Genomic DNA, 57,671 nt, shown 5'->3' on the forward strand with positions numbered 1-57,671 from the left:
CAGAAGTGAAACGCCGTAGCGCCGATGGTAGTGTGGGGTCTCCCCATGCGAGAGTAGGGAACTGCCAGGCATCAAATTGCAGTAAACCGGGATGAATAATCCGGGTAGTGACAAAGAAATTCGGTGGAGCGGTAGTTCAGTTGGTTAGAATACCTGCCTGTCACGCAGGGGGTCGCGGGTTCGAGTCCCGTCCGTTCCGCCACTTATTAAGAGCCCTGAGCTGACGCTCAGGGCTTTTTCTTTTTCAGCGATTTAATTATTGCTGAATCCGCAAAAATCCTCTGCATTTTTCACTCTTTTTCGGCAAAGAACTGATGGTCATAATCCTCTCAGTTAACGAACATAGTGATTAAAAAGAGGAATTCTATGACTATCCCTGCATTCGGTTTAGGTACGTTTCGCCTGAAAGACGACGTGGTTATCGCTTCTGTCAAAACGGCGCTTGAGCTGGGCTACCGTGCTGTCGACACTGCGCAAATCTATGAAAATGAAGCGGCTGTTGGTCAGGCGATTGCCGAAAGTGGCGTACCGCGTAACGAGTTGTACATCACCACCAAGATCTGGATTGAAAATCTCAGCAAAGACAAACTGATCCCAAGTCTGAAAGAAAGTCTGAAGAAACTGCGTACGGATTATGTTGATTTGACGCTGATCCACTGGCCATCTCCGGGCGATGCGGTATCCGTTGAAGAGTTTATGCAGGCGCTGCTTGAAGCGAAAGAGCAGGGGCTGACTCGCGAAATTGGTGTCTCAAATTTCACTATTCCGCTGATGGAAAAAGCCATTGCTACAGTAGGTGCAGACAATATCGCGACCAACCAGATTGAGCTGTCTCCGTATCTGCAGAGTCGTAAGGTGGTTGACTGGGCTAAAGCGCACGGTATCCACATCACCTCTTACATGACGCTGGCTTACGGTAAGGCGCTAAAAGATCAAGTGATTGCACGCATTGCCGCTAAACATAACGCGACCCCGGCGCAGGTTATTCTGGCATGGGCAATGGATGAAGGTTACTCCGTGATCCCTTCATCTACCAAGCGTGAAAACCTGGCAAGCAACCTGCTGGCGCTGGACCTGCATCTGGATACTGAAGATAAAAAAGCGATCGCGGCACTGGACTGCAACGATCGTCTGGTCAGCCCGGAAGGCCTGGCCCCTGATTGGGATTAATTGCCCGACCCTCTGTACCTTTAACCCTCTTTCACAGCTCCTTCGGGAGCTGTTCTTATATACTCACTTAAAAAGTCTATAAATGCCCGAATGCGTGTACTGACCGCACGATCGCTGTAGTAAACGGCGCTGAAAGGCATTTCTACCGGCAGACGTTTATCGGCCAGCAGCTCCACCAGTTCTCCCCGCGCGATCTCTTTATCAATCATATAATCTGAAAGACATGCGATGCCGTTGCCGCTCAGGCAAAGCTGCTTTAACGTTTCCCCGCTGTTGGAAGAAATCCCACATTCGACTTCATGGAGCTGTCCGTCGCTACGGGCAATCGGCCAGGTATTGAGTGAAACGGGTTCGGAAAACCCCAGACACAGATGCTGCTTTAACTGTTCGACGGTCTCGGGCTTGCCAAAACGGGCAATATAGTCCGGTGAGGCAATAATCTTACGATAGCTGGTAAACAACGGACGCGCACGCAGGCTCGAGTCAGTCAGCGTACCTGCTCGTATCGCGACATCCACTTTTCGTTCAATAAGATTGATGAACGTTTCTGAGGAGACAAGAGACAACGTCATCTCAGGATATCTCTCACGGAACGGTCTGATTAGCGGCATCAGGAAATGCAGCATCACCGGCGTTGCCGCGTCGATACGCAGCAGGCCGCGCGGGGTATTGCGCGACTCCATGATTTCCGTTTCTGCTGCTGCCATCTCTTGCAGTATCTGCTGCACACGCCTGAAGTAGCGTTCTCCTTCTTCAGTCAGGCTTAGCTGTCGGGTAGTTCGATTAAGCAGACTCACACCCAATTTCATCTCCAGCTTTTTTACTGCCCGACTGACTGCGGAATTAGCCTGACCGAGTTGTTCTGCCGCCCGGCTGAAGCTGCCGCTTTCCACAACGGCCACAAAAATCGCAAGTTCTTCAGAGGTTGCTTTCATTTTTGCACCTGACGCAAAATTATATTGAGATTTTGGATATTTTTGTTATTAAAGCATCCCGGCATACTGCGTGTCATCTGATTACTGATGTTACGGAGTTATTTATGCCTCTCGCTTTATTTGCACTAACAATAAGTGCCTTCGCTATTGGCACGACTGAGTTTGTGATTGTTGGCCTGGTGCCGACCATCGCTCAACAACTGGCGATCTCGTTACCTTCTGCCGGGATGCTGGTTTCAATCTATGCGCTGGGTGTGGCGATTGGCGCACCAGTGCTGACCGCTCTGACCGGAAGCCTGCCACGTAAACAGCTGCTTGTCGCGCTGATGGTCCTGTTTACGGCGGGGAATTTACTGGCATGGCAGGCACCCGGGTATATGACACTTATTGTCGCCCGTCTGCTGACAGGGCTGGCTCACGGCGTATTCTTCTCGATTGGTTCCACTATCGCGACAAGTCTGGTGCCAAAAGAAAAAGCGGCTTCCGCTATCGCTATTATGTTCGGTGGCTTAACGGTGGCGCTGGTCACGGGCGTGCCGCTGGGTACGTTTATCGGCCAGCACTTTGGCTGGCGTGAGACTTTCCTGGCAGTATCAATGTTAGGCGTGATTGCGCTGATTAGTAGTCAACTGCTGATCCCGGCTAACATTCCTGGTCGAGCGGCCGCCAGCATTCGCGACCAGGTGAAAGTGCTGACTCATCCTCGTCTGTTGCTGATTTACGCCGTTACGGCATTGGGCTACGGTGGTGTGTTCACGGCTTTCACCTTCCTGGCACCGATGATGCAGGATCTGGCGGGCTTCTCCCCGGCAGCGGTGAGCTGGATCTTACTGGGTTACGGCGTATCAGTCGCTATCGGCAATATCTGGGGCGGTAAGCTGGCGGATAAGCATGGTGCGGTTCCTGCGTTGAAATTCATTTTCGCCGCGCTGTTTGTTTTACTGATGGTCTTCCAACTGACGGCTTCCACGCAGTACGCCGCGCTGGCTACCATTTTGGTGATGGGGATCTTTGCCTTCGGTAACGTACCAGGGTTGCAGGTCTACGTGGTACAGAAAGCGGAACAATTTACGCCCAATGCTGTTGATGTGGCGTCAGGGCTGAACATTGCAGCGTTTAACATTGGTATTGCACTGGGTTCCGTGATTGGCGGACAAACGGTCGAGCATTATGGGTTGGCGCAGACACCATGGATTGGCGCACTTATTGTTCTGGTGGCTTTCCTGCTGATGGGGCTGAGCGGCCGTCTTGATAAGCCCACGCACGTTGCTCTGGGGTAAATCATTGATGTAAGCGCCCACTTACAAAACAAACTGCAATTGTTCGTTGAAAGTGAGTGCTAAAATCCCTATAACAGAAGAACCAGTCCGGCTGCGGACTGGTTGACGTTACAGAGGTTTGAAAGTCTAAAGTGCGAAAAAACACCTATGCCATGCGTTATGTTGCCGGACAACCCGCCGAGCGGATTTTACCGCCGGGCTCGTTTGCGCATATTGGCCAGGCATTACCCGCAGGCGTACCGTTGAGCAGTGAAGATCGCATTCGCGTGCTGGTATGGAATATTTTTAAACAGCAGCGAGCAGAATGGCAGTCGGTGCTGAAGAATTTTGGCAAAGACGCGCATCTGGTGTTATTGCAGGAAGCGCAAACCACACCAGAACTGGTGCAGTTTGCGACCACTAACTATCTCGCTGCCGACCAGGTTCCCGCCTTTGTGCTGCCTCAGCACCCCTCTGGCGTTATGACACTCTCCTCCGCCCATCCAGTTTACTGCTGCCCATTACGCGAGCGTGAGCCTATTTTACGGCTGGCGAAATCGGCGTTGGTGACGGTGTACCCGTTGCCTGACACTCGGTTGTTAATGGTGGTGAATATCCACGCGGTTAACTTTAGCCTTGGCGTTGATGTCTATAGTAAGCAGTTACTTCCCATTGGCGATCAGATTGCTCATCACAGCGGTCCGGTGATTATGGCCGGCGATTTTAATGCCTGGAGCCGTCGACGGATGAATGCGCTGTACCGCTTTGCGCGTGAAATGTCGCTGCGCCAGGTGCGCTTTACCGACGATCAGCGCCGCCGCGCGTTTGGTCGTCCTCTCGATTTTGTGTTCTATCGCGGTCTGAACGTGAGTGAGGCCTCTGTGCTGGTCACCCGCGCCTCCGACCACAACCCGCTACTCGTTGAATTCAGTCCCGGCAAACCTGAACAATAACGGTGTGTCAGGTCTGCCGTAGGGCAGGCCTGTGATGGTTGCCCTTCATATTTCACAACAACCGAAGGACAACACAATGACAACACGCTCTCATCATGACAACGTCGAAAAACAGTTTGGCTCTCAGGCTAATGCCTACTTAACCAGTGCGGTGCACGCCTCTGGTCGTGACTTGCAACGTCTGGGGGAAAGGTTGCTGGCATTTCCGCAGGCCCGTGTGTTGGATATGGGATGCGGAGCGGGGCACGCCAGCTTTGTGGCCGCGCAATACGTAAAGCAGGTAGTGGCATATGATTTATCGTCGCAGATGCTTGACGTGGTCACTGAAGCGGCAAAGGACAGAGGTCTGGAGAATATCGCCACACGGCAGGGTTATGCTGAAAGCCTGCCGTTTGAAGATAACGTATTTGACGTGGTGATTAGCCGCTATTCCGCGCATCACTGGCATGATGTCGGGCGTGCGTTGCGAGAAGTGAACCGCGTTCTGAAGCCCGGCGGCGTGCTGATTGTGATGGATGTGATGTCGCCAGGCCATCCTGTACGTGACATCTGGTTGCAAACTGTGGAGGCGTTACGCGATACCTCGCACGTACGCAACTATTCCAGCGGAGAATGGCTGTCGTTAATCAATGACGCCAATCTGATTGCCGATACCTTGTTAACCGATCGTCTGCCGCTGGAGTTCAGTTCGTGGGTGGCGCGGATGCGTACGCCTGCAGCGTTGAGCGACGCGATCCGTGTATACCAACAAAGTGCTTCTGCGGAAGTGAAAGCCTATTTTGCGTTACAGGAAGATGGCTCGTTTACCAGCGACACGATAATGGTTGAAGCACATAAAGCGGGATAAATAAAAAAGGCACTGGGGGGAAACCAGTGCCTTCATTTCTACAATGCTATCAGGAGTCCGGCATACCGTTGTTTTTCACAAACAACGTTAGCTGATCGCCTGGCTGCAGATTGTTCGTATCGCTGTTCCAGCGCATCACATCCTTGATGTTAACCCCGTGGCGTTTGGCAATGCTCGAGAGCGAGTCGCCTTTACGCACACGATAGGTGATGCTATCGCTGTTGTTCGCCAGTCGCTGTGCGCTGGTACCAGCGCCCACCGTCAGATTTTGGCCTACTTTCAGCGATGACCCGCGCAGATTATTCCACTGCTTAAGGTCATTGGTGCTCACGCCAAGACGTGAAGCGACGCCAGAAAGCGTATCGCCAGAGCGAACTTTGTAGCTGCGGCTGTTCAGCGGCGTGTTATCCGCAACCAACGTTGACTGCACGGCTGCAATTTCGCCTGAGGCCAGAGACTCACGCAGCTTCTCTGCATGCTTCTTTGGCACCATCACATATTGCGGACCGCTGGCACCCAACGTGGAGCCTTTCACGCCTGCATTGAAGGTTTTCAGCTTGCTGACGGAAATACCTGCCATATCGGCAACCTGAGCCATTTCAACCGGGCTACTCAGGCGAACACGTGCCAACGCGCGGCTTTCGTCTGTTGTTGGCAGACGCACGCCATAGCGTTTGCTGTTTTTGAGTATATCGCTCAATGCCAGCATTTTTGGCACATATAGCTTCGTTTCCTGAGGCAATGGCAACGACCAGAAGTCAGTGGGTTTACCACGGGCTTTGTTCGTTTTAATTGCCTTCATGACACGACCTTCACCGCTATTATAAGCAGCAACGGTCAGCAGCCAGTCGCCATCAAACATTTTGTTCAGACGCTGCATCATGTCCAGTGCGGCGGTGGTGGAAGCCACAACGTCGCGACGTGCATCATAATTGCGGGTCTGTTTTAAACCATAATTGCGCCCCGTGCTCGGAATGATCTGCCAAATACCTGCGGCATTGGCGCCAGACGTTGCGTGAGGATCAAAAGCGCTCTCCACTATGGGTAGTAGTACCAGTTCCATTGGCATGTTACGTTTCTTAACCTGCCCGGCTATCCAGTACATATACGGCTCTGCCCGTAAAGTTACATCGTGGAGATAGCTCTTATTGCGTAAATACTTCTGTTTCTGTTCGCGAATCCGGTTGTTTTCCGGAATTCCCATCTTTAGCTCGTCACCAATGAAAGCCCACAAATCTTGATCAGCAGCGATAGATGTTCCGTCGTCCATCCATCGCGCCTGACTTGTAAACTTTCCTGCTTCCCCTTGACCAGCTGCAGAAAGGCTCTGTGCGTGTTGTTGGACGTTACCAGTATTCTGGCACCCAACAAGCAGGACAGAGGCGAGTAATATCGCTTTTGCCTTCATGTGTGTGTCAATAGTTGCTTAAAAGACGACCGATCATAACGGCGAAGTTTTCAAAAGGCAACCCGCAATTGTCAGAACGTATCTTTCTTTGACCTTAACCAGGCAAAACGCTCTTCAGGTTGTTGCAATATTGTTTTTTTATTTATTTCATTAATTAAATCAATATCTTCTGTTCTTAAAAAAAGATTATTTCGTCGCTCATTTTTCAGAATTACGGGCAGTGTCATTTGTTTTTTTACGCGTAACTCATTAACTTTACGATAATATTCATTTATGAACGGATCGTGCGGAAGAATGCTTAAGGCAAACTTCATGTTTGCTAATGTGTACTCATGTGCGCAACAAATCAATGTATCGTCAGGAAGTGCGTTTAGTTTTTTAAGTGATTGATACATTTGAGATGCTGTGCCTTCAAAAAGCCGACCGCAGCCACCGGAGAAGAGCGTGTCGCCGCAAAACAGGTAAGGGTGGCTAAAGTAACAGATATGTCCTAAAGTGTGACCCGGCGTAGCAATTACCGTAAATTCATGCCCCAAAACGAGTGCAATATCGCCATCTTCGACTATGTGCGTCGTTCCCTTATCTTGCGTTTCAGCCGGTCCGTATACCGCGATTTGTGGGAAATGTTGCAGAAGTTCTTTCACGCCGCCCACGTGATCCTGATGATGATGTGTCAGCAGAATGGCCTCGGGAACCCAGTTATGTTCTGCAATAGCTTTCAGAACAGGTGCTGCTTCACCCGGGTCCACAATCAGACAATGTTTGTCATTATTCGACAGGACCCAGATGTAATTGTCCTGAAATGCAGGAATACTGTTAAGATTCATAGATTACCTCTCAATGCGTAACGGAAGGTCGTGATGAAACCGGCAAGGATCCCTCAAACTGTCATAGCGCCCGTTAGTTGGGATGATTTGCCCTGGGGCGAACACTATCGTCAGGCGCTGGAGCATCAGCTTAACCCGTGGTTCGCAAAAATGTACGGATTTCATCTGCTTAAGATTGGTAATTTAAGCGCAGAAATCAATTCTGAAGCGTGCGCGGTTTCTCATCAGGTAAATGTTTCTTTGCATGGCGCTCCCATGCAGGTGACTGCCGATCTTTTACATCTGCCCTTTGCCGATAAGTCCGTGGATGTTTGTTTGTTGGCTCATACGCTGCCGTGGTGTTCCGATCCACATCGCTTACTGCATGAAGCCGATCGCGTGCTTATTGATGACGGTTGGTTGATTCTGAGCGGCTTTAACCCGGTAAGTCTGATGGGATTGCGTAAACTGGTGCCCGTATTGCGTAAAACATCGCCCTACAACAGCCGGATGTTTACCCTCATGCGGCAGTTGGACTGGCTCTCATTGCTGAATTTTGAAGTACTGCACTACAGCCGTTTTCATGTCCTGCCCTGGAACAAGAAGGGCGGGAAAATGTTAAGCGCCCATATCCCTGCGCTGGGCTGTTTGCAACTGGTGGTTGCGCGTAAGCGAACCATTCCGCTTACGCTCAACCCGATGAAACAAAATAAAAGCAAAACGCCTATCCGCCAGGCCGTTGGCGCAACCCGGCAATACCGTAAACCAGACGTTTAAGCCTCAGCCTGATACCCAATATCATCCTGAGTGGGACGCATTGCAGCAGCGCGCGCAAGCTCATCACAGCGTTCGTTTTCCGGATGGCCCGCATGGCCTTTAACCCATTCCCATTTGATTTGATGTGGCCCCAGCGCGGTATCCAGACGTTTCCACAGATCGACGTTCTTCACTGGTTTTTTATCTGCTGTTTTCCAGCCGCGCTTCTTCCAGTTGTGGATCCACTGCGTAATGCCCTGGCGCACATACTGGCTGTCCGTGCTGAGTATCACTTCACACTGTTCTTTCAGGGCTTCCAGCGCAACGATTGCCGCCATCAGCTCCATGCGATTATTGGTGGTGAGGTTGTAGCCTTCGCTAAAGGTTTTTTCGCGCCCGCGATAGCGTAAAATCGCCCCATAACCACCTGGCCCTGGATTTCCCAGGCAAGAACCATCGGTGAAAATCTCTACCTGTTTAAGCATCTCTGGTAGACTTCCTGTTTTAGCAAATCGAAATCAAACGATAAGTCTGACATAAATGACCGTTATGAGCACTGGAATTACACGACAGATCGTCCTCGATACCGAAACCACCGGTATGAACCAGATTGGCGCCCACTACGAAGGCCACAAGATCATTGAGATCGGTGCGGTTGAAGTGGTGAACCGCCGCCTGACCGGGAATAACTTCCACGTTTACCTGAAACCGGATCGGCTGGTGGACCCGGAAGCGTTTGGTGTACACGGAATCGCAGACGAATTCCTGCTTGATAAACCTACGTTTGCCGATGTGGCCGATGAGTTTCTCGACTACATCCGCGGTGCGGAGCTGGTCATCCATAACGCATCGTTTGATATCGGCTTTATGGATTACGAATTCGCTAAGCTCAGGCGGGATATTCCGAAGACAAACGAATTCTGCAAAATTACCGATAGCCTGGCGCTGGCGAGGAAAATGTTTCCTGGCAAGCGCAACAGCCTTGATGCGTTATGCTCACGCTATGAAATAGACAACAGTAAGCGAACCCTGCACGGCGCATTGCTCGATGCCCAGATTCTGGCCGACGTTTATCTGATGATGACCGGTGGGCAGACCACGATGGCGTTCTCGATGGAAGGTGACAGCCAGCAGCAGAATGATACGGGGATCCAGCGTATTGTGCGACAGTCCAGCAAACTACGCGTTGTTTTCGCCACTGATGAAGAGTTAGCGGCCCATGAGTCGCGCCTTGACCTGGTGCAGAAGAAAGGCGGAAGTTGCCTCTGGCGGGCATAGTTTGTACGTTTTCCGTATGGAAATGACCATTCGGGTGATTTTTGCAGCAAACGATTAAAAAACGTGAGAAAAAGCGTTGACGAGGCGTGAGGCAATCCGTAATATTCGCTTCGTTCCCAAGCGGAACACAACGCGGAGTGGTAGTTCAGTTGGTTAGAATACCTGCCTGTCACGCAGGGGGTCGCGGGTTCGAGTCCCGTCCATTCCGCCACTATTCAGAAAGCCTGAATCAGAAATGATTCAGGCTTTCGTCGTTTTAGCCCGCCAACAATAATAATCTCATCATCACACTTTATCGACCACGTCCGTGCTATCGGGCAGGCAACACATCAGGTCATCCTTAACCCGACGCATATCCAGGGGCAGATCAACCTGCGAAGTGATTCATCACGCAGGCGAAGCGGGGGGAAAAGTTATCGCCGATAAGCACCGTTTCTTCATTCAAGTGCTTTAGCATATACAGCTTGTCGGCACGTTCGTAAGCGTCGAAGAAGAGATAATCGACAGCATCCGTTGCTTCATCATCGGGGGATTTTTCACGTCCGTTGGGAGTGAGCATGAAAACACCGGCGGTATGGCCGAGTGGTCGGGCATAGCGAAAGAACAGTTTTCGGTTCACAGCAAACTCGCCATCATCACTTTTGAGTTTCCCTTGTACTGACAATGAAAGGTGTCCGGAGTTGTAGCTGGTAATCAGCATTATTCCATGGAGTACCTTTTTTGTATCCTGGATGTCGAGTATCGACGTGAATTCCGAGGAGCAGGAAAAACTGATTTCTTGTTTTTTCGCATTCCCGGCGATAATAAAAAAAGCGATAGCCGCCAGCCCAAAAATGGCAATCACGACTGACCATAGTAAAGGAGAGTGATCGCTTTCTTGCTTCATATCATTCCTCATGATGGCGATACTGGCTGATGCAATGGTAATAGCCGAGGTTCAGCCCGCATTCAGCGGCAAACGACCACTCAACCAGATTATGGTTGCTCGCCCAGGTATTGAGATACAGATCTTTTGGGTACGAACAGTCGGGGTTAATGCCCACGGACTTGAAAATATCCAGCGCTTTCTTTTCGGTTATGGTATCGGTGAGGGCGTTTCCTAATATATGTACACGGCATTGTTCATAGTCGATAGTCCGCAGGATAGTCGCGTCCGTCATGGCGATTTCATTGGGTATCCATGTTAACCACGCTGTCGCCAGCACGGCGATTCCGGTAATTAACGCGGTTATCGCCACAGGCCAACGGCTTTGTTTCTTTTTGTTGAGCGTCGATGCAACATTGGCAATTCTGGCGGGAGCTTGCGCTTCTTCCAGTTGCTGAATATTGATATTAACGTCGCCCATCCGAAATCCCATCCGCGGAATTGTGACGATGAGTTCTGCAGGATGACCCGTAGACGTTATTGCTTTGCGCAGAAATGAAATGTGCTGATTGAGATTCGCATCCGTCGCTCTGGCGCCATTATGCTGAAAAACATTCAGCAGAATTTCATCACGCGAGGATATCTCTTTACCATTTTGCAACAAATAGAGCAGTAATTGTGTTGCCACATTATTCAATGTGGCCATTTCACCAGATGCCAGGTCTTTTAGGGTATTTTTATGTGGTCTGAAAACTAAGCCATCACCAATAATTACGGATTTAATTTTGTTTATTGGTATATGAGAAATCACTGATGTCTCCTTTAAAGCAGGATATCTCGCATTCGAGTGGGTGAAGCAATAGCATAACATAATTCATTTATAAAAAATGGTTGTACCATAGATCGCTTTATTAATATTTATATAACAATATTTTAATATCTCTTATAGAATCCTCTTTTCTCCTTCCTCTCTTTCACTATCTTATTGTCATTACTCGATTTTGATATCCAATTTCATTTTTACAAAAATTTCATAAATACATTTTGCCTGTTGTTCTGGCTAAATAAAAAAATAGTTGATAGATAAAAACTCTATAAAAATGCTGAATGATAGATATTAACACTGGCTATATCGTGATTTCTGGCGGTTTTTTAGGTAAACGATCGCTCTGCAGACAGTGTGACAACATGATTCCCTGAGTTTGATTAATACCGGATTTTTGCATTGTGTCATTTTCCCGTCGACTTAATATAAGCCCCGAAACAGCGTAAACAACTGTGGACGGTATTTCGGATGGAATACCAATGAAGTTCAAAATACGGGGCGGCTTGAGATGGATTGTTTGCAAGGATATGCGCTACCGCCACCTGCAGATCAGGATTCCCGGACATAAATTATCTGCGGAAATAGATCTTCGGAATAACTAAAAAACAGATATAAGGTTAAGTAGTAATATGAAAATGAAAAACGTGGCTGTGGCCTGTGCGCTGATGGCGGGAATGACTTTTACTGCCTCTTCTGCTTTTGCTGCAAAAAATGTCGAACCGACTAACGGTAAAATTCACTTCACCGGTTCTCTGGTTAATTCCGCATGTGGTCTGGCACCAGAATCCAGCCCGGTACAGGTTAATTTTGGTGAGATCCCAACTTCTCAGTTAAAAGACAACCAACGTGCTGGCGTTAAGCATGCCAAAATCGTTCTGCAGGGCTGTGATACGACCGTCGCGAAAACGGCCACTGTGACCTATACCCCGGCAACGATTGATACAGACAACAACGCGCTGGCTGCATTCACGTCTGGTACTGCAAAGGGCGCGGGCATCGGTATGATTGACAGTGGCAACCAGGACGTGGAATGGGGTCAAGCCGCCTCTCAGGTCAACATTACCGATGGTGAAACCGACATTGATTTCGTCGCTTACCTGCAGGCAAACAACGCATCTGCCGCGGTAACTCCAGGTGATTTCGAATCTACCGTTAATTTCCAGATCGACTACCAGTAACGATCTGCAGCAGGCGCATTAACGCGCCTGCTTAACCCTTCCTGCGAATAACTGAAAGGAAATGCGGTGATGCCTGGATGGCGAATTTTACTGCTTTTTATCTTCATATCGCCTGCATGGGTTTTGGCTGACACCAATCGTCTTGTCAGTACCCCCGGCAAAATGCGCATGCGCGGAAATATTATTGAGGCTGCCTGTTATGTCGATCCACGCGACCGGTCGCTACTGGTTGAATTTGATGATCTCTCAGCCAGAGATATTTCCGGAAAACCAGAGAAAGTATCAGCGCATGATTTCAGCATTCATTTGTTGGGATGTTCATTAGGGGATTCTCAACATCCCGGGAATCTGTTTCAACGCGCCAATATTACCTTTTCTGGCGCACCGGATAGTGACAATCCTGATTATCTAAGCGTGCAATCGGAAACTGAAAATTTAGCGATAGAAATATATGACAGCAACGGACAGCAAATTCATCTGGGTGAGCCATCACCGGACTATGTGCTTAATCCAGGGAAAAACACGCTCAATTTTACGGCTTATTTGATCTCCCGCGACGGAAGAATGACATCTGGCGAATTTACTGCGGTCACGCATTTTGTTGTGAATTATCTCTGAGCTGCACTGCAATTCGGGTATCTGAAGGTTTGCGAACGAAAATGATCACGCTGAAAACAGATAAAAAACGTCTGGCGCTTTTTATTGCTCTGGTCTGTGCCTCTTCATGGGCTGAAGCGGATGAGGCCATTGAATTTAATACCGACGTACTGGATGCCAGCGACAGGCACAATGTCGATTTGCAGCGTTTTTCCGAAGGCAACTTTGTGACTCCCGGAGAATATCTGCTGGATGTTCGTATTAACAGCCAGGAGATTCCACAGCAGTCGATCCGTTATATCGTCGATCCTGCCAACCCGCATAAATCCATGGCATGTCTGACCCCGCAACAACTCGAATTACTGGCGCTCAAAGAAGAGGCGCTGGCCTATATTCATCCGATTAGCGCGACCTGCTATGACATTTCCCGCCTGCCGGGTGTGGCGTTGAATAATAGCGCAGGCGTACTGGACATTATCGTGCCTCAGGCGTGGATGAAATATACCGATCCAGACTGGACGCCACCGGAGCGCTGGGATAACGGCGTCGCGGGGCTGATTTTTGACTACAGCGTCTCGGGCCAGGCCACACATTATGAACAGGGCGGCGATCGTTATCGCTCTCTGTCTGGCTATGGGCAGACAGGTTTTAACCTCGGCGCGTGGCGATTTCGTGGCCAGTATCAGGCCAATTACGCTTCGGATGATAATCGCGGCCGTATCGACTGGGATCAGATCTATGCCTATCGACCGTTGCCGATGCAGGCTGCAAAACTGACGGTCGGCGAAATCTACCTGAATTCCCAGGTTTTTGATTCGGTGCGTTTCACCGGGGCTAACCTCGCCAGCGACGAGCGTATGTTGCCACCAAATTTGCAGGGCTACGCACCTGAAGTGCACGGCATCGCCCGCAGCAATGCGAAGGTTACCGTCAGTCAGCAGGGCCGTGTTATCTATCAAACCACCGTTCCTGCAGGGCCATTTAATATTCAGGATCTGCACGGTTCGGTACGCGGCACGCTGGATGTTCGCGTCGAGGAGCAGGATGGCAGCGTACACACTTTTCAGGTCAATACAGCCGATATTCCTTACCTGACGCGCCCAGGCTATGTGCGCTACAACGCCGCGGTCGGGAAGCCATCGCGTTATAACCACGACGTTCAGGGGCCTGCGTTTTATAGCGGTGATTTTTCATGGGGGGTCAGCAATGCATGGTCGCTGTACGGCGGCGCGCTGCTGACTGGCGATCGCTATAACGCCTGGTCGATGGGGATTGGGCGGGACTTGAGCTGGCTGGGGGCGCTGTCGGCTGATGCGACGCAATCCGTGAGTCGGGTAAAGCATCAGGCTGAACAAAAAGGCATGTCTTTTAAGCTCAGCTACGCCAAAACTTTTGATGAGTACAACAGCGCCATCACCTTTGCCGGTTACCGTTTCTCACAGCGCAACTTCCGCACTTTCTCGCAGTTTCTCGACGAGCAGTATGAAAATAACAACAGTGCCGGCAACGAAAAAGAGATGTACACCATCACCGGCAACAAAACCTTCTTTGCTGACGATCCACTATTAGCGACCACGCTGTACCTGACCTATACCCACCAGAACTATTGGGATCGCGGTTCCCAGGATCGTTACGGATTATCGATGGGGCACAGCTTTTCATTTGCTGGCATCCAGGGGATCAGCGCCAACGTTGCGGCTTACCGCTCTGAGTATCAGGGCAAACGAGACGACAGTCTTTCGATTTCAATCTCGGTGCCATGGAGCGATGGCCGCTCAATGGATTACGAATTGCAGAACAGCGGCAACCAGACCAGCCAGATGGTTTCGTATTCCGATAACCGCGACCGTAACAATCCGTGGCGTTTGCGCACAGGGGTTTCCGGTGAAGGGCGTACGGCGTTTGATGGCTATTACAAGCACCGCAGCATGATGGCGGAACTGGAATCTAACGTCAGCTGGCAGCAATCACGTTATTTCTCCGTGGGTGGCACGATGCGCGGCGGCTTTACCGCGACGCGTCACGGTGCGGCGCTGCACAACAGCCAGGCGTCGATGAATACCGCCAGAGTGATGGTTGATACCGACGGGGTGGCGAACGTGCCGCTGAACGGCGAACAGGCGCACTCAAACCGCTTCGGTATTGCCGTCGTACCGGACGTCGTTAGCTATCACAGCTTTGATACCCGTATCGATGTGGACGCAATGGACGAGGACATTTCCGCGACTAAAGCCATCGTGACCAACACCCTGACGGAAGGTGCGATTGGCTACCAGCATTTTGCCGTGGCGCAGGGGCAAAAAATGATGGCGCTGCTGCGCCTGAAGGATGGTTCGGTACCGCCGTTTGGCGCCGAAGTGTTTAACGCTAACGGCGTTAGCGTCGCCATGGTAATGGAAAACGGTATGGCCTGGATTGCGGGTGTGAATCCGGCTGAGCGTCTTTCCGTTGCCTGGGCTGGCCGTGCGCAGTGCCACTTACAGGTGCCACAACAAATCAACCCGGAAGGTAACGTGCTGTTGCCTTGTGAATAATTTCAATAACCTGAATGAATTTTGTCATGAATAATCAAGCTTTTTACTCCGTGCAGCGTTGGCTTAAACCCGTGGCCTGTGGCCTGCTTTTGATTGCAGAGATCAACACCTCATGGGCGGGTATTGCGCTCGACCGTACCCGCATGATCATCACGGGTGATGCGCGCTCAGTCAGTGCGAACTTAACCAATACCAGCCCGAGCATTCCGTTTCTGGCTCAGTCGTGGGTGGAAGATGCTAACGGAACAAAAATTACCTCGCCGCTGATGGTCTTACCGCCGCTGCAACGAATTAACGGCGGGCAAAAGGGAATTGCCCGCGTGACGAAAACCAGCGGGATCAACGCCCTGCCGCAGGATCGCGAGAGCTTGTTCTACCTGAACGTACGTGAAATTCCGCCTAAACCGGATAAGCCGAACGTGCTGCAACTGGCGATGCAGTCGCGCATCAAATTGTTCTACCGTCCGGCCGCCATTGTGCCGGAAACGCCGGGTGCCGTGTGGCAAAACCAACTGGTCTTTCACAAGCAGGGCCAGCGCTGGAGTGTGGATAACCCAACGCCTTACTTCGTCACCTTAATCGGCTTAAGCCGCAAGCCAGAAGCGCAGGGAGGCGGCAGATTGACCGACTTCCCCGGCGTTATGGTCTCACCAAAATCCTCTCTCGATTTCAGCGTCACGGACGGCAGCGTCAGCCAGTTCAGCATGATGTACGTGAACGATTTTGGCGGTCATCCCGAACTGAAATTCAGCTGCACAGGCAATGTATGTAAAGCATTGCCGATGGAGCAACAGCCCCGGTAACAGGAATCGTAAATGAAAAAGATGCTTTGCGCCCTGCTGATGGCGGGCATGGCCTGGCAGGTTCAGGCCACCAGCGGCCGCCAGGATATGAGCAACGTGTCCGGTGAGTATGGCAACGTCCGCTTTCACGGCCGGGTCTACGTGTCGCCGTGCGTGCTGGATATGGCCTCACGCGATCAGACCATCAATCTTGGTGATATTTCCGCCAGTCGGTTTCGCCAGGGCGGCGATCGCAGCGAACCGGTATTGGTCACGCTGTACCTGAACGGCTGCTTAAAGGGCTCTGGTCATACCCTGAGGGATTTCCCCGGGCAGACCAGCGAAATGCCTGAGCTGGCGCACAGCACGGTGGAACGTGGCGTTTCGATGACGCTGATGGCCGAAGGCGCGCCGGAAAACAGTGACCTGGGGCGTATTCGTGGTGATGTGCGCGGCGCGGGCATTCGGCTACTGACCGAGCGTAATCAGCTGATCCATCTGAACCAACCGCAACGGATGTGGATCCTCAAACCAGGCGATAACGCCATTCACTTTCTGGCCACGCTGGAATCTTTTGGGCCAGAGGTGACTGCCGGAGAATTTAACGGCCTGGTGAGACTTAAGCTGGAGTATCTATGAGCGTATTACGCAAAGCGCTGTTGTGGGTTGCCCTGGCTGGCTGTCCACTGGCCGGGCAGGCATTTACACAGGGGGAAGGTGAGCCGGAGGGCGGGTCGCCGCATCAGTACGATATCGAACTGAGTTCGCTGGATGTCAGTAAAAACCACGTGGGTGGCAGAACGGATCCGTTTACCTGGAATCTGGGCAGTTGGTATGTGGTGAATTTCTATTGCGAGCAGGCTGACATCTCCCGGTCGCCGATTTACTACACCACCACGACTACGATGCCGCCTTCAAATCAGGGGGCGAACCGTTTTCGGCTAAATGAGTATCTGGATGTGGAAGTGCAGGTGTGGGTTGCCGGGGGCTATAAACAGTATGTTCAGGCGCCTTTTACCAACGTTTCAAACCGCAACAGCAATAACACTTGCAAAAAGCGCAAGGGCTACACGCGCGCCACTAACGTTGAAAGTGGTTCAAAAGGGAAAGTGACGTTTATTGTCACTAAACCCATTATCAACGGCATCAATATCACTTCCCAATCGCTGGTGGAGGTAGCCGGGCGCATGGGGAGCGCGGGACCTACGCCCACTACGGCGATTTCCCGTGTGGTGATTAAATCCGGGCTGATTACCGTACCGGACAAATGCACCTTCAACCGGGGAGACAAAATCAGTATTGAGTTTGGCGATCTGCCAGGATCCGCTGCCCGGCTCAATGGCACTAACTACAGCAAGTCGATCCCCATTCATGTTGTTTGTGAAGGCGGCAGCTTCGATCAGGGCGCGCTGAACATTAATCTTGGCGTGCAAACTACCACGGCGTCAGGCTCGGCGGGGTTCAACGATCATCTCCTCGGCACGCTGAGCGGCGGACAAAAGCGCGACGATCTCGGCATTATGCTTAAAGACGAGAGCGGTGGCACCGTCGTGCCCAATCAATTCTATAACGTGAAAGGTTTTTACCAGAATCAGGGCGACTGGAATCTCACCGCTGCACCGGTGGCAAAGCCGGGCGTGGGAAGCGTTAAGGAAGGTGAGTTTGAAGCCTCTGCCACCGTTGTTGCGCAGTTTCAGTAGGGGGATGCCATGAGATGTTCGGCGTTATTCGCGATCGGCGTGTTACTGCTTGGCGGCATGGTGCAGGCCGACACCAAACTGGTCGGCGGTGATATGTATTTTCACGGCACTATCAGAGCGCTGGCCTGCAGCCTGGCACCAGGAGGCGACAAAATCGAGGTCGATTTCGGGCAAATCGCGACGCAGGATCTCTATCTTTCGGGGCGCAGTAAGCCGGAAAAATTCAGCATTCAGCTACGCGACTGCAACCCCGAGGTTTTTCGCGGGATCTCGGTCACTTTCAGTGGTAGTGAGGATGCTGAACTGGACGATCATCTGGCGCTGGATAGCAGTGAACAGGGCGGCGCGACAGGGATCGGTATTGGGATGAGCGAAGAGGACGGCACGGCAATTCGCCTTGATGAGAGCATGTCAGTCAAAGAGATAACTGCAGGCTCGATGACGCTAAATTTTTGGGCGTGGGTCGCAGCAGAGCCGTCGGCGATAAAAAATCAGTCTCTCGAATACGGTCCGTTCAGCGCCAGCGGAACCTGGACACTGAACTACCAGTAGCATGATGAACGCACTGAATCGTATTGCCCCGCTGCCTGCGCAGAAATTATTGCTCGTTATTAGTCTGTTTTTCTGGTGTGGGGGAATGCATCTCTACTGGCTGAATAACGGCGGCAGCGGTCTGTCGTTGCCGCTTAATATTACGAGCTGGATTTATGCCGTTGTGCTGGCTGCAAGCGCATCAGTGCTGGTGCCTCGACAATGCTGGCGCATCACTGTCCCCGCCACGGTTTTTTCGATGGGGGCGCTCATCCTGACGCTGCTTTGTCTGCTGACGCCTGGCGTCTGGCAGTTCGAGGCGCAGCTGGTCGCAGGGGCGTTGCTGGGAGGCGTGCTCGTCTATCTGGTGACATTGCAGATTCCGCTTGCGGCAAACACCCTGACGGTACTGCTGACTCTGCTATGGGGGGCGTGCGTCATCGAATGTCTGGCGTTTTTGTATCAGTACTGGCATTTGCCGGGTGTTGATTACTGGGAGTTTGCCTGGCGACGCGGTACGCGGCCCTACGGTATTTTTCAGCAGGTCAATCTGATGGCCAGCTTCACTGCATCTGGTGTGCTGCTGTCAGCTCCGATCTTTTTACGGCTACGCGACAGATATCGAATTGTCATCGGGATTGCTCTGGTGATGATGGGCTTTGTGCTGCATGAATCCCAGTCGCAAACCGGCTATGTGTCTGTGGTGGTAGGTGAAGTCTTGCTGCTGGTGGTTTTCCCGGCGCAACGCCGTATGTTGTTGCTACTTCTGCTGCCGCTGGCGTTAGGCATGGTGGCGGGCACGCTCGCTCGCCATTTTTTGTCCGTTGCTACAGTCGATCACCTGACCACTTCCCAGGTGCGCTGGACGGTGCTTAAAACGTCACTGGCATTATTTGCCGAACGCCCGTGGACGGGGTGGGGCGTGGGCAGTTTTGCCGCCGTGTTTCTCGAACGTGCGGGGCCGTTGGGGCTGAGCAGCATCTCGCATCCGCACAATGAGCTGGTGCTGTGGCTGGTGGAGGGCGGCCTGGTTGGGCTGGCGGGGACGCTGTGCTTTATTACGGGAGGCTTCTGGCTGTGGATGCACGGAAATCGCTGGCGTCGCGCTTGTCTGGTGGCGGCGCTGCCGGTGGTTATTCATATGTTGACGGAATACCCCGTCAGGCAGTCAACACCACACTGGTTACTGCTGATCCTGCTGCTTCGTTGTGCAGATAGCCCGCTAAAAGTGGCTCGCCTGACGCTTACGTCGACGTCGCTGATTCGTGCGCTGGCATTGATCTCGTTTTTAACCTTCACGCCATTGTTGCTTCTCTCACTGCACACGCAACAGCAGTTGACGCTGGCGGAGCGACAATCAGCGCAGTGGCGTCTGGCCGAGTCGCTCCCGGTAGGAGGCTGGCTCCTTGCCCCTCGCTACCGGTTTGATGTTCAGATGGGGTATCTGCAACGGTATCAGCGTACCCGGGACGCTCGCTGGCTGGAAGCGGTTCGCCGCTGGGCGCCTGACTATGTGCGTGTTCACCCAGACCCGAATGTCTCCTTCACGCAAATCTTGCTGGCGTTACAGCAGCGCGACCTACCTGAGGCGCATCGTCTGGCGACGCGCTTTTACCTGACATACCCGAACGATCGCCGTATCCCGTGGCTGCAGGATGCACGACGTCCTTTCAATCAAAAAATGGAATGATATGAACAGATTCAGCGAACAGACCCGCCATGTGCCAGAGCTTCCCCGCAACGCCGAGCTGCTGCGGATCACCGGGATCCGTTTGCAGCGCATCCATTTTTTTGATGATGCATCGCTGGATGTCTGTGAGGTGTTAAGTCAGGTACGCACGCCGCTACCGCTCGATCTTTTTTTCAAGCACCTTTCCATCACCGCAAAACAGCAGCTATTTCTGTGGCAAATGCGGCAGGTACTGGCACTCTCAGGAAGTTATTCGCTGAATTTATCCGTCAGGATGCTGACCTGTCTGTCGTGGATTGCGCAGCTCGCCCGGCAGGCGCATCAGGGGCGGATTGTTATCGAAATACAGGATCCTGGCACCATGATGCGACTGGAAAAGGCAGAACAGCAGGCCGTATGCATTGCCGTTAAAACCCTGGTGCGTCACGGGTTTCGCGTGTGGCTGGATGATGTTTCGCCTGAGCTATTTTTTGTCTGGCGACTGTCTGGCATCCGTTTCGATGCCATCAAAATTGAAAGCGGAATGTTTCATCAGTTCAGGACGTCGGAGTGGCAGTTGAGGGTACTGGTCAATCAATTTCGCGGGCTGGGAGAACGGGTTGTGATCGAGGGGGTGGAAACGCCGCAGGATTACGCCATTTGCCGTATGAGCGGCGCAGATGCTGTGCAGGGATTTTTGTTCGAGCAGGAAGTATTACCGAAAAGCCTGAATCATTGCTGATTCAGGCCATGGTCATTATTCGCTCAGCGTCTGTGCGATATCTTTTTGCACCTGCTGGCGCTGTTCTGGGGTCAGTACTTTGTTCAGGTCGAAATAGTATTTCACGCGGTAATAACGCGCCTGCTGTTCGATATTGCTGAACGCGGAAAGCTGTTTTTTGACGGCGGCTTCATCCCATTTCCCGGACTTGATGACGTCAATCAACGCGCCGTCTTTAACATCCTTCACCGATATCTGGCTAACGTTGGTTTCAAGCTGCTGGTGCAGTTTTTTAATCTGCGCAACCTGGTCAGTGCTCAGTTTAAGGTGCTGAACTACCGGGTCCTGAGCTGGTGCGGGTACATTGGATACGTTTGCTGCAAGCGTGCTAAAAGAAGCGCCAGCCACGGTTGCCGCCAGCAAAGTCATGCGTACGAAGTTCTTCATTTCGGGATCCTGATAAGGGAATTATTAACATTGTCTGTCACTCGCTGGTGACGAGTGATTATCCTTTGCAGAATACGATGCCCGAAGCACGTCGCCACGCGAATTTGTTTTGCGGTTGGTTACGGAGTGAAACAATCCCGCTACGGAAAACGTTGTGCAGCGGGAAGAAGGCGATATCTACAGCGTGAACGGGTCAGCGTCCTGCCAGGCGGGGAATTTCTCGCGGTACTCGCGCAGCGCCGAGAGTGACAGTTCAGCGTCAATGCGCGTAGCCTGATGCGGCTCGGCGGTGGCAATAATCTCCCCTTGCGGATTAATCACCCGGCTGTCACCGCGATAATGATGGCCGTTACCATCAGTACCTACGCGGTTACATCCTGCTACATAAGCCTGGTTCTCAATTGCCCGTGCGGTGAGCAGAACCTGCCAGTGTAGCGAACGCGGCGCCGGCCAGTTGGCGACATACAATGCCAGGTCGTAATCGTTGCGGTTGCGCGACCATACTGGAAAACGCAGGTCATAACAGACCAACGGCAGAATGCGCCAGCCGCGCCATTCAAAAATAACCCGCGCGTCACCCGCCTGATAATGTTGATGTTCATCCGCCATGCGGAACAGATGGCGCTTGTCATAGAAATGGACATTACCTTCGGGTTCGACCAGCAAAAAGCGGTTTACCGGGCCACGTTCAGACAAGAGAGCGGCGCTGCCTGCTATAAGGGCGTTCGTCTGTTGCGCCTTAGTGCGCATCCAACTGACAACCTCTTCCTGCGGCAGCGATTTGCTTGCCGCTTCCATGGCAAATCCGCTGGTAAACATTTCAGGTAACACAATGACATCACGTCCGGTGACGGTTTCCAGTTGGCGGTCGAAATGGCGCAGGTTAGCCGGACCATCCATCCAGACCAAAGATTGTTGCAAGAGAGTAATCTTCAAACCAGACACAGTACCAAACTCCTCGTTGTGGGCTTAAGTTAACTCTAACATCTTATTCGCGGAGTGTGTGGGTGGGGGACATCTTGAAAGGCCATTTTCCAGAAACCGCTGATTTGCATTTATCAGTATCTCCAACCACCATTTACAGGCAGAATAATGCGGGGATCGGCCAAGGAGGAAAAATGCTAAAGATATTAACCACTATCGCTACGATGGTCGTGGCAACAGGTGCAATGGCGCAAAGCGATATTAACCTGAGCACTCTGGCGAAAGATGATGCGACAAAAGCAGCGTACAGCCAAATGGTGGAAGGGAATAAATTGCCCGCATGGATCAATAAAGGGGGAACATCTTCCCCGACGCAGACGGTGAAGCTGGGTGGCGAATCATACCAGGTTCTGAGCGCGTGCAAACCGCATGATTGCAGTGCAGAACGTATTGCGGTGCTGTGGTCAGAAAAGTCACAGCAGATGATGGGGGTGTTCTCAACGGTTGATGAGAAAACCTCACGAGAGAAACTAACGTGGCTGAACGTGAGCGACGAGCTGTCAATCGATGGTAAAACGGTACTGTTCGCTGCGCTGAGCGGGAGCCTGCAAAATCATCCTGATGCGTTTAACTACAACTAATGTGTAAGCAAAAAAGCGGAGCTTCAGCTCCGCTTTTTATTTCGCCGATATTCAGGCCGCTTCGATTTTACGCACTTTCTCTGGCAGCTTTACCGGCTGAGTCGCCAGCGCCTCGGGTTCAAAGTCATCCACGTTGATGCTACGCAGACGGCTCGCTTCGGCTTTCACCAGAATTGCGGCTTCGTCTTTATCAATCAGCCCTTTAGCCAGCGCATTGTGCGCCAGTTCATCCAGGCGGGTAAACGGCAGGTTTTTACCCAGCTCTTTGCAGATCCGCTGGTGGATAGGGTCGGCTGCAATCACATCCAGCAAAGCCTCTTCCAGCAAACCTACCGGGTTATGCTCGCTCGGCGTCAGGTATTGACCGCGGCCAAGGCGAGAACGGGTGGCGCTCGGAACCTGCAGAATCTTCGCGACTTTATGATCCAGCTTGTCAGACGGTGCATGGTAGTGGCGACCGGTAGGGAAGATAACCACATTCAGCAAGCCCGCGACCAGTCGGTTCGGGAAGTTTTTCAGCAGGTCGTCCATCGCCTGTTCCGCTTTGTACAACGCATCCTGAACGCCCCAGTGAACCAACGGCAGGTCTGCTTCATTACGGCCTTCATCGTCATAACGCTTCAGTACCGCAGAGGCCAGATACAGCTGACTTAATACATCGCCCAGACGCGCGGAGATACGTTCACGGCGCTTCAGGCTACCGCCCAGTACGGCCATGGAAACATCTGAAAGCAGTGCCAGGTTAGCGCTCAGACGGTTCAGATGCTGGTAGTAACGTTTGGTCGCATCGCCGGTTGGCGTGCTGCTGGTTAAGCCACGCGTCAGGCCCAGCCAGAAGCTGCGCACTTTGTTACTGCCGACGTGGCCGATGTGTTTGAACAGCAGCTTGTCGAACGCATTCACATCGTTACTCTGTGCCGCAGCCATCTCTTCCAGAACGTACGGATGGCAGCGAATCGCCCCCTGACCGAAGATCATCATGCTCCGGGTCAGAATGTTGGCACCTTCAACGGTAATGGCGATAGGCGCGCCCTGATAAGCACGGGCGAGGAAGTTGCTTTCGCCAAGCATAATGCCTTTACCGCCAGTAATATCCATTGCATCGATGATTGACTGCTGTCCACGGTGGGTACAGTGATACTTCACGATGGCCGACAGCACCGCCGGTTTTTCACCCAGCATAATACCGTAGGTAATCAGCGACGCCGCTGCATCCATCACGTACGCGTTACCCGCAATACGTGCCAACGGCTCTTCAATACCTTCCATCTTACCGATAGAGATTTTGAACTGGCGACGAATGTGCGCATACGCGCCGGTTGCCATTGCGACCGATTTCACGCCGCCCGTCGAGTTAGACGGCAGGGTAATACCGCGTCCCACGGACAGACATTCCACCAGCATGCGCCAGCCCTGACCGGCCATTTTTGGGCCACCGATGATGTAATCAATCGGCACGAAGACATCTTTGCCCAGCGTCGGACCGTTCTGGAACGGCACGTTCAGCGGGAAGTGTCGACGCCCAATTTGTACGCCTGGGGTTGACGTTGGGATCAGCGCACAGGTAATGCCAAGATCTTCTTCACCACCCAGCAGTTTTTCCGGGTCGGAGAGTTTAAATGCCAGACCCAGTACGGTAGCGATAGGCGCCAGCGTGATATAACGCTTATTCCAGGTCAGGCGCATACCCAGCACCTGCTGGCCCTGCCAGTCGCCCATACAAACCACGCCGGTATCAGGGATCGCGCCTGCATCGGAACCCGCTTCCGGGCTGGTCAGAGCAAAGCAGGGGATCTCCTGACCACGTGCCAGACGCGGCAGGTAATGATTCTTCTGCTCTTCGGTGCCGTAATGCTGCAGCAGTTCGCCAGGGCCTAAGGAGTTAGGTACGCCAACGGTGATCGCCAGGATCCCGGAAACGCCGGAGAGTTTCTGCAGAACGCGAGCCTGAGCATACGCGGAGAATTCCAGCCCGCCGTACTCTTTCTTAATGATCATCGCGAAGAAGCGGTGTTCTTTCAGATACGCCCACAGTTCCGGCGGCAGATCCGCGAGTTCATGGGTGATCTGGAAGTCGTTCGCCATGCGGCAGGCTTCTTCCACCGGACCGTCAATAAACGCTTGTTCTTCAGCTGTCAGATGCGGCTGAGGATAGTTATGCAGTTTTTTCCAGTCTGGCTTGCCCTGGAACAGGTCGCCTTCCCACCAGGTTGTACCGGCATCAATCGCCTCTTTCTCAGTACGCGACATCGGCGGCATGACTTTACGGAAACCGCGGAACACTGGCGCAGAGATCATGGATTTGCGCATTGGCGTAAAGTTAAACGGTACGAGGAGAATGGCCAGAGGAACCAGCAGCCAGATTGACCACAGGCCAACCACGCCAAGCGCAGCTGTCCAGGCGAGCAAAATTAAGCTGCTGAGGAATAAGCTCACGCGGTGATAAAACAGAACGCTGAGCAGAACAACCGTAGCGATAATACTCAAAATCATCATAACGAAAAGCTCCCTTGCTTGTAGGAGGTCTGACCACTTGTGATGATATGGTTGTAGTGGATGTAAATTCTTTTAGCAATGTGTTTACAAAATAATTACAACAAAGCTCACATTGTTGCTGTTTTAACCGGCACAAAAAATCAAAAGCCGCAGCCATTCCTGTGGCTTGTACTTCTCGCTGGTAGCGCTATCCGGTACACTGCATCTTGTCATTTACATTCATGCTGAAGGATATCCTCATGTACCAGGATCTTATTCGTAACGAACTGAGCGAAGCGGCGGAAACGCTGGCTAATTTTCTTAAAGATGACGCCAATATTCACGCCATTCAGCGCGCGGCGGTCCTGTTGGCAGACAGCTTTAAAGCTGGCGGTAAGGTACTTTCTTGCGGTAACGGCGGTTCCCATTGCGACGCGATGCACTTCGCCGAAGAGCTGACCGGACGTTATCGCGAAAACCGCCCTGGCTACCCGGCGATCGCTATTTCTGATGTCAGCCATATCTCCTGCGTCAGCAACGATTTCGGTTACGATTATGTCTTCTCCCGCTACGTTGAAGCCGTGGGTCGCGAAGGCGATGTCCTGTTAGGCATCTCTACTTCGGGTAACTCCGGTAACGTGATTAAAGCGATTGCCGCAGCGCGTGAGAAAGGGATGAAAGTCATCACCCTGACCGGTAAAGATGGCGGCAAAATGGCGGGTAGTGCGGATATCGAAATTCGCGTGCCGCACTTTGGCTATGCTGACCGTATTCAGGAAATTCATATCAAAGTGATCCATATCCTGATCCAGTTGATCGAAAAAGAGATGGTGAAGTAAGAAGGCTATTTTATTTGCCATTTTGAATCCGGGCAGTGCCCGAAATCCTCACGTACTACGTGTACGCTCCGGTTTCTGCGCGCTGTCCGAATCTAAACTGGCTGCAACAATTACGCCTTCCCGCTTAAAGGCGTTTGTGGAGGTGATGTATGTGCGAACTGCTCGGGATGAGCGCCAATGTGCCAACCGATATCTGCTTTAGCTTCACCGGGCTGGTTCAGCGCGGCGGAGGTACCGGGCCGCACAAAGACGGCTGGGGTATTACGTTTTATGAAGGTAAGGGCTGCCGTACGTTTAAAGATCCGCAACCCAGCTTTAATTCGCCTATCGCCAAACTGGTACAAGACTATCCCATCAAATCCTGTTCCGTGATTGCCCATATTCGTCAGGCGAATCGTGGCGAAGTGGCATTGGAAAATACCCATCCATTTACGCGTGAACTGTGGGGACGTAACTGGACGTACGCTCATAACGGACAGCTCAGCGGCTATAAATCGCTGGAAACCGGTAATTTCCGCCCGGTTGGGGAAACCGACAGCGAAAAAGCTTTCTGCTGGCTGCTCCACAAGCTAACTGAACGGTATCCGCGTACGCCTGGCAATATGACGGCAGTGTTTAAATATATCGCGATGCTGGCAGGAGAATTGCGTGAGAAGGGCGTCTTCAACATGCTGTTGTCTGACGGGCGTTATGTGATGGCTTTCTGCTCGACCAACCTGTTTTGGATCACCCGTCGTGCGCCGTTTGGCGTGGCGACACTGCTGGATCAGGATGTGGAAATCGATTTTAGCTCAGAGACCACACCCAATGATGTGGTCACCGTGATTGCCACTCAGCCGCTAACCGGCAATGAAACCTGGCAAAAGATTATGCCAGGCGAGTGGGCGTTATTTTGTCTCGGGGAGCGTATAGTTTGATGCCAGTTGCGGCTGAACCACTTCGTGACTCAACGGCTTGCTGATAACGTAACGGCCATCGACGACGGAAACGGTCGGTGGCTTACGCGTTTGTTCAAAGTAATCGTAGCCAGGCTTTAGCTGCGCCCAGAATTCTTTGTAATACGAGAACTTATGGCGCTGCATGTTGGCATCGGTCATGCGGAATGGATAAATGCTAACCTGCACGCTGGACTGCCCAAACACCAGTGCGCCGGTGACAAACTGGAAAATCTCATCAATGCCGTTGTCGGTCATTGCGTAGCAGCCAACGGAAACGCAGGCACCGTGGATCATCAAGTATTTACCTTCATAACCGTGTGCGCGGTCGTAGGCGTTAGGGAAACCAATGTTAATCGCTTTATAAAAGCGGCTATCCGGTTTCAGCTGCCCGCGCTGTACGCTGTAAAACCCTTCCGGGCTTTTGAAATCGCCCTGACGCTGTTTCGGACCTAAGCCGCCGGAATAATTGCAGATCTTATAGCTGTCGAGCAATTGATACTGTTCGCCCATCTTGACGTACAGATCCAGCGTTCGCTCTTCTTTGAAGATCTGGATATAGACGGGGGAGCCCATTAATTGCTGCTTATATTCTTTGCTGACAGGCGTAGTCGGGCTGCTGCTGCTCAGCAAACCGGCAAATGAAACGCACGGCAATAAAAGCATCGCAAGAAAAAATGCGATTTTACGCATACTGCTTATTCCTTGATAAAACGATTACACACGCCAGGACGGCAAAAAGAGTTCCCAAATCGGATAAATCTGGATCTGGAGCGCTCACATTATCACCCAGAGAGTTTTTCGCAAGTCTCTCGTGCGGCGTTTACACTTTAGATTTTCTTTATACGGAAAATTGTGCTTAAAGGCAGTCAGACACTGACGTATTTTGCGGGTTAGCGCACGTCATTAAGTCTTCTGAGTGCAGAATTCCTAATATATTGAATTTAAAAAATTAATAATTTAATAATCGAATATTAAAATGGAATGCCCGGCAATAGCGGTAGACTGCGGCGAACGTGTTTGATTAGGTAGTGTTGTTTTCATGTCTTTTGTCTCTGCGCCCCGACGCTTTTTGCCGGGTCTGCTGTCTTTGTGTGTTGTGTTGTCCTCGCCGTCTGTCGCCAAAGTTCAGCCCCTCTTATCTGACGCCCATTTAAGCTATGCGGCGCAATTACGCATGCGTAACCGCGCCCGGCTGCTGAAGCAGTACCACGCGCAGGTAAAAAAGCAGGCAAGTTATGTGGTAGAAGGTAATGCGCAAAGTAAAAGCGCGCTGCGCCAGCAAAACAGGACGCTGATTAAACAGCACCCGGAGTGGTTCCCGGGGCCACTAAAAGCGAGCGATCAGCGCTGGCAGGAGCTGGTTGAGAATGACCATTTTCTCAGTAGCGATCATCTGCACAACATAACCGAAGTGGCAATCCACCGTCTTGAGCAGCAGTTAGGTAAACCCTATTTGTGGGGCGGGACCAGCCCGGAACAAGGCTTTGACTGTAGCGGGCTGATCTTTTATGCCTACAACAAAATTCTGGCAGCAAAATTGCCACGTACGGCGAATGAAATGTATCACTATCGGCGGGCGACCATCGTCGCTAATCGCGACCTTCGTCGTGGTGATTTATTGTTCTTTCATATTCACAGTCGGGATATTGCCGATCATATGGGCGTCTATTTGGGGCAGGGACAATTTATTGAATCGCCGCGTACGGGAGAAACGATTCGGGTGAGCAATTTATCCGATGACTTCTGGCAGGATCATTATCTCGGCGCTCGTCGTATTCTGACGGAAAATACCATTCTGTAATCAAAAAGGCGGTGCGAATGGCACCGCCTCGTCAGGGGTTAACTCAACGCCCCCATAATCTTTAATTCCAGCTCATCCGGAACTTCGTTATATGACAACACCTGTAAGCCTGGTGCAAACAGGCGCGCATAGCGCGCAAGCAGAGGACGTAGCTGCGGTGCGACCAGCAGTACCGGCTCTTTACCCGCGGCTTTCATCTGTTCTTTAATCTGCGGCATATTGGTCTGGAACTGATTCAACATATTAGGATCGACCGGTACGCTATCGAGCACCACTTTGCCGCTTTGCTGAGCCTGATTCACTACATTAGCCAGCAGATTCTCCAGCTCATTATTCAGCGTGTAGACCGCCAGCTCATCTTTGCGCACAAACGGATGGGTAATGCTGCGACGGAGCGCCAGACGCACATCTGCCGTCAACAGAATATGATCTTTAGTGACGGCGCTACTGGCGACCAGTACGGTGGCAATGGTAACGATATCGCGCAGCGGTACGCCTTCGACCAGCAGCGCCCGATAAACCTTCAAGAGCTGGCTGTAATTCAGCGCCGCGCTCAGATCTTCCGCCAGACGGGGGGCCATCGAAGAGAGGCGGTTATGCAGTTGGGTAATATCATCGTAGTTAAACAGGTCGGGAATAAAGTTGCGAATGACCTTATTCACATGCGTCGCAATGACGCTGGCACTATCAATGACCTGATACCCCATATTTAGCGCTTTGGCTTTTTGCGCCGGTACAATCCACGTCACCGGCATACCATAGGCCGGATCGTGGCCTAAAACACCATCGATCTCGCCATACGTTTCACTGGAGGGCAGCGCCATCAACTTATCTGAGGGAATATCGGCCTCATCAGCCTTGATCCCATTGATAAAAATGGCGTACTGGGTCGGTTTTAGACGGAAGTTTTCGCGGATGCGAATTTCCGGGAGCAGCACGCCGTTAGTGTCTGAGATAACCTGCCGTACACCGCGAATACGTTGAGTGAGCGGATTCCCTTTGGATTTGTCTACCAGCGATACCAGCTTGTACCCCAGGCTCAGGCTGATTGGCTCGATCAAAGGAATAGTTTCCCAACTGACCTGTTGCTCGGTGGTTTCAACGATGGTTTTGGTCAGCGTCTCAAGATTTTTCTCTTCAGTTTCAGCCACCTTCGGGCGCTTGCTCATACGCCAGGCGGTGAAACCCATCAGGGCGCTGAACACCAGGAACGGGAAGTGCGGCATTCCCGGTACCACCGCCAGTACAAACATAATGCTGGTGGCGGTATAGAGTACGGAGGGGCTGGCCAGCAACTGGCTACGCACGTCTGTGGCGATATCACCGCTGTCGCTCACGCGTGTAACGATAATCGCCGCCGCCGTCGACAGCAGCAGAGACGGGATCTGGGCGACCAGACCGTCGCCGATGGTCATCAGTACGTATTGCTGGAAGGCGGCTTCGGCGCTTAAATCGTATTTAAAAATACCGATACAGACGCCGCCTATCAGGTTGATGGCCAGGATCATCATCCCGGCGATGGCATCACCGCGCACGAACTTCGACGCACCGTCCATTGCGCCATAGAAATCCGCTTCGCCCGCCACATCTTTACGTCGCGCCTGCGCCTGGGCCTGATTAATCAGGCCTGCGTTCAGATCGGCATCGATCGCCATCTGCTTCCCGGGCATGGCGTCCAGCGTAAAGCGGGCCGAAACCTCGGAGATACGCTCGGCACCCTTGGTAACCACGATAAAGTTGATTGTGAACAGCGTCAGTAAAGCTGACCGCGAAAATATCGTGGCGGCGCTGCATGGTCAGTCAATCTTTAACGGTGGCGGTATGGCGCCGTTAAATAAGCTGGGCAAGCAGCCGATAGCGCCGGGAGCGCAGAAGAAAAACGTCACGCGCAACAAACTCGATAAAACCGTCAACCCGCAGGAGACGGCAAAAATTACGGAAGAGAACGCGAAAAAGGCGCTGGATGTGAATGAAAAAGCGGTGCTGCTGAAACAAAAATCAGCCCGCGAATTGGGCGAACTGGCGACCGACATTAACGTTATCGCCCGCAATGCGCATATGGAAACTAACCTGGAGATGGAGATTGTTCCTCAGGGGCTGCGCGTACTGATTAAAGATGACCAGAATCGCAATATGTTTGAGCGCGGTAGCGCCAGGATTATGCCGTTCTTTAAATCGCTGCTGGTTGAACTGACTCCCGTGTTTGACTCGCTGGATAATAAGATAATCATCACCGGGCATACAGACGCGATGAGCTATAAGAGTAACATTTACAACAACTGGAACCTCTCCGGCGACCGCGCTTTGTCGGCGCGACGCGTGCTGGAGGATGCCGGAATGCCGCAGAATAAAGTCATGCAGGTCAGCGCGATGGCGGACCAAATGCTGCTGGATGCGAAAAACCCGGAAAGTGCCGGGAACCGTCGCATTGAGATCATGGTGCTGACGCAAAGCGCTTCCGATACGTTGTATCAATATTTTGGCCAGCAGGGAGAGAAGGTTGTGCAACCGCTGGTGGATAAGCTGGACAAGCAAAAGCAGGTGACTTCTTTACGTCAGCAATCTGCTCCCGTCACTCATTAATTCTGTTCCCGTCCCCCACGCAATGTGGGGGCAATTTATTCCTCAGGAAGGCAATGTGATAGATGTAACCCATATTATTCCATTGGAGATTCATACTGATAACGTCACCGATGTAGCCTGTCAGGGGGCGCATTTCGACAAGGTCTCAGGTATCTGGTACACCGAACCCCACGAGCTAAACGGGGCGCTTCGTGACTATGTCTACGACACCGACAATTTTAATATTGTCGCGCCGTACTATCTGGTGATTACCTCGAAGATGCACTGCTGGAGCTGCCACCAAATTACCCGCATCCATGGCGTGATGTTTACCCGCTTTATTAAGAAAAATCAGGATGGTCAGGGCTGGCAGTCGGTCAGGCGTAACAGCTTTTTGTTCCACATTAATTCTCTGCCTGAAGAGATAAAAAAGAACATCAAAGCCAGCAATTACTACCTCGATAAAAGTAAAACCACCGGGCTACGTTACTGGATGAATCACTGTGAAATTTGTGGTGAACGTCTGGGCGACTACGAGCTTTTCTGCGTTGAAAATGATGCCTTCCGCCTGATGACAATCGAAAAACTGCTGCGGGCAAATGTTCGCAAAGTGAATAAACTGTTTGTCAGCACGGCGGGGAATCCCGCAGAACACACGAAAAAGGATATTGTGCGTTACCTGTGCGATGCCCGCTTCGTCATGAATGGTCCGGCGTAAGGAATAATCATACTTCTCACACTATAAAAATACTGTATACTTAAACAGTGTTGTGGGAGGCGAGTAATGCGCAAAATCATACATGTTGATATGGACTGCTTTTTCGCAGCGGTGGAAATGCGCGATAACCCCGCTCTGCGTGACATTCCCATTGCCATCGGCGGCAGCCGGGAGCGCCGGGGGGTTATCAGTACAGCCAATTACCCGGCGCGCAAATTTGGCGTGCGTAGCGCGATGCCAACGGGAATGGCTTTAAAGCTATGCCCGCATCTTACCTTATTACCCGGTCGCTACGAGGCCTACAAAGAAGCCTCCCGCCAGATTCAGGCGATTTTCTCCCGCTATACCTCGCTGATTGAACCCCTGTCGCTGGATGAAGCCTATCTGGATGTAACCGACAGCACCCACTGCCACGGTTCTGCCACGCTGATCGCCCAGGAGATCCGCCAGACGATTTTTAACGAGCTGCAGCTAACCGCTTCTGCCGGGATTGCGCCGGTTAAATTTCTGGCAAAAATAGCCTCCGATCTCAACAAGCCCAACGGGCAATATGTGATTACCCCTGCCGATGTTCCTGAATTTCTCAAAACGTTACCGCTCGGCAAAATTCCCGGCGTCGGCAAAGTCTCCGCCGCGAAGCTGGAATCAATGGGATTGCGTACCTGCGAGGATGTTCAAAAATACGACCTGGCAATGCTGCTCAAACGTTTTGGTAAGTTTGGTCGCGTGCTGTGGGAGCGAAGCCAGGGCATTGACGAGCGGGACGTTAACAACGACAGACTGCGCAAATCCGTCGGCGTGGAGCGCACGCTGGCGGAAGATATTCATGAGTGGTCAGAGTGTGAGGCGATTATTGAGCGGCTTTATCCCGAACTGGAACGGCGTCTGGCCAAGGTAAAGCCGGATCTCCTTATCGCTCGCCAGGGGATAAAACTCAAGTTTAATGATTTTCAGCAGACCACGCAGGAGCACGTCTGGCCGCGCTTAAATAAAGATGACTTAATTGCGACGGCGCGTAAAACCTGGGAAGAACGTCGGGGAGGGCGAGGCGTGAGGCTGGTGGGATTACACGTCACGCTGCTGGATCCCCAACTGGAAAGACAGCTGCTGTTGGGGCTGTGACTCAGATGGATTGCCGGATAAGCGCAGCGCTATCCGGCATTTAGCGCAGGATCTTACTTCGCCGGAATCGACTTCAGCAGTTCAGTCAGCAGCGTCCAGTAGTGACCAACGCTTTCGATATGAACCTGTTCATCCGGGGAGTGCGGACCGGTGATGGTTGGCCCGATGGAAACCATGTCCATTTCCGGATACGGTTTCTTGAACAGGCCACATTCCAGACCGGCGTGAATGATCTGGATGTTTGGCGTTTTGTTGAACAGACGCTGGTAGGTTTCGCGAACCAGGTGCATAACCGGAGAGTTAGCATCCGGTTGCCAGCCAGGGTATCCGCCTTTGGCCTGGGTTTTCGCGCCAGCCAGTTTACCCAGTGAATCCAGCATGCTCACCACGTAGTCTTTACCGCTGTCGATCAGGGAACGGATCAGGCAGTGAATTTCAACGTTGTCGTCAGTCATGGTTACAACGCCGACGTTCAGGGAGGTTTCTACCACGCCTTTGGCTACGTCGGAATTGCGGATAACACCGTTCGGGGTGGCGTTCAGCAGACGTACGAAGCTGTCGCGAGACTGAGTGGTCAGCGCGGCTTTGTCGTGAGTCACGGCATCCAGCAGCAGAGCCAGGTTCTTCTCTTTGGCTTCCAGTTCGTTTTTCAGGATTTCCTGGTAGGTGTTGACCAGCGCTTTTAACGCATCAACTTTATCTGCCGCCACGGCGAGGGTGGCAAAGGCTTCACGCGGAATTGCGTTGCGCAGCGTACCGCCGTTGAAATCAACCAGACGCAGATCCAGCTCTTCAGCGTGACCCGCCAGGAAGCGTACCAGCAGCTTGTTAGCGTTACCGAGACCAACGTGGATTTCGCCACCGGAGTGACCGCCTTTCAGGCCTTTCAACGTCAGCTTAAAGCTCTGGAAGCCAGCCGGGATTGCTTCACGGGACAGCGGCAGGTTAGAGGTAAAGTCGATACCGCCTGCGCAACCCATATAGATCTCACCTTCTTCTTCAGAGTCGGTGTTGATCAGGATATCTGCCTGCAGCCAGTTAGCCTGCAGACCAAACGCGCCATCCATACCTGCTTCTTCGGTCATGGTCAGCAGCACTTCGAGCGGACCGTGCACCACGTTGTCATCAGCCAGAACGGCCAGTGCGGACGCCATGCCGATGCCGTTATCCGCACCCAGCGTGGTGCCACGGGCTTTTACCCATTCGCCGTCAATATAAGGCTGGATAGGATCTTTAGTGAAGTCGTGCACGGTGTCGTTATTTTTCTGCGGGACCATATCCAGGTGCGCTTGCAGAACGACCGGCTTGCGGTTTTCCATTCCTGCGGTAGCGGGTTTGCGAATCAGGATATTACCGACCTGATCGCGCTCGACGTGGAAACCTTTCTCTTGGGCCCAGCTCAGAATGTGTTCAGCGAGCTGCTCTTCATGGTAGGACGGATGAGGAATAGAACAGATTTTGGCAAAAATATCCCACAGCGGTTGCGGGGATAACTGAGACAGTTCAGACACGTTGAGTCTCCTTGGCGATGTCCTACAAAACTTGCTTGCAGGCCACAGGGTTAGCAGAATTAAAAACATCACAAGTCAGGCTTGCGCGATGCGATTGAGAATACCACTTTCTCCGCTGACGGCTAGCATAAAGCATGCAAAAAGAGGCGCGGATTCCGCGAAACACTGGTTTTTAGTGCGTCAGATCTCTATAATCTCGCGCAACCTATTTCCCCCTCGAACACTTTTTAAGCCGTAGATAAACAGGCTGGGACACTTCACATGAGCGAAAAATACGTCGTCACCTGGGACATGTTGCAGATCCATGCACGTAAACTGGCAAGCCGCCTGATGCCTTCTGAACAATGGAAAGGCATTATTGCCGTTAGCCGTGGTGGTCTGGTGCCGGGCGCATTGCTGGCGCGTGAATTGGGTATTCGTCATGTCGATACCGTATGCATCTCCAGCTACGATCACGACAACCAGCGCGAACTGAAAGTGCTGAAGCGTGCCGAAGGCGACGGTGAAGGTTTCATCGTAATCGATGACCTGGTTGACACCGGTGGTACCGCCGTAGCGATCCGCGAAATGTACCCTAAAGCGCATTTCGTCACTATTTTCGCTAAGCCGGCAGGTCGCCCGCTGGTGAATGATTATGTTGTTGATATCCCTCAGGATACATGGATTGAGCAGCCGTGGGATATGGGCGTAGTGTTCGTTCCGCCGATCTCGGGTCGCTAATCTAAAAAGTTTTCAACGCCCGCACTGTCGGGCGTTGTTCTTTTTGTGCTGTGTCAGGTTACACTATGCCTTAGTGAGTACTCATGGAGGCTGCAATCATGTCACAGGCTAACCTCAGCGAAGTCCTGTTTAAACCCCGCTTCAAACACCCTGAAACGTCAACGCTGGTTCGTCGTTTTAATCACGGCGCGCAGCCGTCCGTACAATCGACCCTGGATGGCAAAACCATCCCGCACTGGTACCGCATGGTGAACCGCCTGATGTGGATCTGGCGTGGCGTCGATCCGCGCGAAATCCTCGAAGTGCAGGCACGTATCGTCATGAGCGAAGCCGAACGCACCGATAAAGAGCTTTACGACACGGTTATCGGCTATCGCGGCGGAAACTGGATTTACGAGTGGGCGAAGCAGGCGATGGACTGGCAACAGAAAGCCTCTATGGAAGAGGATCCGCAGGTGAGCGGACGCCACTGGCTGCATGCTTCCACGCTCTACAACATCGCTGCTTATCCGCACTTAAAAGGCGATGAGCTGGCAGAGCAGGCGCAGGCTCTGGCCAATCGCGCCTATGAAGAGGCCGCACAGCGTCTGCCGGGCACGCTGCGTGAGATGGAATTTGCCGTTACCGGCGGCGCGCCGATTACCGGCTTCCTGCATATGCCAAAAGGCGACGGTCCGTTCCCGACGGTGCTGATGTGCGGTGGCCTCGATTCCATGCAAACGGATTATTACACTCTGTATGAGCGCTACTTTGCCCCGCGCGGTATTGCCATGCTGACGCTGGATATGCCGTCGGTTGGGTTCTCGTCAAAATGGAAACTGACCCAGGACTCCAGCCTGCTGCACCAGCACGTATTAAAAGCGCTGCCGAATGTTCCGTGGGTGGATCACACCCGTGTGGCGGCCTTCGGCTTCCGTTTTGGCGCCAACGTGGCGGTACGCCTGGCGTATCTGGAAGCATCACGTCTGAAGGCGGTGGCCTGTTTAGGGCCGGTGGTTCATGCGCTGCTTAGCGACCCGCAGCGCCAGGCAAGCGTCCCGGAAATGTACCTTGACGTTCTGGCCAGTCGTTTGGGAATGCACGACGCATCTGATGAAGCGTTGCGCGTTGAGCTTAATCGCTATTCATTAAAAGTGCAGGGCCTGCTGGGCCGACGCTGCCCGACGCCAATGCTGTCGGGGTTCTGGAAAAACGATCCGTTTAGCCCGGAAGAGGAGTCGCGTTTAATCACATCTTCATCTTCTGACGGTAAGCTGCTGGAGATTCCATTCAACCCGGTGTATCGCAATTTTGACAAAGGGCTGCAGGAAATAACCGGTTGGATCAATCAGAGATTGTGTTAAAAGTTTGCTAAATTTTATCGATTTGGTAAAACAGGTGCTTCACCTAAGGAGATCGTAATGACGTTACCGAGTGGGCATCCGAAAAGTAGATTGATCAAGAAATTCACCGCGCTTGGCCCGTACATCCGGGAAGGGCAGTGCGAAGATAATCGGTTTTTTTTCGATTGTCTGGCTGTTTGCGTCAATGTGAAACCCGCCCCAGAGAAACGCGAGTTTTGGGGCTGGTGGATGGAACTGGAGGCGCAGGAAAAACGCTTCACGTACAGCTACCAGTTTGGCTTGTTCGATAAAGACGGGAACTGGACTGCAGTGCCGGTGAAAGAGACTGAAGTGGTAGAGCGACTGGAATACACCTTACGTGAATTTCATGAAAAATTACGTGGGTTGTTAACGTCGCTGAATCTGGCGCTGGAGCCTGCTGACGATTTTAACGATGAACCGGTTAAATTAACGGCATAATGAACAGTAAAATGCCGGATGGCGGCGCAACCCCATCCGGCATTTTTTTATGCTACATCAGAACTGATAAACCATACCGACAGCAACGATATCATCATTGTTGATGCCCAGTTTATTGTCGCTATCGAGCTGGTTGATTTTATAATCGACAAACGCGGACATATTTTTGTTGAAATAGTATGTTGCGCCAACGTCGATATAATTGACCAGATCCTCATTGCCTACGCCTTCAATATCTTTCCCTTTTGACAGCACATAACCCAGTGACGGACGCAGACCAAAGTCAAACTGGTACTGAACTACCGCTTCGAAGTTCTGTGTTTTATTGGCGAAGCCGCCGGAAATTGGCGTCATATTGCGCGTTTCAGAATAGAACGTCGCAATATAAATATCGTTAGCATCATATTTTAAACCGGTCGCCCAGGCTTCTGCTTTATCGCCAGTCCCACGCGTTTGCAGATTCTGCTGGTTGGTACGATCGGAGTTGGTATACGCACCGCTCACCGCGAAATCGCTGCCGCCAAAATCATAGGTAACGGAAGTACCAAAACCGTCGCCGTTTTGTTTTTTCACATCGCGGTCCTGATTTTTCCCCTGGTATTGCAGGGTGAGATCCAGACCATCCACGACGCCGAAGAAGTCGGTGTTACGGTAGGTCGCCAGGCCGCTGGCGCGTTTGGTCATAAAGTTATCGGTCTGCGCGGAGGAGTCGCCGCCGAATTCCGGGAACATATCGGTCCACGCTTCCACGTCGTACAGCGCGCCGAGGTTACGACCGTAATCAAACGAGCCAAGGTTTTTTAATTTCAGACCGGCAAAGGCCAGACGGGTTTTTTGCTGGTTTGAGTCGCTTTCGGCTTTATTGCCGGCGAACTCTGCTTCCCAGCGGCCATATCCCGTCAGTTCATCGTTAATTTGCGTTTCGCCTTTAAAACCTAAACGGATATAGCTCTGGTCGCCGTCTTTGCTGTCATAATCCGTCATGTAATGCATGGCTTTTACTTTGCCGTACAGGTCCAGTTTATTACCGTTCTTGTTATACACTTCCGCTGCCTGTACGGATGCCGACGCAGTAATACCCATCACCACTAATGCCAGAGTGCTCTTTTTCATTTTCATTCCTGATTAAAAGTACGCGCTAATATTCACTGGGTGTGATCCCCGTTAAAAGACAGGAGGGTTTTTAACGTCTGGTAATGAACGTTTTATGACAAAGTAAGAATATTTTTAAAAAAGGATGTTTTTTTGTTTCTGTAATAAATGCGTCAAAATCTGCCGCTACGCTTGCTGATCCTGCGCAATAAAATTTCATGCTTTGTGCGCTGGTTGTTGGCAACCGGGGCCAGTCCTGCTAAAACGTTCGTTTGATATCATTTTCCCCAATTTTGAATGGCAGAGAATCATGAGTGACAGCCAGACGCTGGTGGTAAAACTTGGCACCAGTGTGTTAACGGGCGGATCGCGCCGCCTGAACCGCGCCCACATCGTAGAACTGGTTCGCCAGTGTGCGCAGCTCCATGCCGCAGGGCATCGTATTGTTATCGTTACCTCGGGCGCGATTGCCGCCGGACGTGAGCATCTGGGTTACCCTGAGCTCCCGGCAACGATAGCCTCGAAACAGCTGTTGGCGGCGGTAGGGCAGAGCCGATTGATTCAACTATGGGAACAGTTGTTCTCGATTTACGGTATTCACATCGGACAGATGCTGCTAACGCGTGCGGATATGGAAGACAGAGAGCGCTTCCTTAACGCCCGCGATACGCTACGCGCGCTGCTGGATAACAACATCGTTCCTGTCATTAATGAGAACGACGCCGTAGCGACCGCCGAAATTAAAGTCGGTGATAACGACAACCTTTCAGCGCTGGCGGCGATTCTGGCCGGGGCCGATAAGCTGCTGCTGCTGACCGATCAGCAAGGGCTGTTTACCGCCGATCCGCGCACCAACCCGCAGGCTGAGCTGATCAAAGACGTTCACGGTATTGATGATGCGCTGCGCGCCATTGCCGGTGATAGCGTCTCGGGTCTGGGAACCGGCGGTATGGGGACTAAACTGCAGGCCGCTGATGTTGCATGCCGCGCCGGGATTGACACCATTATTGCCGCAGGCAGCAAGCCGGGCGTAATTGGCGACGTGATGGAAGGCGTTTCCGTTGGGACGCGTTTCCATGCACAGGCCTCTCCGCTGGAGAACCGTAAACGCTGGATCTTCGGCGCACCGCCAGCCGGGGAAATTACCGTTGATGAGGGTGCGACCGCAGCGATTCTGGAGCGTGGCAGTTCATTACTGCCAAAAGGCATTAAAAGCGTGACAGGCAACTTCTCTCGTGGTGAAGTGATCCGCATCTGCAATCTCGAAGGGCGCGATATTGCCCACGGCGTTACCCGCTATAACAGCGATGCGCTGCGCCGTATTGCCGGACATCACTCACAACAGATCGACACCATCCTGGGCTACGAATACGGTCCGGTTGCTGTCCATCGCGACGACATGATTACCCGTTAAGGAACAGGCATATGCTGGAACAAATGGGCATTGCTGCCAAAGCTGCGTCATACAAGCTGGCGCTGCTCTCCAGTCGCGAAAAAAACCGCGTACTGGAAACGATTGCTGATGAGCTGGAAGCGCAAACGGAAAGCATCCTCAGCGCGAACGTACAAGATGTTGAGCAAGCGCGAGCCAACGGCCTGAGCGAAGCGATGCTCGACCGCCTGGCGCTGACTCCGGCGCGTCTGAAAGCGATTGCCGACGATGTGCGTCAGGTATGTAATCTCGCCGACCCGGTCGGGCAGGTGATTGACGGCGGTCTGCTGGATAGCGGCCTGCGTCTCGAACGTCGTCGCGTTCCGCTAGGCGTAATTGGCGTGATTTATGAAGCGCGTCCAAATGTCACCGTTGACGTTGCTTCCCTGTGCCTGAAAACCGGTAATGCGGCGATCCTGCGCGGTGGGAAAGAGACGTACCGAACGAATGCTGCAACCGTGGCGGTTATCCAAAAGGCGCTGGAAGCCTGTGGTTTACCCGCTGCAGCCGTGCAGTCGATAGATAACCCGGACCGCGCGCTGGTCGCTGAAATGCTGCGTATGGATAAGTACATTGATATGCTGATCCCTCGCGGTGGCGCGGGTCTGCATAAGCTGTGCCGTGAGCAGTCGACTATCCCGGTCATCACCGGCGGCATTGGGGTCTGTCATATTTATGTTGATGATAGCGCGGAGATCGACCCGGCGCTGAAGATTATCGTCAACGCCAAAACCCAGCGTCCGAGCACCTGTAACACCGTAGAAACCCTGCTGGTGCATCAGGATATCGCTGCGCGTTTTCTGCCTGCGCTGAGCCAGCAGATGGCACAAAGTGGCGTCACGCTGCATGCCGATGACATCGCGCTGGCCACATTGCAGGCAGGGCCCGCTAACGTGGTTGCGGTGAAAGCCGAAGAGTATGACGACGAGTTTCTGTCGTTGGATCTGAACGTGAAAATCGTTACCGATCTGGACGATGCTATCACCCACATTCGCGAGCATGGGACCCAGCATTCCGATGCCATCCTGACGCGCACCCTGCGTAACGCCGATCGTTTCGTGAATGAAGTGGACTCTTCTGCCGTGTACGTTAACGCCTCTACTCGTTTTACCGATGGCGGCCAGTTCGGACTGGGGGCGGAAGTGGCAGTGAGTACGCAAAAACTGCACGCGCGCGGCCCAATGGGTCTGGAAGCACTGACCACCTATAAGTGGGTTGGCTTCGGTGACGACACGATTCGCGCGTAATTGAAAACGGGCGATGCCATAATAGGCCTATGATTTTCAGGTCTGTTAAGGCATTGCTCGGTTAATTCTACCTTTTACCCCGCTACCGCATTTGTTTTCTATCCTGCGTTTTATCATCATCCGCATCAGTCTGGTTTTTAGCCATGCGCTCCCTGGCGTTGAAAGACGACGTATCACAGAATTTTCCCTGCCAGCATGAATTTTCTGGGTCTGCGGCTCACGTATTGTTCCTATGGTCTAATCTATTAGAATCAGTCTCATTTTTATGAGGAGTAGTTGCGTGAAATCGGATATTCACAAACATAGCATTCCTGTTGTGCCACTCGGCAACCCGTTTCCCCCCCGCCATTGTTCACTGTGTCCAAAGGGCGCGGCGATTGATCGTGATAATCAATACCGATTAATAGACAAAAGAAGGAAGTTTAAAGCGGGGGAGATACTCGCCCGGCAGGATGGAGCCGCGGACATGCTTTTTGTTATTCACGAGGGGTACTGCACGTCCAGCGTGGAATGTGGTGATAACGATTTTATCAGTCGCTTTTATGTTCCGGGAGACATCATGGCGCTGGATGCTGTTGAGGGGGGGAAGTATCTGACAACGATCAAGGCTGCAACGGCTGCGGAGGTATGTCATATCGATATTGCGCGGTTGTTCAAGGCAGCAGAAAAGGAGCCGTCGGTTGCAGCGGCAGTCATCAAGTTTCTCTGCAGGGACAATGGATTCATTGTTGAAAAACTACGGCGTTATGCCAATAAACATGCTGAGGCCAGAATCGCCGCTTTCCTCGTGGAGTTTTACGAAATGCATTTACGTATTGGCAGGCCAGAAACGACGCTTCGCTTGCCATTCTCGCGGGAGGAAATTGCCAGTTATCTCGATCTTAAAATTGAAACCGTTAGCCGCTCATTAAAATCCCTCGAACATCAAAAGTTGATTAGCTTACATCGGGTCCGTACGGTAACAATTAATAGTTATTTGGGGTTAAAAGGTTTCAGCTAACGCTATCTTTGCCGTGCGTTATTTATCTCTTGATATTCCAGGAATATTCATTTTATATGGAAAATTCCTGGTTTTATTTATGTGGAATAATTATCAATTCGAATGATAATCCTACAGGTCAGCGCTATTTTTATAAGAATATTCCCCCTTAAATAAATATTTCATGAGAATTTTCTTGTGAAGTTAAAAAATTAGCATGATTGCAACAAATAATAAACATTATAGAGAGAGTATGTGGATGTTAATTATCTTTATGTTTTTTAAGGGTTTTACTCCTGGGCTATTTGTATGATCTTTTTGATATTTATCAAAAACTTAAAAAAGATGAATTGTTTGGTTTTTATTGTTTGTGTGGATAATAATTCTAAAAATGTACATATTTTAAGTAATTATATCTTAGGAAACTTCTTAGGTAATGTTTTTTATAGGAAAATTCTTAGTTTTTTGTAATTTTTACGTTTTAGGGTTTGTTGAGATGTTACTTAATCCAAATGATAATTTTCTGGCGCGGCAATTCTGGCTCGCAATTAATGGAACCGCTGGAGTGACTTAATAATAAGACTCGGTGGTGAGTTTGTTCTTAGGAGAAGATAAAATGAAAAAAATATTATTAGTAACATCTCTGGCTTCTGTATTTGTTGCAGCAAATGCAATGGCAGATGTTACTGCTTCTGCAACAGCCTCGTGGGACGCGACGGCAACGAAAGATACCACCAGCATGTTGGTTGTCACCCCGCTGAACTCTTTAACTTTCCAGTATGCTGAAGGGCTGAATGCCTTCAACTCTCAGGACGGTGCTTTTGATGTGACGATTCAGGGTCAGGAGACGGCAACTGATTTTGAACTGACTGCTCAGATTATTAGTAACACTCTGATCAACGCCAGTGGTGATGCTTCTACCCTGAACGTAGGGGTGGCATGGAATGGCACTGCGCTGACTAATTCATCAGATACTGTCCTTGTTAACTCCAGCTCCACTTCTGGTCTTGAAAGCTTGATGGCTGATGGCGCTTATAACGGTGCCGATCGTGTCAGCGATCAATCCAACTTCAAATTCACCATCGCGTCAGCGACTTCTGATGGTAGTCAGACAGTAGCAGATTACTCTGCACTGCCAGACGGCTATTGGACTGGTGATGTAAAAGTACAGTTCAATGCAACCTGGACGACTCCGTCTGCCTAAGTAATAAAAAATTCGGGAGAATTTTTTCTCCCGAATTTATCAGGAATGGTGTCATGAAAAAATATTTACCGGCAGCGATGTTGGTAGGGTTAGTAGCATCTTTTCCCGGATGGGCAATTAATGTTGGTGAAATCACATCGATCATGACTTCTGCTGAGAGTTCATTATCGAAAGAAATTATCAATACGACAGATGCGGCGCGTTATGTCAGTGTTTCGGTAAAACAATTGTCATCACCTTTGGCGGGGGGAATCGAAATAAAGCCCGTTAATTCCGGAGAATTACTCTCTACACCTGCCAATCTTATTCTTCCAGGTCATGCGAAGGATGTTTTTCGTTTCTTTTATAAAGGACCTGCAGATGATGTCGAGCGTTATTATCGTCTGCAATGGATAGATGAGCCGGTCACCGAGAGCGCGGAAACCCGGGCGAATAAAATGGCTGTTGCAACAGCGTCGGCTGAAATTGGCACTATCCTGGTAGTCGCGCCGCGCAAGGAGCGTTTTGAATATAGCCGAAATGGCGATGTTATTACCAATACCGGCAATGTATCGTTTCGTGTGATCGCTTATGGGGCTTGTAAAGATAAGGCTCGCGAGCGGGGGCGAGGCTGTCGCGAACGTTATTACATTATGCCGGGTACAAAAATAAAATTACAGTTTACCGACATTAGTAATAGCCGTTCACGCATCGGTATCTGGCACGGTAAGCAGTTTATTACAGTGAAGTGATGGTCAATAGCAGGGATAAATAAAATTACCGGAATGTAAGGATGCAGATGACAACAACAAATATTGTCGGCGGTAGCATTTGTCTTTTTCTTGCGCTGACACCAGGATTTTCACATGCAGCCCCAGTAAAAGTGGGTAATTACGTTATCCCCAGCGCTTTCGCCCGTTCACTGGAGCAGGGAATGACGGTGCCGGTATATATTCGTTACAACGAGACTGACGAGAAAAGTCAGCAAAAAGTTGCCGATGCGGTGATTTCCCTTGTTGATGGCAATATTACGGTTAAAGCCCTGACTCTTGCTGAATTGCCCAATAATGCCGTGTTATCTGGAAAAACCCGCGCGTTGGTGGAAAAAATTCGTGATGTGAAGTTTCACGATAACACCAACATCGAGCTATCGAATGATGCTCGTCTGCAACTCAACGTCTCCTCATTTCACCTGGAGATGATTGTCAGCAAAGATGCGTTAACTGAAGCGATTGTCGCACGCAGCAGCCTGCTTGGACCTTCCAGCGTGGAGACTCTCTCTAACGTCCTGAACTATAACTTTGGCACCTACTACAACGATTATCATAACGGCAGCAGTACCCGCAGCTATCTGACGATGGACAATACAACATCGCTGCGTGAACACCATGTCAACATTAACGGTTCGTTCTACGGCATAGGCGACAGCAACAGCACCAGTAAACTCTATCGCGCGATGTATGAGCGTGATTATGACGGATATCGACTGGCGCTCGGGATGCTCGACACCTGGAATGTCCAGTCTATTGCCAGCCTGAATGCGCTGAATGGTGGGAAAATTTACGGCGTAAGCTACGGAAACAAAGGAAGTACGGTTGTTGAGAATACCTCGCTTTCGCTCACGCCAATTACCGTATTTTTGCCAGCCGCTGGCGAGGTTCATGTATTTCGTGACGGGCGTTTGCTCAGCGTACAGAACTTTAATATGGGCAGTTATGAAATTGATACCAGTCGTTTCCCGTATGGTGTTTATGACGTCACGGTAGATATCGTGGTCAATGGCCGGACAATTAATAGTCGTATCAGTCGGGTTAATAAAATCTTTGCCCGCCAGCAGGCAGCCGGAATTGATCAGCTCTCATGGCAACTGTTTGGTGGCTCACTGGATTATGACCGTGTGAGTTATAAGCGAAACCACTATCAGGATTTAGGCAATGAGCAGACCTGGATTGCCGGCGGTGCCGCATCGGTGACGCTGGCGATATTGTCGGGGCTGGGCCTGAAATCTACGCTCTACGGTTTTGGCAACAATACGGTTAATGAAACGGATGTTACGCTCAATGTGAATGAATACGTAAGCATTGGCAATCAGACGCTGGTAGCGAACGATTCGTCATGGCGAAACATCAGTAATATCAATCTCAATATCCCCGAGGGATATGGTTCCCTTTGGGCATCTCGTGAAGACAGTAAAATTGGCGACTGTCTGCCCATGCAGGAGCGTGACAATTATTCCATTGGTGGCACTCTTAACCTCGGGAAGTTTATTCCTCATGGCGGCTCGCTTACCGTGAGCCAGACGGAGAATCGCTACTCGGGAAATAAATACCGTAACCTGGACTACAGCACGAACCTTTATTCAGGCAAGTATGCCACGGTTGGGTTGCGCGCAGGTATTCAGCGTTATTACTACAACAACCGGAATGACGATGGGCGACAGGAACGTTATGTCAGCCTGGATTTATCGTTGCCGTTGGCGTCCTGGATGAGCATGGGCGTCTCCCGGGATCGCTATGGCAGCACTCAGGGTAATCTCAGCGCGCGCAAGCAGTATGCTGAAGGCCCCATTAAATCGGTCGGATTGTCGGCTTCGACACGCCTGAGTGGCGAGCAGTATTACGACAATAATTACTCGGTAAACGGCAATCTGAGTTATGACACGAAATATAACGCCGGCACCGTATCGGTAACGCGTTCTGCGGACAACTCCACCAATATGAACTTCTCTTCTCAAGGTTCCCTGGCGTGGGCAGGAAAAGATTTCGGTCTGAGTAAAGAGAGGCAAAGGTCAGGCATTATTGTGAAAACCGATTTGACCGGCGAAGGGAAACTGGCTGCGAAGATTAATAACCGAAATTATCTTCTCAGCGGTAAATCAAATTTCATTGCACTGCCGCCTTATGCTCAGTACAAGCTGGAGATCCTCAATGATAAAAACTCTGAAGACAGCTTTGATATTGTTTCAGGGCGCAAACAGGAACTGACGCTATATCCGGGTAACGTGGGTGTTATCAACCCTGAAGTGAAAAGTATGGTCACCGTATTCGGGCGTATTCGTTATCCCGATGGGCAGTTGGCTGCAAACACCGATATTCATAATCACATCGGTAAAACGCGTACGGATGAAAAAGGGGAGTTTGCTATCGATATCGATAAGAAATATCCGGTCATCACGTTAATTTCAGCCAATGGCAGCCTATGCGAAGCCGATCTCGATTTGGAAAAAGCACGCGGCGCAGCGTGGGTTGGTGATGTGAAATGTTCCACGCAAACCACGATGGCGCAGAGGTAATAAAATGAAAGTATTAATTAAAGTAGCTACTGTAATCTGTGCCGTGGGGAGTTTCACGCCTGCGCCTGCTTTGGCTTTAAATGCAGTATCTTCCGGCTCAGTCAGTAATAACTATTTGTTTATTGAAAATGCCATTGATAGTGAATACTTTATCACCCCCTCCGCACTCGATCCGCGTTTCAGCGGTTCAAACACATGGATAAAATACGGTACCTCTCAGGTGAGTCTCGGGTATTTAGGTTTTGTCATCTGGACTGCGCCAGGAAATTATTATCAGGACATGTGGATTGATAATTCCCCGATTAACGGGCCTTTTCGGGGGATCCGTTGTTATAGCGGCAGCCAGTGTCCATCAACTGGATTTATTGCCGGGCAAGGCACTGATAAAAACGGCTTTTATCATGCGCAGGTAGGATCTGTCGCAGGCGTTATTGGTGGCGCCTACGGATTCGCTTCCCTGACGGATACTGCCTATGAGTACTTTCGCAATGTGCCTACCGGTAGCAGCGAAACCTATGTGTTCAACCGTTGTTATACTTCCGTAGATTATGATTATTCTTCCGGGCAACGTTGCAAAGATCAATCGAAAGGATTATGGAATTACGTCAATTATACGTTAACCAAACGTGGTCATCTGTCACTGGTATCGACTAATGCATTTCAGGAACTTTGGGTTGCCAGCGACGGTACGCCGAGCATCACCAAAGACTCTGGTTATTGCGAGCTTGGCGTGGTAGGCAGCGAAGATGGCGTGATTTGCAAAATGGTAAATTATAACCTGCAACAAACCGCCAATCTGACCGCCTCTCTGACGTTTCGCGCTTATGTCGACACGGCGATGCTTGGTTTTACGCCTGGACCGGCCACCGTGAAATACTCCGGGAATGGTTCAAACTGGTATAACTATGGTACTTCAACTGCTTATTACAACGTTTTCACGACCTCTGGAGAGTACATATATATTTTTCTGTCAAAAGTATTCCTGAAAAAACTCGTCGATTCAGGAATCAGCATTACTAACACTCAACCGTTTACCTTCGGTTTTTATAATGGCTTAACACCTGAGTCAGGGCACTACCAGTTTACGCCTTCGCTACAGATCAATATTGTGCCGAAGGAGTATGGGATCAGTATCGTCTCTTCAGACAACACCGCTTCTGCGAGCGGCAGTGGCACGATTGGCGACGCCGCTCCTATAGAAATAGATTACACCGTGACAGTCTCCGGTCCTCGTCAGGCTGATAGCATTACCGCGCAAGTTATCGGAGAAAGTACGACAATAAACAGTGTGCCTTACTGTCTGTTTACCTCCCCTCAAGGCGGGCTGTCAGTCCCAATCCCCGCCTTTCTGCAGTACAACAGTCAGTCGGGGGGCGTGGTGAAGAAACGAAATAGCTGTAGTGAAGCAGCAATCAATATGAGCGATGCGCAGTGGCAACAGACGCCCTGGGACGCAAATAACAATGACGATGGAAGCTATTATGCTACTGATTTGAAACTGCTTTTCCCAATGAATGATTCACGGTCGATGTTAACTGTTTCCGGAACAGATTGGGAAGGTGTCGTCAGTGCCAGTGGAGAGATAAAAGTCACGGCGAATTGGGTGGGAGTGACGCCATGAACCGCTGCCGTTTGGTGTTTAGATGGGTATTTATCTTACTTTCCGGGTTGACTATATTCTCCGCACAGGCTGTCTACCTGGAGTCGACCATTTATGAGATGCCATCGGATAAATCATTTATCAGCAAACGGATCTATAACGATAGCCAGAAACAGAATTTGTACAGTATTGGCGCAGTAAAAATTGATAAGCCTGGACCGGGAGGTGAAAACAGAAGTGCCATTGCTGAAGGCGAACTTCTGTTTACGCCGCTGAATTTTTCACTGGCTCCGCAGGCGAGTGAGTTTTTTAAGATTTTCTACCGTGGACCGCAGGATGATAAAGAACGCTATTACCGAATTCTGTTTCGTGAAATGCCGATAACGCTGTTTACCGAGCGTAATCAAGGGAAAGGAGGGCAGGCTCTCCCGGTGATCGCTATGGACACCATATTGGTTGTTCGCCCGAGAAAAATGAATCTGGCCTACACCATTGATGAGGCAAACGGAACACTGAAAAACACCGGGAATACTTTTTTTAAAATCATCGTACACCTGGGGTGCAACTCAACCGATGATGAAGCCACCATGCGTTATGTGTTGCCGGGTGAAACCTGGCGTAGTAGCGAATTGAAATCAAAAAACCGGAAATTTATCGTTGCATTGCAGAAATACATACCAGTAGGTCAGGGGTGCTTCAAACTCAATCAATAGTAAGCATTAATTCTGATCCGATATGTCATGGTTAGATATCGAACCTATACTGTAACTGTCTTTATACAATGCAGTAATCAGCTCGGCACAGATGAAATTTTAGTCATTTGCACTCAACGTCACGGTAATTAAGAGTCAGGTAGTATGAACAGTATAATTAATGAACAGGTTGAGTATGATTCCACCAGAAAAAGCCTGAAACATCGCGATACGACAATAATTCTTTCGGCATCTACCGCGAGACTACTTGAGCTATTCATTGCCCATAAAAATCAACAAGTCCACCGCGAGTTTATCATTGAAGAAGTGTGGAAAAAGCATGGCATGGCCCCATCGGGTCATAGTCTTAATAAAAGCATCAGTATTTTGCGAAAAGCATTTAGTGAGCTGGGGGCGGGTAATCCCATTGAAACGCTGCCCCGGCAGGGATTTTTGTTCCATGCTTCGATCAGCGGTGAATCGTCATCTTCCTGTGAAGATGAAACTGTGCGTTCGGTAACTGAGACGGTGAACTCATCCGTAAGACCAAAACGTAAAAATATTATTCTTTTCATTTTATTATTTGCATTTCTTGGAAGCGCCATATTTATCTTTTCAGCTCTTAATTCAAGATCCAAAAATTTTATCTATATCAGGGCAATAGATGATTGTGAACTTTATACTGCCGATGACAATAATGCTGATAAAACAAAAGCATTTTTATCTTCTGATATGTGGCGAAAAGTAAATGCGGCTTGTCATGATGGCAAGAAAACAATTGTTTTTTATGATGATAATAATTTATCAGCCGGCAATGATCTTAGAGTGAATTTGCTTGGGGTTTGTACGTTAGAGAAAGGAGGGGTTGTCCGTGAATGTGAAAATTTTGTTTATTAGTGGGGCAATCTTTCTTGCAGCGATAACAGCATATTTTTTATATCGCCATCAAGAACCTGAGACGCTGACCTGCTCGGCAAAAACTTACCTGCATCTGGAGGCGCAAACTCAGGGGGTAAAAATTGAAGGTGAAGTTCTGCTGGTTTTTCGTATTTCTTCTGCTACCGAAGGGCGGGTATCTCAGGTAGGAAGCCTCAATATTCAGGGTAAAAATTATGCTGTAGATCGTAATGTTATCCTGAATTTTATTGGTAAAGATCGTGATGGTTACCTGCAGACCCGTCGTGTAGCTATTGTTAAAAATAAAAATGATAATGTTCCTGATGACGTTACCGAACAACTCATGTCACGACAGGAAATTTTTTATTATAAGATTATCCATATCGCCAAAAATGTCTATGCGATCAGAGATCTGCGACGTACGTTAATGGTTTGTCGGGCAGCATAAGTAAAAATAATATGTTATCCTTACGGTTTTAGTAGTTTTATATTTTGTCGTTTTTAGTGTTCATGGTTTTTTATTTTGTCTTACAGTGAAAATGAGCAATAGGATTTGTATTGATGAAGAATTAGGATTTTTCCTTTTTCAATAATTAAAATGGCCTTAACATTTAATGGTAATATTCATATGGATAAGCGTGATTATAAATTCTGAAACTGCGTGAGATGACTTATGGATAAAGTTATTTCGCGGACTGCATTGTAATTTCTGGAGGCTAAAGGTGTTGTATATTCTCTCGTGTATAAAACGAGGGACCTGCCATGCCATAAATTTAAGTTGGTGGTAACTATGAATACGAAAAAGGTTTTTCTGCTCAGTTATGATATTTTTCTTTTCTCAGGGATAAAAGCGTGGTTGCCAAATCTGGTGTTGGTCGATGCGCGGGCATTTATTTCTGGTTCACAGTCAATTATTCCACGGTATCCATCCTGTTTACTGGTGATCGATAACCGGTTACCATTATTCCAGGTCAGGAAGTGGTTTCAGAGAAATAGCACGCAGTTTATCAATATAAACTGTATTGTTCTTCGGATGAATGAAAGTCGTTCTATTAATCGGGGGTATGAGGAGTATGCATTCATTAATGGACGGGAACTATCGGATCAGCTGATTTCTCAGTTGAGAGCCAATCTAATGGCACCCAATGAGGTTGTGGAAGTCACTAAAGGTTCAGCGATATTTACTTTTCATTTGACTGAGTTTGAAGAGAAAATGCTGTATGCATCTTTCACAAAGGAAAAATTGCACGATTTTTGTCATGCTAACTCGATAACAATTAAGTCAGTGTATCGATATCGGGAACGCATTACCGCTCGTCTGGGATTTTCTCATTTTAATGAAACTATCATTTTTTTAACCAGGAATAATCTATTGCATGAAGGTTCCTCGACGAACAGTCATTCTGGTAGGAATGTAATATACGGCGAAGCATATGATGTCTCAGATTCTGGTCGACTGAGTATGGCAATAAGGAATGAAGAAATCATTCCTTATTTTCAACCCATCGTAAATATAAACGAAGATGTCTGTGGTGTTGAGGTTTTGGCTCGTTGGCCACAGGGGGATAATTATGCTATTTCTCAGCGTGAGTTTATACCGCTGGCTGAAAAATGTGGCTTAATGAATGAGTTAACGAGCTATTTAATGAACGCCGTCGCGCGTAATCTGGTCGACGGAAGCGAGGATTTCAATAAAACTTTATTCGTCTCTTTTAATGTGAGTCCATCAGGTTTAAGTAACCCCGTCTTTTATTGGGAGTGTCTTAATTTTATGGAAATAACGCAAAGGCTACCGATAAAATTGATGATTGAAATAACTGAAAACCAGACTCTCACTATTACTCCTGCAATCAAAGAACTGATACGATCGTTGCGAAACAGAGGGGTTCTGTTTGCTTTAGATGATTTTGGGACGGGATACGCTAACCTTTGTTATCTCAATGAGTTAGACCTGGATGTTATAAAAATTGATAAAACGTTTATCAAAGCGATTAAAGAAGTTGAGCAACATATCCCTATGCTCGAGTCAATCATTCACCTTTCCGAACTCCTGGGGTTACGCATGGTGGCGGAAGGCGTTGAACATGGCTATCAGCAGCAATGGTTGGGGAAAAATAATGTTGATTACCTGCAGGGTTATCAATTTTTACCGCCAGTGACGTTTGATGATTTTATGCGTTACTACAAGCAGTCTTTAGATTTTTTTGAATCAGCGTCGGATTCTACTTTCTCAACGTAAAGCCTTTCGGGAACATCAGGGGCGGATGCCTCTGATGCAGGTATTTTTGTCGAGGTGAGTACGACAACTCCCGCCTGTCTGGTGAAGGCGACAGTCTGTTGTGAGTGAGGCATCGTTTGTTTATGTATCTAATACGGGGTATTTATAGCGGTATCAGCGTTAATTAAACCGATTCCAAGGTGAGTTCCTGGCCATGCGTCATTTCCTGACAAAATTAAGAGTCTGGTTTCCGCCGCCTCTTATCTTAGTACTTTTTCTCGTTGCGGATGTGCTAACGGCGAGTCCGCGTTTCACATTCGGCGGGGTGAATATCGTGATAAGCGCATTGCTGGCCGGCGTCAGTCTGTTGGTGATATTGCATACCGCGTGGCAGATGCGGATGAAACGTACGACCCTGAATCTGCTGCATGCACATAAATCGACCACGCTTGTTACCGACGGATGTTATGCCTGGAGCCGCAACCCGATCTACCTTGGTATGAGTGGACTCCAGTTGGCCTTTGCTCTTTGCATCGGTAGTCTGACTGGAGTACTGGCTGTGCCGGTGTTTATGCTGGCGGTTGCCAGATTGCATATCGACTTTGAAGAGGAACAACTGCGAAAACATTTCGGGCTGGAGTGGGAGCGCTATGAACAACACGTTCGCCGCTGGTTATAGTAATACCCGACCACGTATAAGCATGCCTGTAACGACACGATTCGTGCGTAATTGAAACCGGATGATGCAAAAATAGGCGTTTGATTCGCAAGGCCATTGACGCATCGCCCGGTTAGTTTTAACCTTCTACCCCGTGCTCACATTCGTGGACATGTCCTTTTCAGGGCCGATATAGCTCAGTTGGTAGAGCAGCGCATTCGTAATGCGAAGGTCGTAGGTTCGACTCCTATTATCGGCACCATTTCAAATTCTTCCAAGGTCTACCGAAATCAACTCAAAGCCCGTATATTGCGGTTTACAGCCCGTATCTTATCTCCTGTTATCAACTGGACTCAACCGAAATCAAGTCACAGTTGGGGGCATAAGTGGGGGCTCTCTGTGTTCGGTCCAGGGAGATGCCCCCAATGAAGCTAAATGCGCGACAGGTAGATGCAGCTAAACCCAGAGAGAAGGCCTACAAGCTGGCAGATGGTGCTGGTTTGTATCTTGAGGTTGTTCCCTCTGGTTCCAGATATTGGCGGATTGTAGTGGCATACTGAATTAGGTCACTACCAGTTTGATTTGAGATGCAAGTGCTGTTGCCATCAAAGCATTTGCCTCGATGACGGTTTTATCTGTGGTCAGGGCGTCCGGTAGCCCACACTGATGAGGCAAGCATGTGTTGATCTGCGCCCTATCTATGGTGTTATTCGTAAATAGGGCGTAGTAAAGGTATCAGCTGTTTTTATTTTTTAAAGTATTTTCTCTCAGCGTTAAAGTAACAGATATTTTGTATCATTCCCCCTGCTACCGACAGTTGATTCGTATATTCCCCGCGCTCAATTAAATCACCGACAAAATTACATAAAATACGACGAAAATACTCATGTCGAGGGTAGGATAAAAAGCTTCTGGAATCGGTTGTCATGCCGATAAAGTGACCTAATAGCAGAGCGTTGCCAAATGCTGTAAGTTGGTTTTCCATGCCGACTTTATGATCGTTATGCCACCAGGCAGGGCCAGGTTGCACTTTTGCCAAAGCTTTGTCGCCCGGGAAATTCCCCGCCAGTGTTGCCAGAGCTGAATCCAGTGTTGGATTAAGGCTGAATAACAGAGTATCAGGCAGGCTCTCCTGCTGTTCCATACGATTGAGCAATAACACCAAATCATCCAGACATGGGCGGTCGGTTGGCGAATCGTAACCGCAATCGCGTCCGAGATGTGCCAGCATACGGCTATTCACGCTGCGCATGGCGCCGATGTGAATTTGCATGGTCCAGTTAAGCTGGGCATAACGGGAAGCCAGAAAGCAGAGCGTTTCGGTTCTGAATTGAATCACTTCCTTCGCGCTTAACGGGTCGCGATTGAGCGCTTTTTCAAAAATATGCTCCAGCTCTGACGGCGTGGCCGGAATATACCGCATCAGATCTAAGCCGTGGTCCGACATTCGGCAGTGTTGCTGGTGAAAGAAATCAATACGATTACTTAACGCCCGGCAGTAATTCTGGTAACTATCGAGCCTTATGCCTGACCGGGCCGCCAGTTTTTCAACGTAATCAATAAAATTCTGGTTATCTATAGCCAGCGCTTTGTCGGGGCGGTAAGTCGGAAATACGCCGATGCGGAAATCGTCCTGGGCGGCTAAGTGTTGATGGTATTTCAGGTCGTCGACCGGATCGTCGCTGGTGCAGACATAGTTAACATTGGCCCGTAGCATTAATTTTTGTGCTGAAAAGTCGGGGGAGGCTATTTTTTTATTACACTGCTCCCACAAATATTCCGCTATTTCAATGGATATCTCATCTTCAATATCAAAAAAACGCAGTAATTCTAAATGACTCCAGTGATAAACCGGATTTCCGATGGCTGAAGGTAATACCTTACAGTAATGCATGAATTTACTTTTATTGTCGCCGTCGCCCATTATGAGTTTTTCTGCTACACCACCAAAGCGCATTAAACGCCACTTATAGTGATCTCCGCCCAGCCATAATTCGGTAATATTATCAAAACGCTTATCAGTCGCGATTTGCTCCGGGATAAGATGGCAATGAAAATCAAATATCGGCATCGGTTCGGCGTAATCAAAATATAACTTTTGCGCCGTTAAGCTTCTCAATAAAAAGTCTTTTTTTATAAATGACATAAGACTTCCTCCTCATAAGAATAATTTATTAATTCAACTTTTTTGTTTAAATTTGTGCGCGCTATTTACACCCGTCATACTTAAAGCTGCCTGTGCGTTGGCTGCCCGTACTTGTCCCAGTCGCTTACCTGAGTAAAATCCTGGGACTCGTGTGGTTGCAGCCTTCAAATAACTAAAATTATTCAGGGGTATGATGACTTATTGGTTGTTCGCTTTGTGTTTAATAATATGTACGGCGACAACGGACAGTAAACAGCATGCCCAGATATAACCAAATACATAGGTGGGTTTACCCTCGGCCAGCGTCACTAGCCAGGCGCAGATAAACGGGGTCGGTCCGGCGATTAGCATGCCGTTTAGTTCTCTTGACAACGCAACCCCTGAAAACCGGTAGCGTATCGGGAATAAATTTACTAAAAAGGCGCCCTGAGAACCGGATGTCGCGCCGTAGCCGATGCCGTAAAGAATACACATACCGAGGATAACGAAAGCCAGATTTTGCGTATCAAGAATCGCGAAAAAGGGAATGCTAAACAGAGCGATAAAAATACAACCTAGCGAGTAGACTTTCGCCGCACCCACTTTATCGGAAATACTCCCCATAATAGGCGTGCCGATAATGCCGGCGATAGAGCCGCATATAAGTGCGATCAGGCTGTCTGTTCTCGTCATGCCGAGGGTATTTACCATGTAACTGATACTGAATACGCTCAAGATATAGGAATTTGCCTGATGTGCCGTGACGCTGAGAAAGGCATAGAATACTTCTTTCGGACTATTTTTTAATAACTCAGATAGGGGGACTTTCTGCGTTTTCTTTTTCTTCTCGGCTTCGGCCATGCTTTTTTGGTAAGCCGGCGTCTCATCCAGATTATGCCGGATGTAAAAAGCGAGGATAAAAAGTACTGAGGAGGCTAAAAATGGAATGCGCCACCCCCAACTGAGAAACGCGTCTTCCGGTAATTGCGAAACCAGCAAGAAGGCACCTGTCGCAAGCATAATCCCCACAACGGTCGACGCATTGATGATAGAGGTATAGAAAGCCCGGCGCTTAAAGGGAACATATTCCCCGACAAATGTCAGCGCCCCCGCCAGCTCGGCGCCAGCGCCAAATCCCTGGAGCAAGCGTAACAGCACCAATAGCACGGATGACCACACGCCGATATGAAAATAGCTCGGCAGCAGGCCCAGCGCGACGGTTGTTAATCCCATCAGGACGATAGAAAATATCAGGGCGGGTTTTCGTCCCCATTTATCGCCGATGTGAGAGATGATCACCCCTCCCAGCGGTCTGGCGAAATAGCCGACGGCAAATGTCGCCAGCGCGGCTAATAAGGCGGACGACGGCGAAAGGGAAGGAAAGAAGAGTTTGTTTATGACTAAGCCTGCCGCCGCACCATAGAGCGCATAATCGTACCATTCGATAATCGTACCTACCGAACCAGCTACGACGACTTTTCTTATCGTTCTGGTATCAGCTTCTGGCTGTATACCTTCTTTATATACTATGTCTGTCACAATAATTATCTCCAACTAGAATTGTTATGCGCCTAATAAAAGAGATTTTTCAGCCAGAGCAATGACGAAGCGGCCGACTGTTATTCTCAACGAGGTAATTTCAATTCATACGGACTATTTACTCTCATTATTAATTTACCATTCCCCTGGTGCTGAAAAATGCGCTGCACAAGGGAGGATGCCCAAGTCACTCTCACCTTCGAGGCTATCATCACGCCGCCCACTTACCCTATCAACCTGCATGACATGGTGGGTGGTTGTATTAGCATCATTTCTTTTCAGCTCGTGATAAAGGTCACGGCAGTTTTATTTAAATAATGTCGCCGCAGTACATCCTCTGGATAGGACATGCAAAGCGGTAACGCCTATTCTTCTATTTTGAGCTTGGCAATCTAAAGTTATATTAATAATGGAGAATTATTTTACCCACCTTATTCAATGTTCATTTTCACACCGCGCGGGTATCAATACGTCTCTGCTTTGATATTTATAAGGAATAAAATATTCTTTATGCCCCTGTTCTTCACTTTTACTTTTTTTCCCAGAGGCGATCACCATAACCAATTCGGCTATTTCTGTTGAAAGCGCCTGTTGGGAGAGTGCTCCACTTAAAAGACGGCCTGCATCCACATCCATATCTTCCGACATGTTGGCGTAAGTCTGGCTGTTACCGGTTATTTTAATGACCGGTGCGACGACGGAACCGACTACGCTGCCGCGTCCGGTAACAAAAAAGATAATGTGGCTGCCGCAGGAAATAAGCGCCATCAGCCCTTCATTATCATTGGGGTTGGTAATGCCGAATTGCATCCAATGAGGGTCCGGGGTGGAATCAAGCAGCCATAACCCTTTTCCTTTCGGACTACTGCTGACTTTCAGTATTCCCTGAATAGGACGGGAACCGCTTTTTATCACTGCGCCCATGCTTTTTTCTTCAATAGTGGACAATCCGCCAGCGAAATTACCCGGGCTGACGGAGTATTGCCTTACCGATTTACAGTAATCCAGCGCCTTATTGTAAGTGGCGATGATTTGCTCCCTGGCAGCTTCTGTCGCGGCCCTTGCCGACAAGATATCAATCAGACCAATGGCTTCGACAATCTCTTCAAAGATCGCGGTACCGCCGGCATCAATTAACCAGTCGAAAAAATTCCCTACCGCCACATTGCCCGCCAGGCCGCTGGTATAATCGCTTCCGCCGCATTCGCTGCCGATGATGAGATCGGAGAATCCCATCGCCACGCGTGGCGTATGACTTAATTCGTCCTGAATGCGTTTAACGTATTTAACTCCAAGCTCGATACTGCTTTTTGTGCCGCCGGCCTGCTGAATGAAAAACCAGTTTGTCGGTTTGCCTTCTTCTTTCGCGATATTACTGAGCCACTCCGGCTGAATATATTCG

At 50.1% G+C, this 57,671-nt stretch carries 52 protein-coding genes, 3 tRNA genes and 3 pseudogenes (1 of these 58 running past the window's edge); 41 read left to right on the top strand and 17 right to left on the bottom strand.

The window, feature by feature from the left end:
* Nucleotides 1-125: 125 nt before the first annotated feature.
* Nucleotides 126-202 (top strand) — tRNA-Asp (locus N0B36_RS00005).
* A 164-nt stretch (nt 203-366) separates the two neighbouring features.
* Nucleotides 367-1,170, top strand: coding sequence for a 2,5-didehydrogluconate reductase DkgB (gene dkgB / locus N0B36_RS00010; RefSeq protein ID WP_259684998.1), 804 nt, complete (start codon nt 367-369; stop codon nt 1,168-1,170).
* Nucleotides 1,171-1,190: 20 nt separating this feature from the next.
* On the opposite strand, the gene yafC is transcribed toward dkgB, so the two are convergent.
* Nucleotides 1,191-2,105 carry a DNA-binding transcriptional regulator YafC gene (yafC, locus tag N0B36_RS00015; protein ID WP_047357608.1) on the bottom strand — a complete coding sequence of 305 codons (915 nt, stop codon included), beginning with the start codon at nt 2,103-2,105 and terminating at the stop codon, nt 1,191-1,193.
* A 104-nt stretch (nt 2,106-2,209) separates the two neighbouring features.
* Here yafC and N0B36_RS00020 point away from each other — a divergent pair, with 104 nt between their 5' ends.
* The 3 genes from N0B36_RS00020 to N0B36_RS00030 all read left to right on the top strand — a co-directional run bounded on the left by N0B36_RS00020 (nt 2,210) and on the right by N0B36_RS00030 (nt 5,164).
* Nucleotides 2,210-3,385, top strand: a complete 1,176-nt coding sequence (locus N0B36_RS00020; RefSeq protein ID WP_016151799.1) for an MFS transporter — start codon at nt 2,210-2,212, stop codon at nt 3,383-3,385.
* A gap of 131 nt (nt 3,386-3,516) precedes the next feature.
* On the top strand, nt 3,517-4,317 hold the full coding sequence (locus N0B36_RS00025) for an endonuclease/exonuclease/phosphatase family protein (RefSeq protein ID WP_029139415.1): 801 nt from the start codon (nt 3,517-3,519) through the stop codon (nt 4,315-4,317).
* Nucleotides 4,318-4,393: 76 nt separating this feature from the next.
* Entirely contained in the window at nt 4,394-5,164 is a 771-nt protein-coding gene (locus N0B36_RS00030) for a class I SAM-dependent methyltransferase (protein WP_049271174.1), read from the top strand.
* A gap of 49 nt (nt 5,165-5,213) precedes the next feature.
* Here N0B36_RS00030 and mltD read toward each other — a convergent pair whose 3' ends face one another.
* The gene (gene mltD, locus N0B36_RS00035) at nt 5,214-6,572 is read right to left on the bottom strand and encodes a murein transglycosylase D (protein ID WP_103928927.1); all 1,359 of its coding nucleotides are present in this window, start codon (nt 6,570-6,572) and stop codon (nt 5,214-5,216) included.
* A gap of 71 nt (nt 6,573-6,643) precedes the next feature.
* Nucleotides 6,644-7,399 carry a hydroxyacylglutathione hydrolase gene (gloB, locus tag N0B36_RS00040; RefSeq protein WP_075846672.1) on the bottom strand — a complete coding sequence of 252 codons (756 nt, stop codon included), beginning with the start codon at nt 7,397-7,399 and terminating at the stop codon, nt 6,644-6,646.
* A 33-nt stretch (nt 7,400-7,432) separates the two neighbouring features.
* Here gloB and N0B36_RS00045 point away from each other — a divergent pair, with 33 nt between their 5' ends.
* Complete coding sequence (locus N0B36_RS00045) at nt 7,433-8,155, top strand: class I SAM-dependent methyltransferase (RefSeq protein WP_200046289.1); 723 nt, start codon at nt 7,433-7,435, stop codon at nt 8,153-8,155.
* Here N0B36_RS00045 and rnhA read toward each other — a convergent pair.
* Nucleotides 8,152-8,619, bottom strand: coding sequence for a ribonuclease HI (gene rnhA, locus N0B36_RS00050; protein WP_016151805.1), 468 nt, complete (start codon nt 8,617-8,619; stop codon nt 8,152-8,154). The genes N0B36_RS00045 and rnhA overlap by 4 nt on opposite strands.
* Nucleotides 8,620-8,683: 64 nt before the next feature.
* Between rnhA and dnaQ the strand changes: the two genes are divergently transcribed.
* Together dnaQ and N0B36_RS00060 are read left to right on the top strand one after the other, a co-directional pair.
* The gene (gene dnaQ / locus N0B36_RS00055) at nt 8,684-9,412 is read left to right on the top strand and encodes a DNA polymerase III subunit epsilon (protein WP_029139417.1); all 729 of its coding nucleotides are present in this window, start codon (nt 8,684-8,686) and stop codon (nt 9,410-9,412) included.
* A gap of 134 nt (nt 9,413-9,546) precedes the next feature.
* Nucleotides 9,547-9,623, top strand: a tRNA-Asp gene (locus tag N0B36_RS00060).
* 156 nt (nt 9,624-9,779) lie between these two features.
* On the opposite strand, the gene N0B36_RS00065 is transcribed toward N0B36_RS00060, so the two are convergent.
* The gene (locus tag N0B36_RS00065) at nt 9,780-10,298 is read right to left on the bottom strand and encodes a hypothetical protein (RefSeq protein WP_016155747.1); all 519 of its coding nucleotides are present in this window, start codon (nt 10,296-10,298) and stop codon (nt 9,780-9,782) included.
* 1 nt (nt 10,299) lies between these two features.
* Nucleotides 10,300-10,983: a winged helix-turn-helix domain-containing protein gene (locus N0B36_RS00070; RefSeq protein ID WP_225622992.1), complete on the bottom strand. Its 684-nt coding sequence runs from the start codon at nt 10,981-10,983 to the stop codon at nt 10,300-10,302.
* A 749-nt stretch (nt 10,984-11,732) separates the two neighbouring features.
* Between N0B36_RS00070 and N0B36_RS00075 the strand changes: the two genes are divergently transcribed.
* The 9 genes from N0B36_RS00075 (at nt 11,733) to N0B36_RS00115 (ending at nt 20,836) form a co-directional block, all read left to right on the top strand.
* A complete protein-coding gene (locus N0B36_RS00075) occupies nt 11,733-12,281 on the top strand; it encodes a fimbrial protein (RefSeq protein WP_016155749.1) in 549 nt (182 codons plus the stop codon).
* Between the two features lie 69 nt (nt 12,282-12,350).
* Nucleotides 12,351-12,899 (top strand): fimbrial protein, encoded by a 549-nt coding sequence (locus N0B36_RS00080; protein WP_019076063.1) that lies wholly within the window; start codon nt 12,351-12,353, stop codon nt 12,897-12,899.
* 41 nt (nt 12,900-12,940) lie between these two features.
* A complete protein-coding gene (locus N0B36_RS00085) occupies nt 12,941-15,412 on the top strand; it encodes a fimbria/pilus outer membrane usher protein (RefSeq protein WP_049281689.1) in 2,472 nt (823 codons plus the stop codon).
* A 26-nt stretch (nt 15,413-15,438) separates the two neighbouring features.
* Nucleotides 15,439-16,215 carry a molecular chaperone gene (locus N0B36_RS00090; protein WP_046275745.1) on the top strand — a complete coding sequence of 259 codons (777 nt, stop codon included), beginning with the start codon at nt 15,439-15,441 and terminating at the stop codon, nt 16,213-16,215.
* Nucleotides 16,216-16,227: 12 nt separating this feature from the next.
* Nucleotides 16,228-16,833, top strand: coding sequence for a fimbrial protein (locus N0B36_RS00095; RefSeq protein WP_019076065.1), 606 nt, complete (start codon nt 16,228-16,230; stop codon nt 16,831-16,833).
* The gene (locus N0B36_RS00100) at nt 16,830-17,894 is read left to right on the top strand and encodes a fimbrial protein (RefSeq protein ID WP_235116693.1); all 1,065 of its coding nucleotides are present in this window, start codon (nt 16,830-16,832) and stop codon (nt 17,892-17,894) included. Before N0B36_RS00095 ends, N0B36_RS00100 begins: the two co-directional genes overlap by 4 nt.
* A 9-nt stretch (nt 17,895-17,903) precedes the next feature.
* Complete coding sequence (locus N0B36_RS00105) at nt 17,904-18,446, top strand: fimbrial protein (RefSeq protein ID WP_259685044.1); 543 nt, start codon at nt 17,904-17,906, stop codon at nt 18,444-18,446.
* A gap of 1 nt (nt 18,447) precedes the next feature.
* Nucleotides 18,448-20,115 (top strand): O-antigen ligase, encoded by a 1,668-nt coding sequence (locus N0B36_RS00110; RefSeq protein ID WP_259685046.1) that lies wholly within the window; start codon nt 18,448-18,450, stop codon nt 20,113-20,115.
* Between the two features lies 1 nt (nt 20,116).
* A complete protein-coding gene (locus N0B36_RS00115) occupies nt 20,117-20,836 on the top strand; it encodes an EAL domain-containing protein (RefSeq protein ID WP_181634984.1) in 720 nt (239 codons plus the stop codon).
* A gap of 15 nt (nt 20,837-20,851) precedes the next feature.
* Here the strand turns inward: N0B36_RS00115 and N0B36_RS00120 are convergent, their stop codons facing one another.
* The gene (locus N0B36_RS00120; RefSeq protein ID WP_016155758.1) at nt 20,852-21,262 is read right to left on the bottom strand and encodes a Spy/CpxP family protein refolding chaperone; all 411 of its coding nucleotides are present in this window, start codon (nt 21,260-21,262) and stop codon (nt 20,852-20,854) included.
* A 177-nt stretch (nt 21,263-21,439) separates the two neighbouring features.
* Entirely contained in the window at nt 21,440-22,207 is a 768-nt protein-coding gene (locus tag N0B36_RS00125) for an amidohydrolase (protein ID WP_047417078.1), read from the bottom strand.
* A 173-nt stretch (nt 22,208-22,380) separates the two neighbouring features.
* Here N0B36_RS00125 and ivy point away from each other — a divergent pair, with 173 nt between their 5' ends.
* Complete coding sequence (gene ivy / locus N0B36_RS00130) at nt 22,381-22,827, top strand: Ivy family C-type lysozyme inhibitor (RefSeq protein WP_047498493.1); 447 nt, start codon at nt 22,381-22,383, stop codon at nt 22,825-22,827.
* Between the two features lie 51 nt (nt 22,828-22,878).
* Here the strand turns inward: ivy and fadE are convergent, their stop codons facing one another.
* The gene (gene fadE, locus N0B36_RS00135) at nt 22,879-25,323 is read right to left on the bottom strand and encodes an acyl-CoA dehydrogenase FadE (RefSeq protein ID WP_049281681.1); all 2,445 of its coding nucleotides are present in this window, start codon (nt 25,321-25,323) and stop codon (nt 22,879-22,881) included.
* Between the two features lie 239 nt (nt 25,324-25,562).
* On the opposite strand from fadE, the gene lpcA reads away from it, so the two are divergent.
* Together lpcA and N0B36_RS00145 are read left to right on the top strand one after the other, a co-directional pair.
* On the top strand, nt 25,563-26,141 hold the full coding sequence (gene lpcA, locus N0B36_RS00140) for a D-sedoheptulose 7-phosphate isomerase (protein ID WP_016151815.1): 579 nt from the start codon (nt 25,563-25,565) through the stop codon (nt 26,139-26,141).
* 149 nt (nt 26,142-26,290) lie between these two features.
* On the top strand, nt 26,291-27,058 hold the full coding sequence (locus N0B36_RS00145; RefSeq protein ID WP_016151816.1) for a class II glutamine amidotransferase: 768 nt from the start codon (nt 26,291-26,293) through the stop codon (nt 27,056-27,058).
* Here N0B36_RS00145 and dpaA read toward each other — a convergent pair.
* Nucleotides 27,029-27,769: a peptidoglycan meso-diaminopimelic acid protein amidase gene (dpaA, locus tag N0B36_RS00150; RefSeq protein WP_016151817.1), complete on the bottom strand. Its 741-nt coding sequence runs from the start codon at nt 27,767-27,769 to the stop codon at nt 27,029-27,031. The genes N0B36_RS00145 and dpaA overlap by 30 nt on opposite strands.
* 349 nt (nt 27,770-28,118) lie before the next feature.
* On the opposite strand from dpaA, the gene N0B36_RS00155 reads away from it, so the two are divergent.
* A complete protein-coding gene (locus N0B36_RS00155; protein WP_049281680.1) occupies nt 28,119-28,880 on the top strand; it encodes a C40 family peptidase in 762 nt (253 codons plus the stop codon).
* 38 nt (nt 28,881-28,918) lie between these two features.
* Here the strand turns inward: N0B36_RS00155 and N0B36_RS00160 are convergent.
* Nucleotides 28,919-30,637 (bottom strand): annotated as a pseudogene (locus N0B36_RS00160) (flagellar biosynthesis protein FlhA); the annotation flags it as partial.
* On the opposite strand from N0B36_RS00160, the gene lafU reads away from it, so the two are divergent.
* The 3 genes from lafU to dinB all read left to right on the top strand — a co-directional run bounded on the left by lafU (nt 30,549) and on the right by dinB (nt 33,282).
* Entirely contained in the window at nt 30,549-31,463 is a 915-nt protein-coding gene (gene lafU, locus N0B36_RS00165; protein WP_071600315.1) for a putative lateral flagellar export/assembly protein LafU, read from the top strand. The pseudogene N0B36_RS00160 and the gene lafU sit on opposite strands and share 89 nt — an antisense overlap.
* 55 nt (nt 31,464-31,518) lie before the next feature.
* The gene (locus N0B36_RS00170; RefSeq protein WP_016151861.1) at nt 31,519-32,160 is read left to right on the top strand and encodes a hypothetical protein; all 642 of its coding nucleotides are present in this window, start codon (nt 31,519-31,521) and stop codon (nt 32,158-32,160) included.
* A 66-nt stretch (nt 32,161-32,226) separates the two neighbouring features.
* The gene (gene dinB, locus N0B36_RS00175; protein ID WP_016155765.1) at nt 32,227-33,282 is read left to right on the top strand and encodes a DNA polymerase IV; all 1,056 of its coding nucleotides are present in this window, start codon (nt 32,227-32,229) and stop codon (nt 33,280-33,282) included.
* Nucleotides 33,283-33,335: 53 nt separating this feature from the next.
* On the opposite strand, the gene pepD is transcribed toward dinB, so the two are convergent.
* Nucleotides 33,336-34,793 carry a cytosol nonspecific dipeptidase gene (gene pepD / locus N0B36_RS00180; RefSeq protein ID WP_016151863.1) on the bottom strand — a complete coding sequence of 486 codons (1,458 nt, stop codon included), beginning with the start codon at nt 34,791-34,793 and terminating at the stop codon, nt 33,336-33,338.
* Nucleotides 34,794-35,054: 261 nt separating this feature from the next.
* Between pepD and gpt the strand changes: the two genes are divergently transcribed.
* The 3 genes from gpt (at nt 35,055) to crl (ending at nt 37,315) form a co-directional block, all read left to right on the top strand.
* Nucleotides 35,055-35,513 carry a xanthine phosphoribosyltransferase gene (gene gpt, locus N0B36_RS00185; protein ID WP_003031380.1) on the top strand — a complete coding sequence of 153 codons (459 nt, stop codon included), beginning with the start codon at nt 35,055-35,057 and terminating at the stop codon, nt 35,511-35,513.
* A gap of 98 nt (nt 35,514-35,611) precedes the next feature.
* On the top strand, nt 35,612-36,856 hold the full coding sequence (gene frsA, locus N0B36_RS00190; RefSeq protein WP_016151865.1) for an esterase FrsA: 1,245 nt from the start codon (nt 35,612-35,614) through the stop codon (nt 36,854-36,856).
* Between the two features lie 57 nt (nt 36,857-36,913).
* Nucleotides 36,914-37,315 (top strand): sigma factor-binding protein Crl, encoded by a 402-nt coding sequence (crl, locus tag N0B36_RS00195; RefSeq protein ID WP_016151866.1) that lies wholly within the window; start codon nt 36,914-36,916, stop codon nt 37,313-37,315.
* 57 nt (nt 37,316-37,372) lie between these two features.
* Here the strand turns inward: crl and phoE are convergent, their stop codons facing one another.
* The gene (gene phoE / locus N0B36_RS00200) at nt 37,373-38,428 is read right to left on the bottom strand and encodes a phosphoporin PhoE (RefSeq protein WP_016151867.1); all 1,056 of its coding nucleotides are present in this window, start codon (nt 38,426-38,428) and stop codon (nt 37,373-37,375) included.
* Nucleotides 38,429-38,717: 289 nt separating this feature from the next.
* On the opposite strand from phoE, the gene proB reads away from it, so the two are divergent.
* The 14 genes and pseudogenes from proB to N0B36_RS00270 form a co-directional block, all read left to right on the top strand.
* Nucleotides 38,718-39,821, top strand: coding sequence for a glutamate 5-kinase (gene proB, locus N0B36_RS00205; protein ID WP_003031373.1), 1,104 nt, complete (start codon nt 38,718-38,720; stop codon nt 39,819-39,821).
* Nucleotides 39,822-39,832: 11 nt separating this feature from the next.
* Nucleotides 39,833-41,086 (top strand): glutamate-5-semialdehyde dehydrogenase, encoded by a 1,254-nt coding sequence (proA, locus tag N0B36_RS00210; RefSeq protein ID WP_047498428.1) that lies wholly within the window; start codon nt 39,833-39,835, stop codon nt 41,084-41,086.
* A gap of 280 nt (nt 41,087-41,366) precedes the next feature.
* The gene (locus N0B36_RS00215) at nt 41,367-42,086 is read left to right on the top strand and encodes a Crp/Fnr family transcriptional regulator (protein WP_047498426.1); all 720 of its coding nucleotides are present in this window, start codon (nt 41,367-41,369) and stop codon (nt 42,084-42,086) included.
* A gap of 595 nt (nt 42,087-42,681) precedes the next feature.
* Complete coding sequence (locus N0B36_RS00220; RefSeq protein WP_046276283.1) at nt 42,682-43,269, top strand: common pilus major fimbrillin subunit EcpA; 588 nt, start codon at nt 42,682-42,684, stop codon at nt 43,267-43,269.
* A 53-nt stretch (nt 43,270-43,322) separates the two neighbouring features.
* The gene (locus N0B36_RS00225) at nt 43,323-44,000 is read left to right on the top strand and encodes a hypothetical protein (RefSeq protein WP_259685151.1); all 678 of its coding nucleotides are present in this window, start codon (nt 43,323-43,325) and stop codon (nt 43,998-44,000) included.
* Between the two features lie 47 nt (nt 44,001-44,047).
* Complete coding sequence (locus N0B36_RS00230) at nt 44,048-46,540, top strand: CS1-pili formation C-terminal domain-containing protein (RefSeq protein WP_259685153.1); 2,493 nt, start codon at nt 44,048-44,050, stop codon at nt 46,538-46,540.
* A 4-nt stretch (nt 46,541-46,544) separates the two neighbouring features.
* Nucleotides 46,545-48,161, top strand: a complete 1,617-nt coding sequence (locus N0B36_RS00235; RefSeq protein WP_049281648.1) for a hypothetical protein — start codon at nt 46,545-46,547, stop codon at nt 48,159-48,161.
* Nucleotides 48,158-48,853 carry a fimbria/pilus periplasmic chaperone gene (locus N0B36_RS00240; RefSeq protein ID WP_047417050.1) on the top strand — a complete coding sequence of 232 codons (696 nt, stop codon included), beginning with the start codon at nt 48,158-48,160 and terminating at the stop codon, nt 48,851-48,853. Before N0B36_RS00235 ends, N0B36_RS00240 begins: the two co-directional genes overlap by 4 nt.
* 144 nt (nt 48,854-48,997) lie before the next feature.
* Nucleotides 48,998-49,729: a winged helix-turn-helix domain-containing protein gene (locus tag N0B36_RS00245; protein ID WP_047498183.1), complete on the top strand. Its 732-nt coding sequence runs from the start codon at nt 48,998-49,000 to the stop codon at nt 49,727-49,729.
* Nucleotides 49,704-50,177, top strand: coding sequence for a hypothetical protein (locus N0B36_RS00250; protein ID WP_047498186.1), 474 nt, complete (start codon nt 49,704-49,706; stop codon nt 50,175-50,177). The genes N0B36_RS00245 and N0B36_RS00250 overlap by 26 nt, the downstream gene beginning before the upstream one ends.
* A gap of 342 nt (nt 50,178-50,519) precedes the next feature.
* Nucleotides 50,520-51,968, top strand: a complete 1,449-nt coding sequence (locus tag N0B36_RS00255; RefSeq protein ID WP_200046310.1) for an EAL domain-containing protein — start codon at nt 50,520-50,522, stop codon at nt 51,966-51,968.
* 313 nt (nt 51,969-52,281) lie between these two features.
* The gene (locus N0B36_RS00260; RefSeq protein ID WP_259685160.1) at nt 52,282-52,626 is read left to right on the top strand and encodes an isoprenylcysteine carboxylmethyltransferase family protein; all 345 of its coding nucleotides are present in this window, start codon (nt 52,282-52,284) and stop codon (nt 52,624-52,626) included.
* 165 nt (nt 52,627-52,791) lie between these two features.
* Nucleotides 52,792-52,867 (top strand) — tRNA-Thr (locus N0B36_RS00265).
* 163 nt (nt 52,868-53,030) lie between these two features.
* A pseudogene (locus N0B36_RS00270) lies at nt 53,031-53,150 on the top strand (Arm DNA-binding domain-containing protein); the annotation flags it as partial.
* Nucleotides 53,151-53,175: 25 nt separating this feature from the next.
* Here N0B36_RS00270 and N0B36_RS00275 read toward each other — a convergent pair.
* From N0B36_RS00275 to N0B36_RS00290, 4 genes and pseudogenes are all read right to left on the bottom strand, one after another.
* A pseudogene (locus N0B36_RS00275) lies at nt 53,176-53,250 on the bottom strand (transposase); the annotation flags it as partial.
* 100 nt (nt 53,251-53,350) lie between these two features.
* On the bottom strand, nt 53,351-54,751 hold the full coding sequence (uxaC, locus tag N0B36_RS00280; RefSeq protein ID WP_200079397.1) for a glucuronate isomerase: 1,401 nt from the start codon (nt 54,749-54,751) through the stop codon (nt 53,351-53,353).
* 198 nt (nt 54,752-54,949) lie between these two features.
* Entirely contained in the window at nt 54,950-56,269 is a 1,320-nt protein-coding gene (locus N0B36_RS00285) for an MFS transporter (RefSeq protein ID WP_227021096.1), read from the bottom strand.
* Nucleotides 56,270-56,704: 435 nt separating this feature from the next.
* A protein-coding gene (locus tag N0B36_RS00290) for a UxaA family hydrolase (protein WP_047498221.1) crosses the window boundary here: on the bottom strand, nt 56,705-57,671 show its 3' portion. It continues 269 nt past the right edge of the window; the window shows 967 of its 1,236 coding nt (coding positions 270-1,236); its start codon lies off the right edge, out of view; the stop codon is at nt 56,705-56,707.

Source organism: Citrobacter sp. XY323, from assembly GCF_025106035.1.
Taxonomy (GTDB): Bacteria; Pseudomonadota; Gammaproteobacteria; order Enterobacterales; family Enterobacteriaceae; genus Citrobacter; species Citrobacter braakii.

Excerpts from the sequence above, each read along its gene's own strand:
- N0B36_RS00230 (WP_259685153.1), top strand. The coding sequence starts at position 44,048 with ATGACAACAACAAATATTGTCGGCGGTAGCATTTGTCTTTTTCTTGCG.
- proB (WP_003031373.1), top strand. The coding sequence starts at position 38,718 with ATGAGTGACAGCCAGACGCTGGTGGTAAAACTTGGCACCAGTGTGTTA.
- dnaQ (WP_029139417.1), top strand. The coding sequence starts at position 8,684 with ATGAGCACTGGAATTACACGACAGATCGTCCTCGATACCGAAACCACC.
- dpaA (WP_016151817.1), bottom strand. The coding sequence starts at position 27,769 with ATGCGTAAAATCGCATTTTTTCTTGCGATGCTTTTATTGCCGTGCGTT.
- N0B36_RS00220 (WP_046276283.1), top strand. The coding sequence starts at position 42,682 with ATGAAAAAAATATTATTAGTAACATCTCTGGCTTCTGTATTTGTTGCA.
- N0B36_RS00030 (WP_049271174.1), top strand. The coding sequence starts at position 4,394 with ATGACAACACGCTCTCATCATGACAACGTCGAAAAACAGTTTGGCTCT.
- N0B36_RS00120 (WP_016155758.1), bottom strand. The coding sequence starts at position 21,262 with ATGAAGAACTTCGTACGCATGACTTTGCTGGCGGCAACCGTGGCTGGC.
- frsA (WP_016151865.1), top strand. The coding sequence starts at position 35,612 with ATGTCACAGGCTAACCTCAGCGAAGTCCTGTTTAAACCCCGCTTCAAA.
- dinB (WP_016155765.1), top strand. The coding sequence starts at position 32,227 with ATGCGCAAAATCATACATGTTGATATGGACTGCTTTTTCGCAGCGGTG.
- N0B36_RS00065 (WP_016155747.1), bottom strand. The coding sequence starts at position 10,298 with ATGAAGCAAGAAAGCGATCACTCTCCTTTACTATGGTCAGTCGTGATT.
- N0B36_RS00020 (WP_016151799.1), top strand. The coding sequence starts at position 2,210 with ATGCCTCTCGCTTTATTTGCACTAACAATAAGTGCCTTCGCTATTGGC.
- N0B36_RS00110 (WP_259685046.1), top strand. The coding sequence starts at position 18,448 with ATGATGAACGCACTGAATCGTATTGCCCCGCTGCCTGCGCAGAAATTA.
- yafC (WP_047357608.1), bottom strand. The coding sequence starts at position 2,105 with ATGAAAGCAACCTCTGAAGAACTTGCGATTTTTGTGGCCGTTGTGGAA.
- dkgB (WP_259684998.1), top strand. The coding sequence starts at position 367 with ATGACTATCCCTGCATTCGGTTTAGGTACGTTTCGCCTGAAAGACGAC.
- proA (WP_047498428.1), top strand. The coding sequence starts at position 39,833 with ATGCTGGAACAAATGGGCATTGCTGCCAAAGCTGCGTCATACAAGCTG.
- N0B36_RS00090 (WP_046275745.1), top strand. The coding sequence starts at position 15,439 with ATGAATAATCAAGCTTTTTACTCCGTGCAGCGTTGGCTTAAACCCGTG.
- N0B36_RS00225 (WP_259685151.1), top strand. The coding sequence starts at position 43,323 with ATGAAAAAATATTTACCGGCAGCGATGTTGGTAGGGTTAGTAGCATCT.
- N0B36_RS00115 (WP_181634984.1), top strand. The coding sequence starts at position 20,117 with ATGAACAGATTCAGCGAACAGACCCGCCATGTGCCAGAGCTTCCCCGC.
- lafU (WP_071600315.1), top strand. The coding sequence starts at position 30,549 with ATGGCGTCCAGCGTAAAGCGGGCCGAAACCTCGGAGATACGCTCGGCA.
- N0B36_RS00255 (WP_200046310.1), top strand. The coding sequence starts at position 50,520 with ATGAATACGAAAAAGGTTTTTCTGCTCAGTTATGATATTTTTCTTTTC.
- uxaC (WP_200079397.1), bottom strand. The coding sequence starts at position 54,751 with ATGTCATTTATAAAAAAAGACTTTTTATTGAGAAGCTTAACGGCGCAA.
- phoE (WP_016151867.1), bottom strand. The coding sequence starts at position 38,428 with ATGAAAAAGAGCACTCTGGCATTAGTGGTGATGGGTATTACTGCGTCG.
- N0B36_RS00100 (WP_235116693.1), top strand. The coding sequence starts at position 16,830 with ATGAGCGTATTACGCAAAGCGCTGTTGTGGGTTGCCCTGGCTGGCTGT.
- mltD (WP_103928927.1), bottom strand. The coding sequence starts at position 6,572 with ATGAAGGCAAAAGCGATATTACTCGCCTCTGTCCTGCTTGTTGGGTGC.
- gloB (WP_075846672.1), bottom strand. The coding sequence starts at position 7,399 with ATGAATCTTAACAGTATTCCTGCATTTCAGGACAATTACATCTGGGTC.
- crl (WP_016151866.1), top strand. The coding sequence starts at position 36,914 with ATGACGTTACCGAGTGGGCATCCGAAAAGTAGATTGATCAAGAAATTC.
- N0B36_RS00245 (WP_047498183.1), top strand. The coding sequence starts at position 48,998 with ATGAACAGTATAATTAATGAACAGGTTGAGTATGATTCCACCAGAAAA.
- N0B36_RS00080 (WP_019076063.1), top strand. The coding sequence starts at position 12,351 with ATGCCTGGATGGCGAATTTTACTGCTTTTTATCTTCATATCGCCTGCA.
- N0B36_RS00240 (WP_047417050.1), top strand. The coding sequence starts at position 48,158 with ATGAACCGCTGCCGTTTGGTGTTTAGATGGGTATTTATCTTACTTTCC.
- N0B36_RS00105 (WP_259685044.1), top strand. The coding sequence starts at position 17,904 with ATGAGATGTTCGGCGTTATTCGCGATCGGCGTGTTACTGCTTGGCGGC.
- ivy (WP_047498493.1), top strand. The coding sequence starts at position 22,381 with ATGCTAAAGATATTAACCACTATCGCTACGATGGTCGTGGCAACAGGT.
- fadE (WP_049281681.1), bottom strand. The coding sequence starts at position 25,323 with ATGATGATTTTGAGTATTATCGCTACGGTTGTTCTGCTCAGCGTTCTG.
- N0B36_RS00085 (WP_049281689.1), top strand. The coding sequence starts at position 12,941 with ATGATCACGCTGAAAACAGATAAAAAACGTCTGGCGCTTTTTATTGCT.
- N0B36_RS00070 (WP_225622992.1), bottom strand. The coding sequence starts at position 10,983 with ATGGCCACATTGAATAATGTGGCAACACAATTACTGCTCTATTTGTTG.
- N0B36_RS00145 (WP_016151816.1), top strand. The coding sequence starts at position 26,291 with ATGTGCGAACTGCTCGGGATGAGCGCCAATGTGCCAACCGATATCTGC.
- N0B36_RS00235 (WP_049281648.1), top strand. The coding sequence starts at position 46,545 with ATGAAAGTATTAATTAAAGTAGCTACTGTAATCTGTGCCGTGGGGAGT.
- N0B36_RS00095 (WP_019076065.1), top strand. The coding sequence starts at position 16,228 with ATGAAAAAGATGCTTTGCGCCCTGCTGATGGCGGGCATGGCCTGGCAG.
- N0B36_RS00045 (WP_200046289.1), top strand. The coding sequence starts at position 7,433 with ATGAAACCGGCAAGGATCCCTCAAACTGTCATAGCGCCCGTTAGTTGG.
- N0B36_RS00155 (WP_049281680.1), top strand. The coding sequence starts at position 28,119 with ATGTCTTTTGTCTCTGCGCCCCGACGCTTTTTGCCGGGTCTGCTGTCT.
- N0B36_RS00075 (WP_016155749.1), top strand. The coding sequence starts at position 11,733 with ATGAAAATGAAAAACGTGGCTGTGGCCTGTGCGCTGATGGCGGGAATG.
- gpt (WP_003031380.1), top strand. The coding sequence starts at position 35,055 with ATGAGCGAAAAATACGTCGTCACCTGGGACATGTTGCAGATCCATGCA.
- rnhA (WP_016151805.1), bottom strand. The coding sequence starts at position 8,619 with ATGCTTAAACAGGTAGAGATTTTCACCGATGGTTCTTGCCTGGGAAAT.
- lpcA (WP_016151815.1), top strand. The coding sequence starts at position 25,563 with ATGTACCAGGATCTTATTCGTAACGAACTGAGCGAAGCGGCGGAAACG.